This window comes from Sphingomonas sp. Leaf343 (assembly GCF_001423765.1).
Classification (GTDB): domain Bacteria; phylum Pseudomonadota; class Alphaproteobacteria; order Sphingomonadales; family Sphingomonadaceae; genus Sphingomonas.
In genome coordinates, this window is the sequence record NZ_LMPG01000011.1 from 273,606 (window position 1) to 328,491 (window position 54,886).

General features: G+C 67.4%; 59 protein-coding genes, 1 tRNA gene and 1 riboswitch (2 of these 61 only partly in view). Of the genes, 38 read left to right on the forward strand and 22 right to left on the reverse strand.

Annotated elements, in window-relative coordinates:
* Positions 1 to 50, reverse strand: the 5' portion of a protein-coding gene (gene gltX / locus ASG07_RS08980; RefSeq protein WP_055845057.1) for a glutamate--tRNA ligase. Its footprint begins 1,279 nt before the window's first position; only the first 50 of its 1,329 coding nucleotides appear in the window; it begins with the start codon at positions 48 to 50; its stop codon lies beyond the left edge, outside the window.
* 98 nt (positions 51 to 148) lie between these two features.
* On the opposite strand from gltX, the gene ASG07_RS08985 reads away from it, so the two are divergent.
* On the forward strand, positions 149 to 1,084 hold the full coding sequence (locus ASG07_RS08985; protein WP_055844679.1) for a ribose-phosphate pyrophosphokinase: 936 nt from the start codon (positions 149 to 151) through the stop codon (positions 1,082 to 1,084).
* A 214-nt stretch (positions 1,085 to 1,298) separates the two neighbouring features.
* Here the strand turns inward: ASG07_RS08985 and ASG07_RS08990 are convergent, their stop codons facing one another.
* Positions 1,299 to 1,631, reverse strand: a complete 333-nt coding sequence (locus ASG07_RS08990) for a PilZ domain-containing protein (protein WP_055845061.1) — start codon at positions 1,629 to 1,631, stop codon at positions 1,299 to 1,301.
* Between the two features lie 210 nt (positions 1,632 to 1,841).
* On the opposite strand from ASG07_RS08990, the gene sucC reads away from it, so the two are divergent.
* From sucC to ASG07_RS09005, 3 genes are all read left to right on the forward strand, one after another.
* On the forward strand, positions 1,842 to 3,041 hold the full coding sequence (sucC, locus tag ASG07_RS08995; RefSeq protein WP_055844682.1) for an ADP-forming succinate--CoA ligase subunit beta: 1,200 nt from the start codon (positions 1,842 to 1,844) through the stop codon (positions 3,039 to 3,041).
* 192 nt (positions 3,042 to 3,233) lie between these two features.
* The gene (locus tag ASG07_RS09000; protein WP_055844685.1) at positions 3,234 to 3,983 is read left to right on the forward strand and encodes an electron transfer flavoprotein subunit beta/FixA family protein; all 750 of its coding nucleotides are present in this window, start codon (positions 3,234 to 3,236) and stop codon (positions 3,981 to 3,983) included.
* On the forward strand, positions 3,980 to 4,909 hold the full coding sequence (locus tag ASG07_RS09005) for an electron transfer flavoprotein subunit alpha/FixB family protein (RefSeq protein ID WP_055844688.1): 930 nt from the start codon (positions 3,980 to 3,982) through the stop codon (positions 4,907 to 4,909). The genes ASG07_RS09000 and ASG07_RS09005 overlap by 4 nt, the downstream gene beginning before the upstream one ends.
* Here the strand turns inward: ASG07_RS09005 and ASG07_RS09010 are convergent.
* The gene (locus tag ASG07_RS09010; RefSeq protein WP_201780985.1) at positions 4,875 to 5,807 is read right to left on the reverse strand and encodes an acyl-CoA desaturase; all 933 of its coding nucleotides are present in this window, start codon (positions 5,805 to 5,807) and stop codon (positions 4,875 to 4,877) included. The two genes, ASG07_RS09005 and ASG07_RS09010, sit on opposite strands and share 35 nt — an antisense overlap.
* Positions 5,808 to 5,914: 107 nt before the next feature.
* Between ASG07_RS09010 and ASG07_RS09015 the strand changes: the two genes are divergently transcribed.
* Positions 5,915 to 6,754, forward strand: a complete 840-nt coding sequence (locus ASG07_RS09015) for a metalloregulator ArsR/SmtB family transcription factor (RefSeq protein ID WP_082474683.1) — start codon at positions 5,915 to 5,917, stop codon at positions 6,752 to 6,754.
* 105 nt (positions 6,755 to 6,859) lie between these two features.
* Here ASG07_RS09015 and ASG07_RS09020 read toward each other — a convergent pair whose 3' ends face one another.
* The 3 genes from ASG07_RS09020 to ASG07_RS09035 form a co-directional block, all read right to left on the reverse strand.
* The gene (locus ASG07_RS09020; RefSeq protein WP_055844691.1) at positions 6,860 to 7,918 is read right to left on the reverse strand and encodes a serine hydrolase domain-containing protein; all 1,059 of its coding nucleotides are present in this window, start codon (positions 7,916 to 7,918) and stop codon (positions 6,860 to 6,862) included.
* A gap of 53 nt (positions 7,919 to 7,971) precedes the next feature.
* On the reverse strand, positions 7,972 to 8,619 hold the full coding sequence (locus ASG07_RS17845; protein WP_236694616.1) for a hypothetical protein: 648 nt from the start codon (positions 8,617 to 8,619) through the stop codon (positions 7,972 to 7,974).
* A gap of 145 nt (positions 8,620 to 8,764) precedes the next feature.
* Positions 8,765 to 8,838, reverse strand: a tRNA-Gln gene (locus tag ASG07_RS09035).
* Positions 8,839 to 9,002: 164 nt separating this feature from the next.
* Here ASG07_RS09035 and ASG07_RS09040 point away from each other — a divergent pair.
* The gene (locus tag ASG07_RS09040; RefSeq protein WP_055844697.1) at positions 9,003 to 10,040 is read left to right on the forward strand and encodes a Ppx/GppA phosphatase family protein; all 1,038 of its coding nucleotides are present in this window, start codon (positions 9,003 to 9,005) and stop codon (positions 10,038 to 10,040) included.
* A complete protein-coding gene (locus tag ASG07_RS09045; RefSeq protein ID WP_055844699.1) occupies positions 10,037 to 10,717 on the forward strand; it encodes an RlmE family RNA methyltransferase in 681 nt (226 codons plus the stop codon). Before ASG07_RS09040 ends, ASG07_RS09045 begins: the two co-directional genes overlap by 4 nt.
* 476 nt (positions 10,718 to 11,193) lie before the next feature.
* On the opposite strand, the gene rpoZ is transcribed toward ASG07_RS09045, so the two are convergent.
* The gene (gene rpoZ, locus ASG07_RS09050) at positions 11,194 to 11,538 is read right to left on the reverse strand and encodes a DNA-directed RNA polymerase subunit omega (protein WP_055844701.1); all 345 of its coding nucleotides are present in this window, start codon (positions 11,536 to 11,538) and stop codon (positions 11,194 to 11,196) included.
* Positions 11,539 to 11,643: 105 nt separating this feature from the next.
* On the opposite strand from rpoZ, the gene ASG07_RS09055 reads away from it, so the two are divergent.
* From ASG07_RS09055 to ASG07_RS09065, 3 genes are read left to right on the forward strand one after another with little or no spacing between them, the layout of a single operon-like run.
* Positions 11,644 to 12,846, forward strand: a complete 1,203-nt coding sequence (locus tag ASG07_RS09055) for a phospholipase D-like domain-containing protein (protein ID WP_236694617.1) — start codon at positions 11,644 to 11,646, stop codon at positions 12,844 to 12,846.
* Positions 12,847 to 12,889: 43 nt separating this feature from the next.
* Positions 12,890 to 14,737 (forward strand): copper resistance system multicopper oxidase, encoded by a 1,848-nt coding sequence (locus tag ASG07_RS09060; RefSeq protein ID WP_055844707.1) that lies wholly within the window; start codon positions 12,890 to 12,892, stop codon positions 14,735 to 14,737.
* A gap of 23 nt (positions 14,738 to 14,760) precedes the next feature.
* A complete protein-coding gene (locus ASG07_RS09065) occupies positions 14,761 to 15,828 on the forward strand; it encodes a copper resistance protein B (protein WP_055845071.1) in 1,068 nt (355 codons plus the stop codon).
* Here ASG07_RS09065 and ASG07_RS09070 read toward each other — a convergent pair.
* The gene (locus tag ASG07_RS09070) at positions 15,825 to 16,436 is read right to left on the reverse strand and encodes a class I SAM-dependent methyltransferase (RefSeq protein WP_055844710.1); all 612 of its coding nucleotides are present in this window, start codon (positions 16,434 to 16,436) and stop codon (positions 15,825 to 15,827) included. The two genes, ASG07_RS09065 and ASG07_RS09070, sit on opposite strands and share 4 nt — an antisense overlap.
* 122 nt (positions 16,437 to 16,558) lie before the next feature.
* Here ASG07_RS09070 and ASG07_RS09075 point away from each other — a divergent pair, with 122 nt between their 5' ends.
* From ASG07_RS09075 to ASG07_RS09115, 9 genes are all read left to right on the forward strand, one after another.
* Positions 16,559 to 16,942 carry an antibiotic biosynthesis monooxygenase family protein gene (locus ASG07_RS09075; protein ID WP_443024602.1) on the forward strand — a complete coding sequence of 128 codons (384 nt, stop codon included), beginning with the start codon at positions 16,559 to 16,561 and terminating at the stop codon, positions 16,940 to 16,942.
* Positions 16,927 to 18,255, forward strand: coding sequence for an MFS transporter (locus ASG07_RS09080; RefSeq protein ID WP_055844716.1), 1,329 nt, complete (start codon positions 16,927 to 16,929; stop codon positions 18,253 to 18,255). Before ASG07_RS09075 ends, ASG07_RS09080 begins: the two co-directional genes overlap by 16 nt.
* 6 nt (positions 18,256 to 18,261) lie before the next feature.
* On the forward strand, positions 18,262 to 18,459 hold the full coding sequence (locus ASG07_RS09085) for a putative signal transducing protein (RefSeq protein WP_055844719.1): 198 nt from the start codon (positions 18,262 to 18,264) through the stop codon (positions 18,457 to 18,459).
* A 148-nt stretch (positions 18,460 to 18,607) separates the two neighbouring features.
* Positions 18,608 to 18,946: a P-II family nitrogen regulator gene (locus ASG07_RS09090; protein WP_055844722.1), complete on the forward strand. Its 339-nt coding sequence runs from the start codon at positions 18,608 to 18,610 to the stop codon at positions 18,944 to 18,946.
* Between the two features lie 11 nt (positions 18,947 to 18,957).
* Positions 18,958 to 20,382 (forward strand): ammonium transporter, encoded by a 1,425-nt coding sequence (locus ASG07_RS09095; RefSeq protein ID WP_055845075.1) that lies wholly within the window; start codon positions 18,958 to 18,960, stop codon positions 20,380 to 20,382.
* Positions 20,383 to 20,508: 126 nt separating this feature from the next.
* Positions 20,509 to 21,105, forward strand: a complete 597-nt coding sequence (locus ASG07_RS09100) for a peptidylprolyl isomerase (protein WP_055844726.1) — start codon at positions 20,509 to 20,511, stop codon at positions 21,103 to 21,105.
* Positions 21,106 to 21,276: 171 nt separating this feature from the next.
* Positions 21,277 to 22,824, forward strand: coding sequence for a DUF4153 domain-containing protein (locus ASG07_RS09105; protein ID WP_055844728.1), 1,548 nt, complete (start codon positions 21,277 to 21,279; stop codon positions 22,822 to 22,824).
* A gap of 11 nt (positions 22,825 to 22,835) precedes the next feature.
* The gene (locus ASG07_RS09110; RefSeq protein WP_055845078.1) at positions 22,836 to 23,540 is read left to right on the forward strand and encodes a response regulator transcription factor; all 705 of its coding nucleotides are present in this window, start codon (positions 22,836 to 22,838) and stop codon (positions 23,538 to 23,540) included.
* Between the two features lie 10 nt (positions 23,541 to 23,550).
* Positions 23,551 to 25,101, forward strand: coding sequence for a sensor histidine kinase (locus ASG07_RS09115; RefSeq protein ID WP_055844731.1), 1,551 nt, complete (start codon positions 23,551 to 23,553; stop codon positions 25,099 to 25,101).
* Between the two features lie 128 nt (positions 25,102 to 25,229).
* On the opposite strand, the gene ASG07_RS09120 is transcribed toward ASG07_RS09115, so the two are convergent.
* The gene (locus ASG07_RS09120; RefSeq protein WP_236694618.1) at positions 25,230 to 25,754 is read right to left on the reverse strand and encodes a TlpA family protein disulfide reductase; all 525 of its coding nucleotides are present in this window, start codon (positions 25,752 to 25,754) and stop codon (positions 25,230 to 25,232) included.
* 115 nt (positions 25,755 to 25,869) lie between these two features.
* Between ASG07_RS09120 and argH the strand changes: the two genes are divergently transcribed.
* The 6 genes from argH (at position 25,870) to ASG07_RS09150 (ending at position 32,383) form a co-directional block, all read left to right on the forward strand.
* On the forward strand, positions 25,870 to 27,234 hold the full coding sequence (gene argH / locus ASG07_RS09125) for an argininosuccinate lyase (RefSeq protein WP_055844734.1): 1,365 nt from the start codon (positions 25,870 to 25,872) through the stop codon (positions 27,232 to 27,234).
* Positions 27,231 to 27,464, forward strand: coding sequence for a hypothetical protein (locus ASG07_RS09130; protein ID WP_055844738.1), 234 nt, complete (start codon positions 27,231 to 27,233; stop codon positions 27,462 to 27,464). Before argH ends, ASG07_RS09130 begins: the two co-directional genes overlap by 4 nt.
* Before the next feature lie 49 nt (positions 27,465 to 27,513).
* Complete coding sequence (lysA, locus tag ASG07_RS09135; protein WP_055844741.1) at positions 27,514 to 28,776, forward strand: diaminopimelate decarboxylase; 1,263 nt, start codon at positions 27,514 to 27,516, stop codon at positions 28,774 to 28,776.
* A gap of 233 nt (positions 28,777 to 29,009) precedes the next feature.
* The gene (locus ASG07_RS09140; RefSeq protein ID WP_168377327.1) at positions 29,010 to 30,491 is read left to right on the forward strand and encodes a CehA/McbA family metallohydrolase; all 1,482 of its coding nucleotides are present in this window, start codon (positions 29,010 to 29,012) and stop codon (positions 30,489 to 30,491) included.
* Between the two features lie 186 nt (positions 30,492 to 30,677).
* Positions 30,678 to 31,433, forward strand: coding sequence for a precorrin-2 dehydrogenase/sirohydrochlorin ferrochelatase family protein (locus tag ASG07_RS09145; protein WP_055844747.1), 756 nt, complete (start codon positions 30,678 to 30,680; stop codon positions 31,431 to 31,433).
* On the forward strand, positions 31,430 to 32,383 hold the full coding sequence (locus ASG07_RS09150; protein ID WP_055844750.1) for a zinc transporter ZntB: 954 nt from the start codon (positions 31,430 to 31,432) through the stop codon (positions 32,381 to 32,383). Before ASG07_RS09145 ends, ASG07_RS09150 begins: the two co-directional genes overlap by 4 nt.
* Before the next feature lie 41 nt (positions 32,384 to 32,424).
* Here ASG07_RS09150 and ASG07_RS09155 read toward each other — a convergent pair whose 3' ends face one another.
* From ASG07_RS09155 to crtY, 4 genes are all read right to left on the reverse strand, one after another.
* Positions 32,425 to 33,372: a phytoene/squalene synthase family protein gene (locus tag ASG07_RS09155; RefSeq protein WP_055844753.1), complete on the reverse strand. Its 948-nt coding sequence runs from the start codon at positions 33,370 to 33,372 to the stop codon at positions 32,425 to 32,427.
* Positions 33,369 to 33,950 carry a TIGR00730 family Rossman fold protein gene (locus tag ASG07_RS09160; RefSeq protein WP_055844756.1) on the reverse strand — a complete coding sequence of 194 codons (582 nt, stop codon included), beginning with the start codon at positions 33,948 to 33,950 and terminating at the stop codon, positions 33,369 to 33,371. The genes ASG07_RS09155 and ASG07_RS09160 overlap by 4 nt, the downstream gene beginning before the upstream one ends.
* Before the next feature lie 687 nt (positions 33,951 to 34,637).
* Positions 34,638 to 36,110: a phytoene desaturase gene (locus ASG07_RS09165; RefSeq protein ID WP_055844759.1), complete on the reverse strand. Its 1,473-nt coding sequence runs from the start codon at positions 36,108 to 36,110 to the stop codon at positions 34,638 to 34,640.
* Positions 36,107 to 37,267 carry a lycopene beta-cyclase CrtY gene (gene crtY, locus ASG07_RS09170; RefSeq protein WP_055844761.1) on the reverse strand — a complete coding sequence of 387 codons (1,161 nt, stop codon included), beginning with the start codon at positions 37,265 to 37,267 and terminating at the stop codon, positions 36,107 to 36,109. Before crtY ends, ASG07_RS09165 begins: the two co-directional genes overlap by 4 nt.
* A 79-nt stretch (positions 37,268 to 37,346) precedes the next feature.
* Here crtY and ASG07_RS09175 point away from each other — a divergent pair, with 79 nt between their 5' ends.
* The 10 genes from ASG07_RS09175 (at position 37,347) to ASG07_RS16925 (ending at position 46,542) form a co-directional block, all read left to right on the forward strand.
* Complete coding sequence (locus ASG07_RS09175) at positions 37,347 to 37,877, forward strand: GNAT family N-acetyltransferase (RefSeq protein ID WP_055844764.1); 531 nt, start codon at positions 37,347 to 37,349, stop codon at positions 37,875 to 37,877.
* 64 nt (positions 37,878 to 37,941) lie between these two features.
* Complete coding sequence (locus tag ASG07_RS09180; protein WP_082474686.1) at positions 37,942 to 38,598, forward strand: GAF domain-containing protein; 657 nt, start codon at positions 37,942 to 37,944, stop codon at positions 38,596 to 38,598.
* A 102-nt stretch (positions 38,599 to 38,700) separates the two neighbouring features.
* The gene (locus ASG07_RS09185) at positions 38,701 to 39,492 is read left to right on the forward strand and encodes a sterol desaturase family protein (protein WP_055844767.1); all 792 of its coding nucleotides are present in this window, start codon (positions 38,701 to 38,703) and stop codon (positions 39,490 to 39,492) included.
* Entirely contained in the window at positions 39,488 to 39,862 is a 375-nt protein-coding gene (locus tag ASG07_RS09190) for a DUF2141 domain-containing protein (protein ID WP_330219019.1), read from the forward strand. The genes ASG07_RS09185 and ASG07_RS09190 overlap by 5 nt, the downstream gene beginning before the upstream one ends.
* Before the next feature lie 72 nt (positions 39,863 to 39,934).
* Complete coding sequence (locus tag ASG07_RS09195) at positions 39,935 to 40,795, forward strand: MipA/OmpV family protein (protein ID WP_236694619.1); 861 nt, start codon at positions 39,935 to 39,937, stop codon at positions 40,793 to 40,795.
* A 288-nt stretch (positions 40,796 to 41,083) separates the two neighbouring features.
* A complete protein-coding gene (locus tag ASG07_RS09200; protein WP_055844773.1) occupies positions 41,084 to 42,058 on the forward strand; it encodes a ferritin-like domain-containing protein in 975 nt (324 codons plus the stop codon).
* A gap of 35 nt (positions 42,059 to 42,093) precedes the next feature.
* Positions 42,094 to 43,113, forward strand: coding sequence for a ferritin-like domain-containing protein (locus tag ASG07_RS09205; RefSeq protein WP_055844776.1), 1,020 nt, complete (start codon positions 42,094 to 42,096; stop codon positions 43,111 to 43,113).
* 103 nt (positions 43,114 to 43,216) lie between these two features.
* Positions 43,217 to 43,326, forward strand: a riboswitch (TPP riboswitch).
* Between the two features lie 40 nt (positions 43,327 to 43,366).
* Positions 43,367 to 45,289 (forward strand): phosphomethylpyrimidine synthase ThiC, encoded by a 1,923-nt coding sequence (gene thiC, locus ASG07_RS09210; RefSeq protein ID WP_055844780.1) that lies wholly within the window; start codon positions 43,367 to 43,369, stop codon positions 45,287 to 45,289.
* A gap of 28 nt (positions 45,290 to 45,317) precedes the next feature.
* Positions 45,318 to 45,968 carry a DUF5343 domain-containing protein gene (locus ASG07_RS17210; RefSeq protein ID WP_156361801.1) on the forward strand — a complete coding sequence of 217 codons (651 nt, stop codon included), beginning with the start codon at positions 45,318 to 45,320 and terminating at the stop codon, positions 45,966 to 45,968.
* Positions 45,961 to 46,542 carry a Swt1 family HEPN domain-containing protein gene (locus ASG07_RS16925; RefSeq protein WP_082474687.1) on the forward strand — a complete coding sequence of 194 codons (582 nt, stop codon included), beginning with the start codon at positions 45,961 to 45,963 and terminating at the stop codon, positions 46,540 to 46,542. The genes ASG07_RS17210 and ASG07_RS16925 overlap by 8 nt, the downstream gene beginning before the upstream one ends.
* Positions 46,543 to 46,565: 23 nt before the next feature.
* Here the strand turns inward: ASG07_RS16925 and ASG07_RS09215 are convergent, their stop codons facing one another.
* Genes ASG07_RS09215 through ASG07_RS09225 form a run of 3 tightly spaced genes read right to left on the reverse strand, consistent with a single transcriptional unit; the run spans position 46,566 to position 47,418 of the window.
* Positions 46,566 to 46,832 (reverse strand): Txe/YoeB family addiction module toxin, encoded by a 267-nt coding sequence (locus ASG07_RS09215; RefSeq protein WP_055844783.1) that lies wholly within the window; start codon positions 46,830 to 46,832, stop codon positions 46,566 to 46,568.
* Positions 46,829 to 47,083, reverse strand: coding sequence for a type II toxin-antitoxin system Phd/YefM family antitoxin (locus ASG07_RS09220; RefSeq protein ID WP_055844786.1), 255 nt, complete (start codon positions 47,081 to 47,083; stop codon positions 46,829 to 46,831). The genes ASG07_RS09215 and ASG07_RS09220 overlap by 4 nt, the downstream gene beginning before the upstream one ends.
* 53 nt (positions 47,084 to 47,136) lie before the next feature.
* Positions 47,137 to 47,418: a DUF427 domain-containing protein gene (locus tag ASG07_RS09225; protein ID WP_055844789.1), complete on the reverse strand. Its 282-nt coding sequence runs from the start codon at positions 47,416 to 47,418 to the stop codon at positions 47,137 to 47,139.
* Positions 47,419 to 47,566: 148 nt separating this feature from the next.
* Here ASG07_RS09225 and ASG07_RS09230 point away from each other — a divergent pair, with 148 nt between their 5' ends.
* The gene (locus ASG07_RS09230; RefSeq protein WP_156361802.1) at positions 47,567 to 48,730 is read left to right on the forward strand and encodes a hypothetical protein; all 1,164 of its coding nucleotides are present in this window, start codon (positions 47,567 to 47,569) and stop codon (positions 48,728 to 48,730) included.
* A 30-nt stretch (positions 48,731 to 48,760) separates the two neighbouring features.
* Here the strand turns inward: ASG07_RS09230 and ung are convergent, their stop codons facing one another.
* The 3 genes from ung to ASG07_RS09245 are packed head-to-tail and all read right to left on the reverse strand — an operon-like array spanning position 48,761 to position 51,203.
* Positions 48,761 to 49,468: a uracil-DNA glycosylase gene (gene ung, locus ASG07_RS09235; RefSeq protein ID WP_055844796.1), complete on the reverse strand. Its 708-nt coding sequence runs from the start codon at positions 49,466 to 49,468 to the stop codon at positions 48,761 to 48,763.
* A gap of 1 nt (position 49,469) precedes the next feature.
* Positions 49,470 to 49,760, reverse strand: a complete 291-nt coding sequence (locus tag ASG07_RS09240) for an alkylphosphonate utilization protein (RefSeq protein WP_055844799.1) — start codon at positions 49,758 to 49,760, stop codon at positions 49,470 to 49,472.
* Positions 49,761 to 49,787: 27 nt separating this feature from the next.
* Positions 49,788 to 51,203, reverse strand: a complete 1,416-nt coding sequence (locus ASG07_RS09245; RefSeq protein ID WP_082474688.1) for a S41 family peptidase — start codon at positions 51,201 to 51,203, stop codon at positions 49,788 to 49,790.
* Between the two features lie 143 nt (positions 51,204 to 51,346).
* On the opposite strand from ASG07_RS09245, the gene ASG07_RS09250 reads away from it, so the two are divergent.
* Positions 51,347 to 51,703 (forward strand): hypothetical protein, encoded by a 357-nt coding sequence (locus ASG07_RS09250; protein ID WP_055844803.1) that lies wholly within the window; start codon positions 51,347 to 51,349, stop codon positions 51,701 to 51,703.
* Complete coding sequence (locus tag ASG07_RS09255) at positions 51,700 to 52,992, forward strand: glycoside hydrolase family 130 protein (protein WP_055844806.1); 1,293 nt, start codon at positions 51,700 to 51,702, stop codon at positions 52,990 to 52,992. The genes ASG07_RS09250 and ASG07_RS09255 overlap by 4 nt, the downstream gene beginning before the upstream one ends.
* A gap of 4 nt (positions 52,993 to 52,996) precedes the next feature.
* Here the strand turns inward: ASG07_RS09255 and ASG07_RS09260 are convergent, their stop codons facing one another.
* The 3 genes from ASG07_RS09260 to ASG07_RS09270 form a co-directional block, all read right to left on the reverse strand.
* Complete coding sequence (locus ASG07_RS09260; RefSeq protein ID WP_055844809.1) at positions 52,997 to 54,025, reverse strand: LacI family DNA-binding transcriptional regulator; 1,029 nt, start codon at positions 54,023 to 54,025, stop codon at positions 52,997 to 52,999.
* Between the two features lie 234 nt (positions 54,026 to 54,259).
* Entirely contained in the window at positions 54,260 to 54,733 is a 474-nt protein-coding gene (locus ASG07_RS09265; protein ID WP_055844812.1) for a RidA family protein, read from the reverse strand.
* A 75-nt stretch (positions 54,734 to 54,808) separates the two neighbouring features.
* On the reverse strand, positions 54,809 to 54,886 hold the 3' end of the coding sequence (locus ASG07_RS09270) for a hypothetical protein (protein WP_055844815.1). It continues 552 nt past the right edge of the window; 78 of the gene's 630 nt are visible here — the last part of the coding sequence; its start codon lies beyond the right edge, outside the window; it ends in the stop codon at positions 54,809 to 54,811.

Here is a 54,886-nt window from a genome sequence, read left to right on the forward strand (position 1 = left end):
ACATGCAGGCGGCCGGTGGGCGAGGGGGCGAAGCGCGTGACGATCATGATGCGCGCTCTAGGTCGCCGGCCGGCATGGGCCAAGAACATTGCATCCATGTTGCACGGGGGTAAGGGGGGCGTCCTACGGGGCGGCTCAGGAACGACGCATGAAACTCATCACCGGCAATTCGAACCTGCCGCTCGCCACCGCGATCGCGCAGTATCTGGAACTGCCGCTGACCGATGCGCTGGTCCGTCGCTTCGCCGACGAAGAGGTATTCGTCGAGATCCAGGAGAACGTCCGCGGCGAGGACGTGTTCGTGATCCAGTCGACCGGCTTTCCGGCCAACGACAACCTGATGGAATTGCTCATCATCATCGACGCGTTGAAGCGCGCGTCGGCGCGGCGCATCACCGCGGTGATCCCGTACATGGGCTATGCGCGACAGGACCGGAAGCCGGGGCCGCGCACGCCGATCTCCGCCAAGCTGGTCGCGAACCTCATCACCGTCGCCGGCGCGGACCGCGTCTTGTCGGTCGATCTGCACGCCGGGCAGATTCAGGGATTCTTCGATATCCCGACCGACAACCTCTATGCCGCGCCGGTGATGTCGGCGGACATTCTGGCGCGGTTCAAGGGCAAGAACCTGATGGTCGTCTCGCCCGATGTCGGCGGCGTTGTCCGCGCGCGGCAATTGGCGAAGCGGCTCGACAACGCACCGCTGGCGATCGTCGACAAGCGCCGCGAGCGGGCGGGCGAATCGGAGGTGATGAACATCATCGGCGATGTCGAGGGCCGCTTCTGCGTGCTGATCGACGACATCGTCGATTCGGCGGGCACGCTCTGCAACGCCGCGGCGGCGCTGCGCGAGGCGGGAGCGGAGGATGTCGTCGCCTATGTCACGCACGGCGTGCTGTCGGGCGGTGCGGTGGCGCGGGTCGACGGATCGGCGCTGACCGAGCTGGTCATCACCGACTCGATCGGCAATCACGAGTCGATCGGCGCGACCAACCGCATCCGCCATCTGCCGATCGCGCCGTTGCTGGGCGAGGCGATCAAGCGGATCGCGGACGAGACGAGTGTGAGCAGCCTGTTCGATTGATGCGAAGACGCCGGCGCGGCACGTCCGCGCCGGTGCGCGGCAAAGCCGCCGCAGCGTCGAGCACGGACGGCGAGCCGGCATCGCCGCACTCGTTCGACGGCGGCTTTGCCGTCGGCGCAGCACCAGGTTTCTACGGTTTGCGAAATGGCCTGCGGCACAGCCGTCGTCGGACAGGATCGGCTTGGCGGAGCCGCTGGCCGGACCTGGAGAACCCCTAGCGGTTTCCCAAACCGACGATATGCTCGAACACCGCCGGGTGCAGCGCCTTGCTGAACGCGCATCCGTACCGGACCTTATCCCGCCACGCGACCACGGCCTCCAGCGGAGCCAGGCCCGGCAACGTCAGCCACACGATCGTGCCCGGCCACAGGGTAAAGCTCGTCTCCGCCCGAAAGCCCGACATCGACAGGTCGACGACGTCGATCTCGAATCTGGTCTGGCCCCGATCGCGCAGATGCGCGCGCATCTTCACCGCCCGACGCAGCGCGTGGCGGTGATCGTCTCCGGAGACTTGCTCGAAGGGTGGCGTGAAGACGGGGCGTTCCATGCCGATGTTCTGCACCCGTAATGGTTATTTTTCGGCTAATGCCCCGGTGCCGTCGAAACGGACAGCACACGCGTCGAAGTTGCTCTATTGCAAACGGCATGCAATAGCATTGATGTCAGGGGTGGATTTGATCGGCACCCTGTGCTTTAGGGGCGCGCAAAGCCTCCAGACCCTCTCGCATGATGCGTAGCCAGAAAGGCGGACGATCCCATGAACATTCACGAATATCAGGCCAAGGACCTCCTTGCGAAGTTCGGCGTGCCCGTTCCCGCCGGCTTCGCCGCGATGAGCGTCGAGGAAGCCGTCGCCGCCACCGAGAAGCTGCCCGGGCCGCTCTATGTGGTGAAGGCGCAGATCCACGCCGGCGGCCGCGGCAAGGGCAAGTTCAAGGAACTCGGCCCCGACGCCAAGGGCGGCGTCCGCCTTGCCAGGACCGCCGACGAAGTGCGCGCGGCGGCGACCGACATGCTCGGCAACACGCTCGTCACCATCCAGACGGGTGACGCGGGCAAGCAGGTCAACCGCCTGTACGTGACCGATGGCGTCGACATCGCCAAGGAATTCTACCTCGCGCTGCTCGTCAACCGCGCGACCGGCCGCGTCTCGATGGTCGCCAGCACCGAAGGCGGCATGGACATCGAGACCGTGGCGCACGACACCCCCGAAAAGATCCTGTCGATCGACATCGACGCCGCGACCGGCTTCCAGCCGCATCACGGCCGCGCCGTCGCCGCCGCGCTCGAACTGACCGGCGACCTCGCCAAGCAGGCCGCCAACGTCGCATCGAAGCTGTACGACGCGTTCCTCGGCACCGATGCCGAGCAGATCGAGATCAACCCGCTCGCCGTCACCGACGACGGCAAGCTGATGGTGCTCGACGCCAAGGTCGCCTTCGACGGCAATGCGATGTTCCGTCACAAGGACCTGATGGAACTGCGCGACACCACCGAAGAGGATGCGATGGAGCTGGAGGCGTCGAAGTACGACCTCGCCTACATCAAGCTCGACGGTGATATCGGCTGCATGGTCAACGGCGCCGGCCTCGCGATGGCGACGATGGACATCATCAAGCTGAACGGCATGTTCCCGGCCAACTTCCTCGACGTCGGCGGCGGCGCCAACAAGGAGAAGGTGACCGCGGCGTTCAAGATCATCCTCGCCGATCCCGCGGTGAAGGGCATCCTGGTCAACATCTTCGGCGGCATCATGAAGTGCGACATCATCGCCGAGGGCATCGTCGCCGCGGCGAAGGAAGTGAACCTCTCGGTGCCGCTGGTCGTCCGTCTGGAAGGCACCAACGTGCAGGCCGGCAAGGACATCCTCGCGAACTCGGGCCTCGCGATCGTTCCCGCCAACGACCTGGGCGATGCCGCGAAGAAGATCGTCGCCGAGGTGCAGAAGGCGGCGTGAGTCGCGCCTGACCTTTCGCGGTTCGGAGGGGCTCGGGCGGAAACGTCCGGGCCCTTCTTCGTTGACGCCGTACGGCAACGTCCAAATGCCGCTACGGCAAGTGCGTCCGGCCATACCGGACTTGCGAAAACAGCCTGTTTCTGCCTAGTGGCGAGCCGATACGGCCGTCGAATTTTGTGAGAGGGACGCTCGATGAAGGTGCTGGTGCCGGTCAAGCGCGTGCTTGATTATAACGTGAAGCCCCGCGTGAAGGCGGACGGGTCGGGCGTCGACCTCGCCAACGTCAAGATGTCGATGAACCCGTTCGACGAGATCGCGGTCGAGGAGGCGATCCGGTTGAAGGATCGCGCCGGCGTGACCGAGATCGTCGTCGTGTCGATCGGCGAGCAGAAGTCGCAGGAGACGCTGCGCACCGCGCTGGCGATGGGCGCGGATCGCGCGATCCTAGTGACGAGCGACACGAAGGTCGAGCCGCTGGGCGTCGCCAAGATCCTCGCCAAAATCGTCGAGGAGGAACAGCCGCAGCTCGTCATCCTCGGCAAGCAGGCGATCGACGACGACAACAACCAGACGGGTCAGATGCTCGCGGGCCTGCTCGGCTGGGCGCAGGGTACGTTCGCCAGCAAGGTCGAGATCGAGGGCGACACCGCCAAGGTGACGCGCGAAGTCGATGGCGGGCTGGAGACGGATGACCTGAAGCTGCCTGCGATCGTCACCACCGATCTGCGCCTGAACGAACCGCGCTACGCGTCGTTGCCGAACATCATGAAGGCGAAATCGAAGCCGATGGCGACGAAGACGGCCGCGGATTTCGGGGTCGACGTGACGCCGCGTCTGACGACGCTGAAGGTCGTCGAGCCGAACAAGCGCTCGGCCGGCATCAAGGTCGCCGATGTCGACGAACTGGTCATGAAGCTGAAGGCGATGGGAGTGGCGAAGTGAAGACGCTGGTCTGGGTCGAGCATGACGGGTCTGCCGTCAAGGACGCCACGCTGTCCGCCGTCACGGCGGCATTGAAGCTGGGCGAGGTGCATCTGCTGGTCGCCGGTCAGGGTGTCGGCGGTGTCGCGGAGGCGGCGGCGAAGATCGCCGGCGTCGGCAAGGTGCATGTCGCGGACGACGCGGCCTATGCGCACGCGCTGGCGGAGAATGTCGCGCCGCTGGTCGTCGAGCTGATGGGCCACCACGACGCGTTCGTCGTGCCCGCCACGACGACGGGCAAGAACATCGCCCCGCGCGTCGCGGCGTTGCTCGACGTGATGCAGATCAGTGAAGTCCTGTCGGTGGAAAGCGAGGACACCTTCACCCGGCCGATCTACGCCGGCAACGCGATCGCCACGGTGCAGTCGTCGGATGCCAAGAAGGTGCTGACGATCCGCGGCACCGCCTTCGACAAGGCCGCGAGCGAAGGTGGCTCGGGCACGATCGAGGCGGTGGCCTCGACCGGCGACAAGGGGCTGTCGACCTTTGCCGGATCGGAAATCGCGGCGAATGCCCGGCCGGAGTTGACCAGCGCCAAGATCATCGTCTCGGGCGGTCGCGCGCTGGGATCGTCGGAACAGTTCCATGCGCTGATCGATCCGCTGGCGGATGCGCTGGGTGCGGGTGTCGGCGCTTCGCGGGCGGCGGTGGATGCGGGTTATGCGCCCAACGATTATCAGGTCGGCCAGACCGGCAAGATCGTCGCACCGGAAGTCTATGTCGCGGTCGGTATCTCCGGCGCGATCCAGCATCTGGCGGGTATGAAAGATTCCAAGACGATCATCGCTATCAACAAGGACGAGGATGCGCCGATCTTTCAGGTGGCGGACCTCGGTCTGGTCGGTGACCTGTTCAAGGTGATCCCGGAACTGACGGAAAAGCTGTAGTCGCGTGGCGGGTTGGGCGGGGTCGCTCCACCCGCCGCAGCCCGGTACGCGGCACCAGCATCGCCGGCTCCTTCAGGTCCCAGACCAGCCCCAGCCGGCGCAGCGCCAGCAGCACCCACCAGCCGGGATCATGCTGACCCGGCTCCACTCCGAGCTTCGCCGACCCGGGCCACGCGTGATGGTTGCCGTGCCATGCTTCTCCGAAGGTGATGAGGGCGGCGGCGGGCAGGTCGTGGCCCTGTACGGCGACGTCATCGACGCTCCAACCCTGTGGTCCGTGGCGATGCGTCAGGTGTCCGACGAACCAGTGGCCGGTGACGCTGACGGCGACCCGCACAGGCACGCCCCAGACCAGCCACGGCAGCCCGCTAACCCAGAAGAACATTGCGGCCAGCGGTAGCTGCTGCAGCATCCATGTCGCCTCCAGCCAGCGTAGGACCCGATCACGGGCCAGCCGCTCCTCCAGCAGGAAGGCCGGCGGATGCGCCAGGATCAGGCGGCAGTGCATCTGCCACCACGCGTCCCGCAGCATCGTGGTGCGATGTGCGTGCAGATCGTGACACGCCGTCTGCCGCTGCGCCCAGTCCCGCGTGTCGTGCAAGCGTACCATTCCAAGCGGCCCAGCCATCCCGACCAGCGTGCCGAGATAGGCAAGCACCCGCTCCAGCCAACGTGGTGCGGAGAGGCTGCGATGGATCAGCAGGCGGTGAAGGCCGATGGAATGGCCAAGACACAGCGTCACGGCCGACGTACCGAAAAACAGCAATAGCGCGCCGAACGTGACGAAAAGCGGCGCGAGCATGACGGCGGAGAGCGTCATCCCGCCGATCCACAGCGAGCGAACGGGTGCCCATTCGATATGGCCGGCGACGGCGCAGCTTTCGTCATCCACCTTCATCCTGTCCGTCGGACTGCATACCATCATCGTCTCCTAGGTATTTAGGCAACCACCTAAGCGATAAGCTGTTGGTTGTCGATGCTTAGGTAAGCGCCTAATTACCCTCTATGCAGCGTATCTTCGAAGCCTTGTCCTCCTCCGTGCGCCGGAAGATCCTCGCCTACCTCAGCCATGCGGAGTTGAGTGCCGGCGAAATCGCCTCGCGCTTCTCGATGTCGAAACCGTCCATCTCCCAGCATCTTTCGGTGCTGGAGGCGGCGGGCCTCGTCACCAGCGAGAAGCGCGGGCAGTTCGTCTTCTACGCGATCGTTCCGGACAGCCTGACGAACACGCTCAACGGCTATGTGCAAGAAGTCTGCCCCGTGGCGTGTCCCCTGAAGCGCGAATTGGCGGCGCTGACCCCGTCGGACCGGCTGCACGTCATCACCGGTGGACCGGGGTCGGGCAAGTCGACGCTGATCGACGCGCTGGCCGCGGTCGGCGTGGCGACCAGCGAGGAAGTCGGCCGCCGGATCATCCGGGAACAGGTGGCGGCGGGGGAGAATGCGCTGCCCTGGGGCGACCAGCGACGCTTCGCCAAGCTGATGCTGGCAGGCGAGACGGCGGCGCACGCGTTCGCGCTGGAGCGCGGGGAAACGGTGCTGCTCGATCGCGGCGTTCCCGATGTCGCCGGCTTCCTGCGGGTGTCGGGCATCGCAGTCCCCCCCGTACTGGACCGGGCGGCGCGCACGAACCGGTACAATCGCCGCGTCTTTCTCGCGCCGTTCTGGGCCGACATCTTCACGGAGGATGCGGAGCGGAAACAGTCGATGCAGCTCGCCGCCGCTACGGAGGCGATCATGCGGGCGACCTATGCCGAATATGGCTACACGATCGTCGAACTGCCGCGCGCGCCGGTGGCGGAGCGCGTCGCGTTCGTCCTCGATCACCTGAACGCGGCCGGATAGCGGGGCCATCGCGAGCGGAAATTTTCGGGAGAGTCCCCGATGCCGGGCGATCCCTGCCGTGACCGCAACACGATGTCCCAGGCGCCGCATCCCGGGCCGGCGCCGTCACGCGCCGGCCACAGCCGCAGGCGCGATCCCGTCCGCGAGCAGCGCGTGCAAAGCCGCTATGTGGCCGTTGTCGCGCGCGCCGCCTGCGTCCGATGTCATAACGACCGTCAGCGCCAGATCCGGAATGACATAGACCATTTGCCCGCCATAGCCCCAGGCGAACCGAACGGGATGGCCGGCTGCCTCGCCGATGAACCAGCCATAGCCGTATCGTCCGCCGCTCCAGGGCGAAATCGTGCGCGGCGTCCAGCTCTGCTCGATCCACGATGCGGGCAGCACGCGCTTGCCGTCGATGACGCCGCCGAGCCGGTACATTTCGCCGAAGCGGGCGAGTGCCCGTGGGCTCATCAGCATGTCATTCCCGCCGAAATAGATGCCCTGCCGATCACGGGGCCACGGCGGGATCGCGATACCCAGCGGGCGCGCGAGCCATTCCCGGGCAAGATCATGGGTGCTGCGATCGGACGCCCTGGTCAGCATCGCGGACAGCAGGTGCGAGTTGCCCGTGGAGTAGAGCATGGCGCCACCCGGCTCGTCGACGAACGGACGCGACAACGCGTATCTCACCCAGTCCGGGCTCGATACCCAGCGGCCATAATTCTCGCCGGACGTGCGTTCGAGGCCAGCCTGCATCGATAGCAGACTGCCGACCGTAAGCCGTCGGAGGCGAGCGTCGGGATCCGGCGGTGCGTCGCTCCGGAGCACGGACAGCACCGGCTGATCGATGCCGCTGAGGATGCCCCGCTGGATCGCGATACCGACCAGTGCCGACATCACCGATTTCGAGGCCGACTTGATGTTGACCGGACGATCGAGCGGTGGCCCGCCGTTGAAGCGATGTTCGGCCAGCGTCCGTCCGTTCCGAACCACGATGACAGCGCGCAGACGCGGGAGGTTCGCCGCCGTCCTGACCGCGGCGGCCATGATCTCCGGCTGCAGGCCGGTCGTCGGTCGCGACGTCGGGGACGGGAGAGAGGTTGCCGCGCCCGGACTATTCTCTCCATCGCACCCCGCCAGAACGAGCGCGGCGCCCGCTATGATCCGGATGGCGATCATCGGCGAAACCGATCGCCAACGCCGGCACGACGGACGTGAGCAGGGTTCAAGGGTCAGTTCGTACCCTGCCTGCGCGCTCCTGCGATCATCCTTTGCGCGATGGCTCGCACCCCGTTGTCGTCCTTGGTGGCGTCGCTGGCGGGATCACCGAGATGGCCGAGGCTCGCTTCCAGAAAGTCGAGCAATCCGGGATGTTGCCCCTCGACATATTCCATCAGCTTGAACAGCAGATGCTCGGTCGCAATCTCGCGTTGGCGGGTCTGGACGGTGCCGGCGTCGCTCATCATACTCTCCTGACTGGAGGCAGCATAACGCACCGGCGGCGCATGGGTCCCCGTCATGTCTTGCACCCGATCCATCGCCCCGGACGACTTTGCGTCGACGGCAGCGATAACGGAAGCGGACCCGATGCGACCAACGTCGCGGCCCGTCGTTGAAGGCGAATGGACAACGACCCTCTCGCCGCTGCGATCGAACATGCCCGGGCATTCGCGCAATCTCTCAACCCCGACGATTCGATCGACGGGAAGACCGGCTTTACCGTCGACAATCTCCTGGCCCTGATCGCCGCGGCAACGCCTCCGACGCCCGAAGACAAGGTCGCCGACGAGCTGGGCGATCCGGCCTGACGCCTCCCTTTGCAGGCTGCGCGCGCGGCTGGAAGCAGCCTCGATCGCGCGGATCCAGGCGGCGATGGCCAACGGCGCGAAACCCCGTGCCGGCAATGGACGCCAGACATATTCCAATCTGCAAGTCGGCGCGTCACCGTTATCCTGGACAAGGTGAGTGCCACCGATCAGCCGGACGGACGTGCCCGCAACGGGCGAACGCATGATCGGAAAAGCCTGGATGCCCCGTGAGGATTCGAACCTCAATTGACGGAGTCAGAGTCCGTAGTCTTACCTTTAGACGACGGGGCAACAGGTGGGCGCGTCTAGGCGGGTGGGCGGTGCGTGTCAACGTCTTGCGTCGTAGGGCGCATCGGGGGGCGACTTGTCGCGGAGGCCGGTGCCCGCTAGGTTGATCGCCAAGCACCGGACGGGACCTCCCGCGACGGCAGAACAGAACAGAAAGATCACGGCACATGGGGGATGTTTCCGCCCGATTGCCGTACCGGCAGGACCGTCCTGCCCGTCCGGCGCCCGCCCGGCCGCCACGCGGTCGCTGGCATGACGCGCACGCCTATGCGGCGCTGGACCTCGGCACCAACAATTGTCGCCTGCTGATCGCCCGCCCGCAGGGGCCGGGCTTCGCGATCGTCGACGCCTTTTCGCGGATCGTGCGGCTGGGCGAGGGACTTGCCGCCAGCGGCCGGCTGAGCGACGCGGCGGTGGAGCGGACGATCGCGGCGCTTCGGGTGTGTGCCGACAAGCTGAAGCGGCGCAACGTCACGCTGGCGCGGTCGGTGGCGACCGAGGCGTGTCGGCGTGCGGTCAACGGCACCGCCTTTATCGAGCGGGTGCATGCCGAGACGGGCATCCGCCTCGACATCATTTCCGCCGAGGAGGAGGCGCGACTCGCGGTACTGGGCTGCCACGCGCTGATCGAGCCGGGGCGCGGCCCGGCGCTGGTGTTCGACATCGGCGGCGGATCGACCGAGCTGGTGCTGGTCGATACCGAGGGCCCTGCGCCGCGCGTGCTCGACTGGCATTCGGCACCATGGGGCGTGGTGTCGCTGACCGAGAGCGCGGGCGGCGGCGAGGATGCCGACGGGCGGGCGGAATCCTATGCGGCGATGCGCGCTTTGGTCGCCGACAGCATGGCGGTATTCGCGGCACGCCTGCCGCGGGTCGCGCGGCCGCGGCTGCTCGGCACCAGCGGGACGGTGACGACGCTGGGCAGCGTGCATCTGGGGCTGTCGCATTACGACCGGTCGGCCGTCGACGGCATGATCGCGCCCGCCGCCGCGATGCGCGAGATTAGCCGATCGCTGGCGGAGAAATCGATCGCCGAACGCGCGAAGGTGGCGTGCATCGGCAACGAGCGCGCCGATCTGGTCGTCGCCGGCTGCGCGATCCTGGAGACGATCATGGATTTGTGGCCGGCGGAACGCCTCGGCATCGCCGACCGCGGTATCCGCGAGGGTATCCTGCGCAGCCTGATGGGAACGCCCAAGCCATGAATCGTAACGTGACTGGCGGCCGCAAGCGCGTGAAGACCGCGCGCGGCCGCACCGCCGCCTCGACCCGCTGGCTGGAGCGACAATTGAACGACCCGTATGTCCGTCGCGCCAAGGCGGAGGGGTATCGCAGTCGCGCGGCGTACAAGCTGCTGGAACTGGACGAGCGGTTCGGCCTGTTGAAGGGATCGCGCCGCGTCCTCGATCTGGGGATCGCGCCGGGCGGATGGAGCCAGGTGGTGCGGCGCCGTTCGCCGGGGGCGCAGGTGGTCGGCATCGACCTGCTGCCGGTCGATCCGCTGGACGGCGTGACGATCCTTGAGATGGACTTCATGGACGACGCCGCACCCGCGAAGCTGAGCGAGGCGCTGGGCGGCGCGCCCGACCTCGTCCTGTCGGACATGGCGGCCAACACGGTCGGGCATCCCCAGACCGATGCGCTGCGGACGATGGGGCTGGTCGAAGCGGCGCTGGCGTTCGCCGTCGAGGTGCTGTCGCCGGGCGGCGCGTTCGTGGCGAAGGTGTTCGCGGGCGGCGCGGATTCGGAGCTCGTGGCGGAGATGAAGCGAAACTTCACGACGGTGAAGCACGCCAAGCCACCGGCAAGCCGCAAGGGTTCGGTGGAGTGGTTCGTGGTGGCGCAGGGGTTCAAGGGTAGGGCAGCGGATCAGCGCAGCTGATCCGCGTCTTGGCCCGACCCGCGGCCGGCGAGCGCAGCCGGTCGACGGGCGACACGGCCATGCCCGCTTTGGTTCAAGCTGGGTAGCGCCATGCTCCGCTGATCCGGGTTGCTGTCCGAGTCAGGCTTGGTCAATCTTTTGGATACCGGCGAAGCGGTCGGTGCGGCGAGCGATCACGAGCGTCAGGCCCCGCCGTCGAGCCGAACACCAGCTTACCCGCTCGTCAACCCGGCGAACTCCGAGGTCTCGATGAGCAGAGGACGTCCCCGTCCCACGGCGAGGCCCCAGCATTCGCCGGGGCGACGGGCAGGCGGAAGGGGCGCACTCCCAAAGCCGCTACGGGAAGGTCCGGAGAGCCACCGCCAAGTCGCACGAAAAGTCAGAAGAGCGACACGGCTAAGCCGCGTCGTCGATCGAGCTAAAGCCCGCCGGCCGGCGTTCGCTTCAGGATCGCGAGGCGATCCTGAAGCTTCCGCTCACCCATCGTAATCCGCGCCGAGATTCTGGTTCCGCGGCGGTGCCGACGCGGTCAGGCGGAGCGCCTCGGCGGAGGCGGACAGGCTGCCGATGGCGTCGACCTCGTCGTCGTCGTCCATCTGGACCTTCTGCAGGCTGTTGACGACCGATTCCTCCAGATGCGCCGGGCGCACCGTTTCCTCGGCGATCTCGCGCAGCGCGACGACGGGGTTCTTGTCGCGGTCACGGTCCAGCGTGAGTTCCGCGCCGCCCGAGATCTGGCGCGCCCGCTGTGCCGCGAGCAGCACGAGGTCGAACCGGTTGGGAATCTTGTCGACGCAATCCTCGACGGTGACGCGCGCCATGCCGTGTCCTTAACTACACCAATAGGGAGAATGGCGGCGCATACCCGTCGGGGTCCGGAAAAGCAAGGTTGGCGGGCCCGGCAACATGGATCAACGCCGTTGCCCATGCGTAATGGTCCCATGGCCGCCGCCTCCGCCCGCTCCCCTGCTGCCGAACGACCGGGCTTCATGGTGGAGGGCAACCGGCTGACGCTGCTGCCGGAAGGGCCGGAGCGGATGGATGCGCTGATCGCCCTGATCGAGGGGGCGAAGCACGATCTGCGCATCCTCTATTATATCTATGCCGCCGACGATTCGGGCCGACGCGTCAACGCGGCACTGGCGGCGGCGGCGCGGCGCGGGGTCCGCGTCGCGCTGATCGTGGACGGGTTCGGCAGCGATTCGACGCCCGACGCGTTCTTCGACCCACTGTCGGCCGCCGGCGTCGACAAATGCGTGTTCTCCGCGAAGTTCGGTCGCCGCTATCTGTTGCGCAACCATCAGAAGCTGGCGCTGGCGGATGCGGAGACGAACCCGCGCATCATCATCGGCGGCTTCAACGTCGAGGACGATTATTTCGGCACGATCGCCAACAAGGCGTGGCGCGATCTGGGGTTGTTGATCGAGGGACCGGCGGCGGCGCGCATGGCCGGATACTTCGACGCGCTGCGGACGGCGATCGAGCGACCCAAGCTGCGCATCCGCCCGATCAACCGCGAACTGGGCCGGTTCAGCGAGACGGAGGGCCGGCTGCGCTGGCTGATCGGCGGACCGACGCGGCATCTGTCGCCGTGGGCGAAGACGTTGCGGACCGATCTGGCGAGCGGCCGCTGCATCGACATGATCGCGGCCTATTTCACGCCCAGCCCGATGCTGCTGCGGCGGATCGAGAAGAGCGGGCGCACCGGCCAGCGCGTGCGAATCATGACCGCCGCCAAATCGGACAACAACGCGACGATCGCCGCCGCGCGGTTCAGCTATGCCGGCCTGCTGAAGCGCGGGGTCAGGATGTTCGAATATCAGGCGACCAAGCTGCACACCAAATTGTACGTGGTCGACGATGCCGTCCATATCGGCTCCGCCAATTTCGACATGCGCAGCCTGTTCATCAATCTGGAGTTGATGTTGCGGATCGACGACCCGGCCTTCGCCGCGCACGTCCGCGACTATGTCGACGGCGAGCTGGCGAATGCGCGCGAGATCACGTGGGACGATTACCGCGCCAGCACCGGCTGGTGGCAACGGACGAAGCAGTTCGGCGCATATCTGGTGCTGGCCATCGTCGACCCCGGCCTGTCGCGAGGGCTGAATTTCGGGATCGACGAATAGCCGCGTTCGCTTTGTTCGCCTGCGCACACTAGATGCGGTGGCGATGACCCTCTCGATCGATCGCCGGACGATGTTGCGCACTGCCGCCCTGACGGGCGCGGGCTGCGCAGTCGCGCCGTCCTGGGCGCAGGGCGGCGCGTCCGGTCTGGAGCGGCCGACGCTGTCGGGCGAGGAGATCGTGCTGCGGATCGCGCGGCAGACGATGGCGATCGACGGCACGCCGTCGCGCGCGATCGGCATCAACGGAGCCGCGCCCGCACCGCTGATCCGCCTGCGCGAGGGACAGCGCGTGCGTCTGCGCGTCGTCAACGCGCTCGACGTCGATACCTCGTTGCACTGGCACGGGCTGCTCGTGCCGTTCCAGTATGACGGGGTGCCGGGCGTGTCCTTCCCCGGCATCCGGCCGGGGACGGAGTTCGTCTACGACTTCACCGTCCGGCAGAACGGGACCTACTGGTATCACAGCCATTCCGGCGGGCAGGAGCAGGAGGGGCTGTACGGCCCGATCGTGATCGATCCCGCCGGGCCGGACCCGGTCGCATCCGACCGTGACCACGTCGTCATGTTCTCCGACCATAGCGAGCAGAGCCCGGCGGCGATCTTTCGCCGGATGAAGCTGCAACCCGGCTATTATAATTTCCAGCGGCAGACGCTCGCGGGATTGCTGGCGGGCCGGGATCAGCGGGCGAAGGACCGCAGGCACTGGGGCGCGATGCGGATGGACCCCGCCGACATCGCCGACGGCACCGGCGCGACGTACCGCTACCTCGTCAACGGTCATGGTCCGCGCGACAGCTGGACCGGGCTGTTCGAACCGGGCCAGCGGGTGCGCCTGCGCCTCATCAACGCATCGGCGATGACCACTTTCAACGTCCGCATCCCGGGGTTGGCGATGACGGTGGTGCAGGCGGACGGACTGAACGTGCGGCCGGTGACGGTGGACGAACTGCAAATCGGCGTCGCGGAAACCTATGACGTGATCGTCACGCCGACCGGCGACCGCGCGTGGACGCTGGTGGGGGAGAGCATCGATCGCTCCGGCATGGCGCGCGCGACGCTGGCGCCGCGGCGGGGCATGACCGCACCGGTGCCGCCGCTCCGGACGAGGCCGCTCGCGACGATGGCGGATATGGGCATGACCGATATGGGGAGCGGCGGCATGGCGACGGCGCCGCCGCCGCGGGGCGCGGACCCGAGCGCGGAGCAGAACGGATCGCGGCGGATCGCCACGCCCGGCTATGTCGTTCCGCCGGTCGATCACGCGACGATGGACCACTCCGCGATGTCCGGCATGGATCACGGCGGCATGGATCATGGCGCGATGGACCACGGCGACATGGCGATGCGCGACTTCTCGCATGCGCCGCAGGTCCGGAAAGGTCCCGGCGTGCAGACGATCGCGCCGATGCCGGTCGATCGCACCGGTTATCCGGGGCAGGGGCTGGACGATGTCGGCCACCGCGTGCTGACGTACCGCGACCTCGTCGCGCTCGATCGCAATCCGGACGTGCGGGCACCGGATCGTACCGTGACGATTCACCTGACGGGCAACATGGAACGCTTCATGTGGGGGTTCGACGGGCAGCGGATGGTCGACACGCACGAACCCTTCGCCTTCACGCTGGGCGAGCGGGTGCGCGTCGTTTTGGTCAACGACACGATGATGGGCCACCCGATCCACCTGCACGGCCATTTCTTCGATCTGGTGACGGGCAGGGGCGACCATGCGCCGCGCAAGCATACCGTGCTGGTGCAGCCGGGCGGGACGGTGACGTTCGACCTGACGGCGGATGCGGTCGGCGACTGGGCGTTCCACTGTCACATGCTGTACCATATGCTGGCGGGCATGATGCGCGTCGTCAGCGTCCGGCCGCGCGGGGCGGTGGCGTGATTCCGCTGTTCGCGGTACTGGCGATGGCGGCTCCGGCGCAGGATCATGCGATGCACGCCATGCCGGGCATGACGTTGCCGGCGAAACCCGCTGCGAAGCGGAAGCCGCCCGCCGGAAAGCCCGCCACCAGTAAGCCGGTGAAGCGACCTGCGCCGGTCGCGCCGGTGGCGATGGATCATGCCACGATGGATCATGCCACGATGGATCATGCGCAGATGGGGCATGTGCCCGCGGAGAGCGTGCCGGATGCTGCGCCGATGGACCACGGCGCGATGGATCACACTGCTATGGGCCATGCCGCCGCGTCGGCGTCGGAGCCTCCCGCGAAGACCGGCACCGACCTGCCCGCCGGCGCGGCACCCGCCCCGCCTGCGCCGATGCCGCATTACGCCGACCGCGTCTGGAACCCCGCCGCGATGGCGCAGGCGCGCAAAGCGATGATGCGCGAGGAAGGCGGTGGCCAGACCTTCGCACAGGTCATGCTCGACCTCGCCGAGTTTCAGATCCGCGATGGCCGCGACGGCTATCGGTGGGAGGGGGGGGCGTGGTTCGGCGGCGACATCCACCGCGCCGTCGTGAAGAGCGAGGGTGAGGGCGATCTCGGCGGCGGGCTGGAGGTGGCGGAGGTGCAGGCGCTGTATTCGCGCGCGATCGGCCCGTATTTCAACCTTCAGGCCGGCGTGCGGCACGACGCCCGCCCCGGCCCGTCGCGCACCTATGCGACGATCGGTGTCGAGGGGCTGGCTCCCTATTGGTTCGAGGTCGACGTCGCCGCGTTCGTCGCCACGACGGGCGAGGTGCTGGGCCGGGTCGAGGGTTATTACGACCAGCGGCTGACGCAGCGGCTGATCCTGCAACCGCGTGTCGAGGTGAACCTGTCGGCACAGGACGTGCGTCGGCGGGGGATCGGCTCGGGCGTTACCGACGCGGAACTGGGCCTGCGTCTGCGCTACGAGGTCCGGCGCGAATTCGCGCCCTATGTCGGCGTGTCGTGGGAACGGCGGCTCGGCGATACCGCCCGCTTCGCGCGGGCGGCGGGGGCGGACACCGGCGGCCTTGGCGTCGTTGCCGGCCTGCGCGCCTGGTTCTAGTCCTTCCAGGCCCAGTATAGCTGCGCCGGCGGGACGTTCCACCACTCCATATCATGGTCGATGCGCTGCCAGTGCGGGGTCAGGAAGTCCTTCACCTTGGGGCTGAACTGATAGACGAGGAACGCGCCGCCCGGACGCAGCGTCGCATGCGTAGCGGCGGCGATCGCCGGGCCGATGCCGGCCGGCAACGTCGAAAAAGGCAGCCCCGACAGGATATAATCGGCATGCGCGAAGCCGTGATCGGCGATGATCGTCGCCACATCCGCCGCCGATCCCTCGACCGCCTGAAACCGCGGATCGACGATCGTCGCGTCGAGATAGCGAATGAAATCGGCATTGGTGTCGATCGCGATCAGCGTCGCATCCGGCGCCATGCGTTCCAGAATGGGACGGCAGAAGGTGCCGACACCGGGACCATATTCCACGAACAGCTTGCACTGGTCCCAGTCGACCGGCCCCAGCATGTTGCGGATGAGCTTGTCGGACGAAGGAATGATCGATCCGACCATCACCGGATGCTTCAGAAAGCCCTGAAAAAACATTTGCGCCGGGGACGGTATCCCGGCGGGGCGACGCGCGCGGCGGGCGGCGGTGGACGAGCTTGCCATCGGAATCCTGTCGGTCGTGGTCCCCACACGAGCGGCGAGGCTGCCCTCTCCGTCGCACAGGTGCCGAACGTGTTGCAAGCCATCGGGTTTCGCGCTGCGGTTAATCGAGTGATCGAAAGACGTTGGGCGACAGGGTTGGCGAGGCCCCGGACGCCTCCTACAGCGTGACGATGCGGACGCGGGCGGATCAGGGGCGGAACGGGCAGGTGGCGGTCATCTTCCTGTCGCGGCGGCGCGCGGACGACGGGGCGGGCTATGCCGCCGCCGCCGAGACGATGGACGCGCTGGCGGCCGTGCAGCCCGGCTATCGCGGCGTCGACAACGTGCGCGGGGCCGACGGGTTCGGGATCACCGTGAGCTGGTGGGCGGACGAGGCGTCGGCGGTCGCGTGGCGCGCGCATCCGGACCATGCGACGATCCGCGAACGGGGTCGCGGCGACTGGTATGACGGATACGAGGTGGCGGTCGCCGGCGTGACGCGGTCCTACGAATGGGCGCGCGAGTGACCGCCCCCGATCGTAATTTCGCGCTGATGTTCCTCGTGATGCTGACGATCGCGGCGGGGAACACGGCGCTGCAATCCGTGCTGCCGGCGCTCGGGCGATCGCTGGGCGTGGCGGACGCGATGGTGGCGGCGGCGTTTTCGATCTCGGCTTTGTTGTGGGTGGTCGCCGCGCCGTTCTGGGCGAAGCGGTCGGACACCTATGGGCGCAAGGCGATGATCCTGCTCGGCATGGGCGGGTACACCGTCTCACTGCTGCTGTGCGGGCTATTCCTCGCGGCGGGGATCAACGGCGTGGTCGGCGGGACGACCGCGTTCATGCTCTTCGTGCTGGGTCGCGTGCTCTACGGATCGCTCGGAGTGGCCGCGCCGCCCGCGGTGCAGGCGGAGGTCGCCGGATCGACCACGCCGGCGGAGCGGACGCGCGCCCTGACGCTGCTGGCGAGTGCGTTCGGGCTGGGCACGATCCTGGGGCCGGCGATCGCGCCCTATCTGCTGCTCGGCCATGTCGGCGGGTTCGAGATCGGGCTGGCGGGGCCGGCGTTCCTGTTCGCGCTGTTCGGCGCGGGCGTGTGGGTGACGGTGTGGCGGCTGCTGCCCGACGACCGGCCGCCGGATCAGGGCGGGGGCGCGCACGCCGGCGGCACCAGTTCCGCCTATCCGTCAATCGGCGGCGCGCCAACGGGGGCGACGGTGGCGGCGGCGACGCAGCCGCATGCGGAACAGGTCGGCTATCGCGATCCGCGTATCCGGGCATGGATGATCGCGGGGCTGGTGATGGGGCATGCGCAGGCGATGGCCAGTCAGGTGATCGGCTTCGTCGTGATAGACCGGCTCCACGTCGCGCCCTCCGCCGCGCTGGAGCCGACGGGCATCGTGCTGATGATGGGCGCGGGGGCGGCGTTGCTGGTGCAATGGGGGCTGATCCCGCTGCTCAACCTGACGCCGCGCCGGCTGGTGCTGGTCGGCCTGACGCTGAGCATCGCCGGCACCGCGCTGACCGGCGTGGCGACGTCGCTCTACGGGATCGCGCTGGCCTATGCGCTCGCCAGTCTGGGCTTCGGCTTTACGCGGCCGGGCTTCACGGCGGGCGCTTCGCTGGCGGTCGGGCCGGCGGCGCAGGGATCGGTCGCGGGCAAGGTGACGAGCGTCAACGGGGCCAGCTTCGTCCTTGCGCCCTCGATCGGGATCGGCCTCTACGGCCTGTGGCAGCCGCTGCCCTATCTTGTGGGCGCAGCCGCGCTGGTGCTGGTGTTCGGCTATGCGTGGGGCGGGCTGCGCGTGGCGAGGGATCGATCGGCCGCTCCGAACGCTTGAGCGTCGATGGCACTCGTCGAACTCGGCCGATACGATCGCAACGCGGCGCACATCATCGTCGGCCGTCTCGATTCCGAAGGAATATACGCGATCGCCTTCGACGGCGGCGCGAGCATTGCCGACGGCAGTTATCTGCTGATCCCCGTCCGGGTGATGGTCGACGAGGATGATCTTGCCGAAGCGAGGGCGATCATCCCTGCCTGAAAAATGGGCAGAGCCACCCCGCTGCCCGATAAAGTTTCGTTAACCAGTCCATCCAGCCGGCGCTTTTCCGAAGAATTCCGGCCTTTCCGGTCTGGCACGACCGTTGCATCGCAGCATCCTGCATCAATAGCCAAGCAAAGGGGGCGGGATGAAACTGGTCATAGCGGTCATCAAGCCGTTCAAGCTCGACGAGGTCCGCGAAGCACTCACGACATTGGGCGTCGCAGGTATGACGGTCACCGAGGTCAAGGGTTTCGGCCGCCAGAAGGGCCAGACCGAAATCTATCGCGGCGCGGAATACAGCACCAACATGGTGCCCAAGATCAAGGTCGAGGTCGTCTGCGCCGCATCGATCGCCGACCGCGTGGTCGAGGCGATCCAGCAATCGGCGAACACCGGCGCGATCGGCGACGGCAAGATCTTCGTGCTCGACGTCGGACAGGCGGTGCGGATCCGCACCGGCGAAACCGACGACTCGGCGCTTTGAAGGGGGGAATGATGACGCTTTCTCGCATGATCGCAGGGATCGGGGCGATCGCCACGACGACCGCACTCGCCGCGCCCGCCTGGGCGCAGGCCGCCGCTGCCGGGCCGATCAAGGCGCCGACGCCCGAACAGATGGCCACGATGGTCAACAAGGGCGACACGACGTGGATGCTGATCTCGGCGGCGCTGGTGCTGCTGATGTCGGTGCCGGCGCTTGCGCTGTTCTATGGCGGCCTCGTCCGCACCAAGAACATGCTCAGCGTGCTGATGCAGGTCTTCATGATCGTCTCGGTCGCCGCCCTCGTCTGGGTCAGCTGGGGCTACAGCATGGCGTTCACGGGCGGGTCGCCGTTCGTCGGCGGGCTCAGCAAGGCGTTCCTCGCCGGGGTCAGCGCGACGACCTACGGCGCGACCTTCTCCAACAACGTCTACATCCCCGAATACGCGTTCGTCGTGTTCCAGATGACCTTCGCGTGCATCACGCCCGCGCTGATCGTCGGCGCGTTCGCGGAACGGGTGAAGTTCACGCCGCTGCTGATCTTCGTCGTGCTGTGGCTGACCATCGTCTATTTCCCGATGGCGCACATGGTCTGGTACTGGGCCGGCCCGGATTTCCTGTCCGACGCACCGACCGACACCGGCCTGCTGTACGGCTGGGGCGCGCTCGACTTCGCGGGCGGCACCGTGGTCCACATCAACGCAGGGATCGCCGGCCTCGTCGGCTGCCTCATCATCGGCAAGCGCGTCGGGTACAAGCAGGAGCCGATGCCGCCGCACTCGCTGACCATGACGATGATCGGTGCGTCGCTGCTGTGGGTGGGCTGGTTCGGCTTCAACGCCGGGTCCAATCTGGAGGCGAACGGCCTCGCCGCGCTGGCCTTCATCAACACCTTCGTCGCCACCGCGGCGGCGGCGGTCGCCTGGGCGGTGATCGAACAGATCGTCCACAAGAAGCCGTCGCTGCTCGGTGGCGTGTCGGGTGCGGTCGCGGGTCTCGTCGCGATCACCCCGGCGGCGGGCTTCGCCGCGCCGATGACGTCGATCCTGCTCGGTTTCGTCGCATCGGCGGTGTGCTTCTGGTTCGTCACCACGGTGAAGAACAAGCTCGGCTATGACGATACACTCGACGTGTTCGGCATCCACTGCGTCGGCGGCATCATCGGCGCGATCGGCACGGGCATCGTCGCCGCGCCGTCGCTCGGCGGTCAGGGCTGGGTCGACTACACCGTTTTCCCGTCGGTCGCCGGCACCTACGACATGGCCGGCCAGGTGCTGACCCAGATCAAGGCGGTCGTGCTGACGCTGGTGCTGTCCGGCGGCGTCTCGGCGGTGCTGTTCTACGGCATCAAGGCGACGATGGGCCTGCGTCCCAGCAAGGAAGTCGAGACCGAGGGCCTCGACATCAACGAGCATGGCGAGCGCGCCTACAACTACTGACCCGTTCGGGGCGGGGCCTGAAGAAGCCCCGTCCCCCACGATGTTCCTCCTGCGGACATCCTTGAAGCCCGGTGCGGAAACGCACCGGGCTATTTTTTGGCCGGCGGGTCCGATAGCGTCGGAAACATGCTGATCCGATTCCTCCTCGCCCTGATGATCGCCGCCCCGGTTGCTGCTCAGGTCGCCGCGCCGGAAGGACCGCCGCCCGTCCGCGTCGTGATGACCACGACCGAAGGACCGATCACCGTCGAGGTGAACCGCGCCGCCGCGCCGGTCACCTCCGCCAATTTCCTGCGCTACGTCGATGCCAAGCGGCTGGACGGCATCACCTTCTTCCGCGCGATGCGGCTGGCGTGGGGGCCGGGCCTGATCCAGGCGGGGCAGCACGACATGAAGAAGCTGTATCCGCCGATCGCGCACGAGCCGACAACGAAGACCGGGCTGACGCATACTGAGGGCGCGATCTCGATGGGGCGCATGGCACCGGGCACGGCGCGCGCCGACTTCACGATCGCGATCGGCGACATGACCGGGCTGGACGCGCATCCCTACGCGCCGGGCGACAATGTCGGCTATGCGGTGTTCGGTCGCGTGGTGGAGGGCATGGACGTGGTCAAGCGCATCTGGTCCGGCCCCCGCGACCCGAATGCCGGGGCGGGCGCGATGAAGGGGGAGATGCTGAAGCCGGAGATCAGGATCCTGACCGTGCGGCGGGTGCCCTAGCGCCTGGTCCCAGCCGATGCTGCCGGTGCCGTAAGCTCTGTCGGCGGCAGCAACGCGCCGGCCTGCACCCGATCTGCACAGGCTTCGCGCAGCAAGCGCATCGTTCGCACCATCCCGGCTCGACCGAAGGGGCGCATCCCGTCAGCCTGAAACAGGATGGGACGCACGGGCATGACGGGGTTTGGACGGGGCGACATCGGGCGGAAGCTGATCGCTGGCATGGCGCTGATCGCGCTGGGCGAGGCGATCGTGTTCGAGGAGGGGCTGATCGGATCGGCGTTGGGCGGGTTCGCGCTCGCGTGGCTCGCCGCACTGGTCCTGACCCGGCCTGCGGTGTGGCGGAACCGTGCGGCGGAGATCGCGGCGACGGTGGCGGGCGGGTTCGCGCTGGTGCTGGTCGACGATCCGAACATGCTCGCACTGGTGCTGTTCGCGGTCGCGGTGTCGCTGGCGGCGCTGCTGCCGCGCCGACGGTTCGACGATGCGCTGGCGTGGGCGGGGCGGCTGGCGTGGCACGGCGTCAGCGGACTCGGTGCGCCGCTGCACGACCTGGGCAAGCTCGCGCGTATTCGCGCGCGTCGTTCGCAAGGGGGGCTGCGGTTCTCCGGGGCGATCGCGCTGCTGGCGATGCCGATCATCGGGGGCGCGATATTCCTGACGCTGTTCGCCAATGCCAACCCGCTGATCGCCGACGCCTTTTCCAGCATCGCACTGCCGAACCTCGACACGGTGATCCTGCGCACGATTCTGGCGCTGGTCATCGCGATGGGCGCGTGGCCGATGCTGCGGCCCGCCGCCTCGACGACCCGGCGGGAGCGATCCGGGACCGGGCGGGACCTCGACGCGATCGATCCGGGCGTCGCGACGCTGACGCTGTCGCTGGTCGTGTTCAACGCGATCTTCGCGGTGCAGAACGCACTCGACATCGCATTCCTGTGGAGCGGCGCGGTCCTGCCGTCGCGCGTGACGATGGCGGAATACGCGCATCAGGGCGCCTATGCGCTGATCGTTACCGCGCTACTGGCGGGCGCGTTCGTGGTCGTCGCGCTCCGGCCCGGCGGCACCGGGGCGGCGAGCGTCGTCGTGCGCCGGCTGGTGACGGCGTGGATCGCGCAGAATGTCCTGCTGGTTGCGTCCAGTGCGCTGCGCACGCTGGATTATGTCGACGGGTTCGGGATGACGACGCTGCGGCTCGCGGCGCTGGCGTGGATGGCGCTGGTGGCGACGGGGCTGGTGCTGATCGGCTGGCGGCTGGTGCGGGGCCGCTCGACGGCGTGGCTGGTCAACGCCAATGCGCTGGCGGCGGCGCTCGTGCTGGCGCTGTGCGGCGTCGTCGATCTCGGCGCGGCGGCGGCGGCGTGGAACGTCCGCGTCGCGATGACGCAGGGACGCGGCGGCCCGCCGATCGACCTGTGCTACCTGCACGAACTCGGCGCGTCCGCGATCGTCTCCGTCGCGCGGCTGGAGCGTCATGCGTCCGATCCGGTGATCCGTGACCGGCTCGCCTTCATCCGGGGCGAGGCGCGACAGGATCTTGCGATCCGGCTGTCGACGTGGCGCGGCTGGACGTGGAGGAACGCGCGCCGGTGGGCGCAGGTCGAGGCGATCGCCGGCCCGGCCCGCCTTCGCCCCGCGCCGGAGGGGCGCGAGTGCAACGGTGCGATCAAGGCTCCCGATCCTTTGACGCGGACGCCATTGACGGGAGCGCCGCAACGATGATCCTGTGCCCGATGCCGCGCACCATCCTTGTCGTCGACGACGATCCGCATATCCGCCAGCTGCTGGTCTTCGCGCTGGGCAAGGCCGGACTCGGCACGGTCGAGGCCGCCGACGGGGAGGCGGCGCTGGCGCTGGTCGCGGCGCAGTCGCCGGACCTGATCGTGCTGGACATCAACATGCCGCGCATGGACGGGCTGGAGGTGTGCCGCCGCGTCCGTGCCGACAGCCAGGTGCCGATCCTGTTCCTGTCGAGCCGCGACGACGAGATCGACCGCGTGATCGGCATCGAACTCGGCGCGGACGATTATGTCGTGAAGCCGTTCTCCCCACGCGAAGTCGTCGCCCGCGTCATGGCGATCCTGCGCCGCGCCGCCGCCCCCACGCCGCCCCGACCCGCCGCCGCGACGATCGCGCAGGGGCTGCTGCGGCTCGACATGGAGGGATGGCGCGCAAGCTGGGCGGGGGCGGAGGTGGCGCTGACGGTCACCGAATTCTCGATCCTGCGCCTGCTGGCGGCGATGCCGGCAAAGGTGTTCGGCCGCGATGCGATCATCGACCGCCTGCACGGGCCGGGTTTCGCCGTGACGGATCGCACGATCGACAGCCATATCCGCAACCTGCGCGCGAAGTTCGCGGCGGCCGGCGGCACCGACCTGATCGAGACGCGCGCCGGCATCGGCTACGCCCTCGGGCCGTGTCGCGGGCAGCGAGGTTGAAGGCAGCGTTTTGAAGAGCTGGGCGAAGCGCCATTGGCCCAGGCTGCGGCTGCGCACGATCCTGTTCGCGACGCTGTTCGTGGTCGCGGCGCTGCCCGGCGTCGGCGCGGTCGGGTTGCGCGTCTATGAGAACACGCTGGTCCGGCAGACCGAGGCGGAACTGGTCGCGCAGGGGGCCGTGCTCGCCGCCACCGCCGCCTTGCTCTGGCCCGCCGCGCCGCCGGGTCGTGTCGTCGCCGGCCTCTCCGGCCCCGATGGCCATGACGCGCCGGACAGCGGCATCGATCTCAGCACGACGCCGATCCTGCCCGAACGCCCGGCCGCCGCCGCCGCCGCCGCCGCCGCCGCGGGCGCGGGCATGGCGGCGGATGCGGTCGCCGCGGCGCGCCGGCTCGCCCCGGTGGCGACCGCGACCAGAGCGGAGACGCTGGCCGCCATCACGCTGCTCGATCGCGCCGGCATCGGCCCGGACGGCAGCTACGCCGCCCTGCCGGAGGTCGCCGCCGCGCTGCACGGCCGATCCGCCACCGTCCTGCGCCGCAACGGTGCGTACCGTGCGGTGTACCGGTTCGAGTGGCTGTCGCGCGCCGCCGCGATCAGGGTGCATCATGCACGACCGATCGTCGTGAACGGTCGCGTCGTCGGCGTCCTGCTGCTGTCCCGCTCGGCGCGTGCGCTGTTCAAGGGGTTGTACGAGGATCGCGGCAAGATCGCGCTCGGCATCGTGCTGATCTTCGGGACGTTGGTGTTGCTCAGCGGCCTGCTGTCGCGCGGCATCGCCCGCCCGATCGAGGCGCTGGGCGCGGCCACCCGCGCGGTCGCCAGCGGCCGGGGCGAAGTGCCCCCCGCGCCCGCCACCGCCGCGATCGAAATCCAGGGTCTCTATGCCGATTTCGCGATCATGGCCGACGCGATCGAGCGCCGCTCCCGCTACCTGCGCGACTTCGCCCATGCGGTCAGCCATGAATTCAAGACGCCGCTGGCCGGCATCCGCGGCGCGCTGGAACTGCTGGCGGAGCATGGCGACACGATGTCGCCCGACGAGCGCCACCGGTTCCTTGCCAATGCGGATGCGGATGCGGACCGGCTGGCGTTGCTGGTGACGCGGCTGCTCGATCTCGCGCGGGCCGATATGGGTACGGGCGGCGACGGACAGGCCGATGTCGCCGCCGTGGCGCACCGGGTGGCGGATGCCGAGCGTGGCGCGGGGTTCGCGATCGAGGTCGCGGTGCCCGCCGGGCTGTCCGCGCGGATCGATGCGGCGACGCTGGAGGCGGTGCTGGCGGGCCTGCTCGCGAACAGTCGTCAGGCGGGGGCGGCGTCCGCGACGATCGTCGCGGCGCGCGAGGGGGCGGGGGTGGCGGTTCGCGTGTCGGACACCGGACCGGGCATTCCGATGGCGGATCGTGGACGGGTGTTCGAGCCGTTCTTCACGACGCGGCGGACGACGGGGGGAACCGGACTGGGGCTGCCGATCGCGGCGTCGCTGCTCGACGCGCATGGCGGATCGCTGGTGCTGGAACAGGGGGCGGGGGCGGTGTTTCTGGTGCGATTGCGATGAGGGTGGCGTTTGTGGCGAAGCCGTCGGTGGAGTGACCCGTCATTGCGAGCGGGGCGAAGCAATCCAGTCCGGTGCTTGCGGTTCTGGATTGCCGCGCCGCTTCGTTCCTCGCAATGACGATCGAGAGATCACCCCGTCTCCGTCTCCGCCTCCCCCACCGCCTTCGTCGCCGCCTCGCCGGTCCAGTCGAGGTCGCCGATCGTGCGCCACACTTCCTTGCCCTGCGCGTCGAACAGGATGCTGGTCGGCAGGTTGCTCGCCACCGCGGGCACCCACGCCATCTTCGGGTCGGTCCAGGACTTCAACGCCTTGAACTTGCGTTCGGCCAGAAACGCGGTCGCCTTGGCCGGATCCATGTCCTGGCTCAGCGTCACGACCCGCAGCTTGCCGCCTTCGCGCACCGCCAGCGCGTCGAGCGTCGGCAGTTCCTTCACGCACGGCCCGCACCACGTCGCCCACAGGTTCAGCAGCACCGGCGTGCCGCGATAATCCGCCAGCGTCACCGGCTTGCCCGCCGGGTCGACGAACGCCAGCGTCGGCGCGGCCTCCCCCCTCCGGCTGCGGTCGATCGTGCCGGCGGGCTTCGCCGCGGTCGCGCCGGACGGCGCGGCTTCATCGGGCGACACGGCATTGGCCATCTGTTCTTGGGCCATCTGTTCTTGGCCCACCTGTTCTTGCCCGGCGGGGGTCGAGGCCCTATCGCAACCGGCGACCGCCAGCCCGGCGGCGAGAACGAGACCGATCGAGCGCATGAGTACCTCCAACAGCATGTGGGGCGGCCGCTTCGCCGAAGGGCCGTCCGCGGTGATGCGCGAGATCAACGCCTCGCTTCCCTTCGACCAGCGGATGTGGCGTCAGGATGTGGCGGGCAGCCGCGCGCATGTCGCCATGCTCGGGAAACAGGGTATCGTCCAGCCCGCCGACGCGGAGGCGATCGCCGCCGGCCTGGAGGAGGTCGCCGCCGGTTACGAGCGGGACGGCGTGCCCGACGACCTGTCGCTGGAGGATATCCACATGTTGACGGAGGCGCGGCTGGCGGCGGCGATCGGCCCCGTCGCCGGCCGGCTCCACACCGCGCGGTCGCGCAACGATCAGGTCGCGACCGATTTCCGCCTGTGGGTGCGCGACGCGATCGATCAGGTGCTGGATGCGCTGCGGGCGTTTCAGGCGGCGCTGCTGGCGCGGGCGGAGGACCATGCCGGTGCGGTGATGCCCGGCTTCACGCATCTGCAATCGGCGCAGCCAGTGACGCTCGGCCATCACCTGATGGCCTATCACGAGATGATCGCGCGCGACGTGTCGCGCTTCGTCGATGCGCGCGCGCGGATGAACCTGTGTCCGCTCGGGTCGGCGGCGCTGGCGGGGACCGGCTTTCCGATCGACCGGCACGCGACCGCCGCGGCGCTGGGCTTCGACGGGCCGACGCGCAACTCGCTCGACTCGGTCAGCGACCGCGACTTCGCGCTGGATTACCTCGCCGCCGCCGCGCAATGCTCGCTCCACCTGTCGCGCCTTGCCGAGGAATTCGTGCTGTGGGCATCGCAGCCGTTCGGCTTCGTCGCGCTCAGCGACCAATGGTCCACCGGCAGCTCGATCATGCCGCAGAAGCGCAATCCCGATGCGGCCGAACTGGTGCGCGGGCATTCGGGGCGGATCACCGGTTGCCTGATGTCGTTGATGATGACGATGAAGGGCCTGCCGCTCGCCTATTCCAAGGACATGCAGGACGATAAACCGCCGGTGTTCGAGGCGCACGACCTGCTCGGCCTCAGCATCGCGGCGATGACCGGCATGGTCGAGAGCGCGACATTCCGGACCGACCGGATGCGCGGGCTGGCCGAATCGGGATACGCCACCGCCACCGACCTCGCCGACTGGCTGGTACGCGAGGCGGGGGTGCCGTTCCGCGAGGCGCACCACATCACCGGGCGTGCGGTGGCGCGGGCGGAGGCGCTGGGCGTAACGCTCGATGCAGTGCCGCTGGACGATCTGCAGGCGATCGATGCGCGGATCGATGCGCGCGTGTTCGACGTGCTGTCGGTCGATGCTTCGGTCGCCAGCCGCACCAGTTTCGGCGGCACCGCGCCCGCCAATGTCCGTGCGGCGATCGTCGTCGCCAGGGGGGAAGCATGACGCGTCCGGTTCTTCTCGCGGCGCTGCTGCTCGCGGGTTGTGGCGCCGCGGACGGGTTGCAGCCGCCACCGGGCGGCAAGCTGCCCGTCGCCCCGGTCGGCGCGCGGGCGACGCCGACGCCGGCGCAGTTGCTGACCCCGACGACGCAGCAGCGTCCGCTTCGCAACGACGAACTGCTGCGCCGTTCGGAAGAGCGCCGCTCCGACGATTTCAACCTGCCGCCGCAATGATCTTCCACCCTTCCCCTGAAGGGGAAGGGCTTTCGAGCTTAGGAACCGCATGGATCATTTCGCCTACCGGGACGGTGTCCTCCACGTCGAGGACGTGTCCGTACCCGCGATCGCCGAGGCGGTCGGCACGCCCGTCTACATCTACTCCGCCGCAACGCTGCGCCGCCACGCGCGCGTGTTCCGCGACGGGCTGAAGGACGTGCCGCGCAAGCACCTCGCCTACGCCATCAAGGCCAATCCCAACCTCGCCGTCCTCCGCGTCCTCGCCGACGAAGGCTACGGCGCGGACGTCGTCTCGGTCGGAGAGATGAAGCGGGCGCTGGCCGCCGGCATGCCGCCGGCCGACATTGTCTTCTCGGGCGTCGGCAAGACCCGCGCCGAACTCGCCGCCGCGCTGGATGCGGGCATCGGCCAGTTCAATCTGGAGCTGGAGGAGGAGGGCGTCGTCCTCGCCGCGCTCGCCGCCGAACGCGGGCTGGTCGCGCCCGCGACGCTGCGCGTGAATCCCGATGTCGACGCCGGCACGCACGCCAAGATCTCGACCGGCATGAAGGAGAACAAGTTCGGCGTGCCGATCGATCAGGCGGCGGGCATGTACGCGCGCCTGTCGGGTCAGCCGGGCCTGAACCTGCGCGGTATCGCGATCCATATCGGCAGCCAGCTGTTCGACCTCGCGCCGCTGGAGGCCGCCTATGCACGCGTCGGCGATCTCGTCGCGGAGTTGCGCGGACGCGGCCACACCGTCACGCATGTCGACCTCGGCGGCGGTCTGGGCGTGCCGTACAAGAGCGGCGACATGCCGCCATCGCCCGCCGATTACGGCGGGATGGTCGCGCGCGTCACCGCCGGCTGGGACGTGGAGCTGATGTTCGAACCCGGCCGCGTCATCGCCGGCAATGCGGGAGTACTGGCGACCGAGGTCATCTGGGTGAAGCCGGGCGTCGTCCACCCCTATGTCATCGTCGATGCCGCGATGAACGACCTTGCCCGCGTCGCCCTATATGATGCCTATCATGATTTCGTCGCGGTCAGGCCGACCGGCGAGCGGATGACTGCGAATATCGCCGGCCCGGTGTGCGAGAGCGGGGACACCTTCGCGATGGGCCGCGATATCGATGCGGTCGCGTCGGGCGACCTTGCGGTGTTGCGGACGGCGGGGGCCTATGGCGCGACGATGGCGTCGACCTACAACAGCCGCCCGCTGGTGCCCGAAGTGCTGGTCGATGGCGACCGCTACGCCGTCGTTGCGGACCGGGTCGCTGCGGAGGCGCTGATCGCGGCGGAGCGCGTGCCGGACTGGCTGGCGGGTTGACGCCGGCGGGATCGGTCAATCGGCGCAACGGGGTTCCACCTGTCATGCCCCTGTCATCCGGATTGCCTAACCGCCCGGCCTGAGCGTGGAGCGCGTCGCAGCGGGCGAGGGCCCGCGGCCACCGGCCGCGCGTTCTCGAAGCCGACAGGTGGTATCTGCACATTCTCGCCCCCGTTCTGGCGTTGCTGGCCCTGCCCGTGCCGCCGCCTGCACCCGCTGCGATCGCGCCGGACGTGCGGATCGATGGCGCGATCGGCGCGGACGATCGTGGCAGCGTTCGCGATCTGGCCTTCGACGTTCCGGCGGACGTGACGCAGATCCGGGTGACGTTCACGCTGAATGGACCGAAGGGTGCGCAGGTTACGCTGGGTATCGCCGATCCGCAGCGCAGTCGTGGCTGGGGCGGCGGCGTCAAGAAGGCGTTCGTCATCGACGAGGGCTTCGCGACCCCCTCGTTCCTGGCCGGCCCGATCCCGGCGGGACGCTGGCACCTGACGATGACGGTGGCGAGCATCCGCGCCGCCGACCGCGCGACCTATCACGCCGACATCCACTTCACGCGGCGCGGCGACCGGCCGGTCGGAGCATTCCCGAACGCCCCGGTCGCGGGCGGGCCGGGCTGGTATCGCGGCGACCTGCACAGCCATACCGGCCACAGCGATGCGCGGTGCCGCAGCCTGTCCGGGCGCAACATCCCCTGTCCCCTGTTCCTGACGACACAGGCGGGAACCGACGCCGGCCTCGATTTCCTGGCGGTGACGGATCACAACGTCACGTCGCACTTCGCCGAACTGGCGGTCGCGCAGGAATATTTCGACACGCTGGTCCTGCTGCCGGGGCGCGAGATCACGACGCGGTTCGGCCATGCCAACCTGATCGGCACGACCGCGGTGCTCGACCTGTCGCGGGCGGGCGAGGCGGGCGTTTCGATCAATCCGATCCTGAAGGCCGCACACGCGACCGGCGGCTTCCTCAGCATCAATCATCCCGCGACCCCGACCGGCGAGGACTGCCTGGGCTGCGGCTGGGTCGCCAGCGACACCGACTATAGCCTGATCGACGGCGTGGAGGTCGCCAACGGCGACACGATCGACGATTTCCGCGGCGATCCCTACCGCGCGAAGGGCGCTCATCTGCGCGTCTGGGAACGGCTGCTCGATCGTGGCTATCGGCTGACCGGGGTCGGGGGCAGCGACAATCACGACGCGGTGCAGGGCCGCCAGCCCCAGCCCTCGTCGATCGGCCGGCAGTCTCCGGTCGGCATCCCCGCGACGATCGTCCACGCCTGCGCGCGGGCGGGCGATGCCCTTGTCGCCGGGTTGAAGCGCGGCCGGGTGTTCGTCGACATCGCCGGGCGGCGCGACCGGCTGCTCGACCTGACGCTGACCGCGCGCGGCCGGCGCGCCGCGATGGGAGAGGTGCTGGCGATCGGCGCGGCGCGCGACGTCCGCGGCACGGTCCACGTCCGCGGCGTGGCGGGCGCCCACCCCGTCCTGCGCATCGGCGGCTCGGACCGGCGGATCGCCCTGCCTCCCGTGGCCGGCGACGATGCGATCGTGCCGTTCCGCGTCGCCGACGTGAGGCAGGCGCTGTGGGTCCGCGCCGATATCGTCGATGCCGCAGGCGCGACGATCCTGGTCGGCAATCCGGTCTATCTGGATCGCGGTGCCGATCCGGACGCGGACCGGTCGCGTGGCGACGAATGCGCCGGCTGATCGACCGCAGCCCGCGCGACACTATCGTCGCGGCCGGTAGCTGACGCCTCGCGATCGTCGCGGTTCCGGCATTACGGCGGGCTTGTCCCGGCATCCCCGGTTCGCCACAACCGAACGGGCGGCGGGTGCGATGCCGCAAACGACGTTGACGATACGGGAAACACATCGGATGAGCCGCCACTGCCGATGACCCTCCACAGCCTTCCGCTCTTCGTCCGCCTCGCCGGTCGTCCCGTGATCCTGCTGGGCGAGGGCGAGGCCGCCGACGCCAAGCGCCGCCTGCTCGACCGAGCCGGTGCGACCGTCGTCGGCGAGGATGCGCCGGCCGCGCTTGCGATCGTCGCGCTCGATGACGAGGAGGAGGCGCTGGCCGCCGTCGCCCGGCTGAAAGCGCGTGGCATCCTCGTCAATGCCGTCGATCGCCCCGATCACTGCGACTTCACGCTGCCGGCGATCGTCGACCGCGATCCGGTGCTGGTCGCGATCGGGACGGGCGGCGTCTCCGCCGGCCTCGCCGCGGCGTTGCGTCAGCGGCTGGAGACGCTGCTCCCCGCGTCGCTCGGCACGCTGGCGAGGGGGCTGCACGCCGGCCGCGCGACGCTGCGCGCGCGCTTCCCCGACGGCGGCGAGCGGCGGCGCGCCATCGCCGCTGCGCTCGCCCCCGCCGGCCCGCTCGATCCACTGGAGGAGCGGGACGTCGCCGCATGGCTCGCCGACCCCGTGGCACCGCCACCGGCGACGCTGATCCGCATCGCGCTGACCTCGTCCGACCCCGACGACCTGACCTTGCGTCAGGCGAGGCTGCTCGCTTCCGCCGACCGCGTTTTCCACGCCGCCGACGTGCCGCGCGCGATCCTCGACCGCGCCCGCGCGGACGCCGCCCGCATCATGGCCGAACCCATCGACGAACCCGGCCTGTCGATCCGGCTGGACATGCAATGAGGGCGTATTGCTACCGGATCGTCGATGGGCAGGCGGAGGCGATCGACCTCGACCGCGCGATGGCGGAGCATTGCCAGCTGGTTTGGGTGCACCTGCCGCAGATCGATGACGAGACGATCGCATGGCTGCACGATACCGCTCGGCTCGACGACTATATCGTCGACGCGCTGACCGCGACGGAGACGCGCCCCCGGTGCGAGGCGATCGGCCACGGCGCGTTCCTGAACCTGCGCGGCCGGTCGCACGATCCGCTCGACAGTTCGGATCTGCTGGCGTCGGTCCGCATCTGGGCCGTGAAGGGCCGCTGCTATTCGGTCACGCGCAAGCCGATGATCGCGGTCGGCGTGGTCAAGGAAGAGGTAGCGAAGGGCGAGATCCGCGATCCCGGCGACCTCATCACCGCGTTCGCCGCGGCGATCACCAACGATCTCGACCCCGATGTCGCCGATCTCGGCGACCAGCTGGACGATTGCGAGGAGCGGCTGGACCCCAACCGCGTCTTCGACCTGCGTCGCACCGTCAGCAAGGTGCGGGTCGCGGCGATCACCTATCGCCGCTTCCTCAGTCCGCAGCGGGCGGCGCTGGAGAAGCTGGCGGCGTTGCCCGGCGACTGGCTGGGCGACGACGACCGCCTCCACATCGCCGCCGCTGCCGACCGCGCGGCGCGCATGGCCGAGGAACTGGAGTCGATCCGCGAACGCTCCGCGCTGATGCACGAGACGCTGTCCGACCTGCGCGCGGAGCAGATCGACAGCCGCTCGCTCGTCATCTCGATCGTGGCGATGGTGTTCCTGCCGCTGACCTTCCTGACTGGCCTGTACGGCATGAACGTCGAGGGGCTGCCGTTCGCGAAGGAGCCATGGGCGTTCGACATGGTCGCGGGCATGTGCCTCGCGATTTCGGTGGGGGTGATCGGCTGGTTCCTGCGCAAGCACTGGTTTTCGGGGTGACCCCTGAAATCCCCTCCTCGAAGGGGGAGGGAGTGTCGGGCTCAATTCGGCCGCCGCCACAATCCCGCCGGCCGCACCACATCCGCGTACAAATCTTGCCGCCGAGCCGCCTCGCGCCCCGCCCGCGCGATAAATCCCAGCTTCTGCGTGCCCGAGGTGCTGACCCGCCGGTCCCACGCCCTCTCGCCCCGCGCCGCGACCTCGCGCCCGATCGCACCATAGATCGCTGCCGCCGCCAGCACGGCCCAGGCCGACCGGAACGACAGCGCCGGCGTGCCACCCCGCGCGCTCGCCTCGAACGCCGCCGCCTTCTCCGCCAGCCGTGCGCCGAGCCGCGCCAACGCCGCGCGGTTGCCCGGCTCCAGCAACGTCGCCTCGGTCAGGCCGACTTCGGCGAGCCATGCGGCGGGCAGGTAGCAGCGCCCCGCCTCCGCATCCTCGCGCACGTCGCGGGCGATGTTCGCCAGCTGGAACGCCATGCCCAGATCGCAGGCGCGGTCCAGCGTGGCTTCGTCCTCCGGCGGCACCCCCATGACGACCGCCATCATGCAGCCGACGACGCCGGCGACGTGGTAGCAATAGCGGTACAGGTCGTCCTCCGTCGCCGGCCGCCATTCTTCCGCATCCAGCGCGAAGCCGGCGATCAGGTCGCGGGCGAACGCCGGCGGCAACCGCGTCTCCGCCGCCACAATTCGCAACGCGTCGAACGCCGGATCGCCGACGACCCGCCCGGCCAGCGCCGCCTCGGTCTTCGCGGACAGCTCCGCCAGCCGCGCCGGCGCGTTCTCGACAGGGCTCATGCCGTGGCCGTGATCCTGCCCGTCGGCGATGTCGTCGCAGCGCCGGCACCACGCATAGAGCAGCCATGCCCGCTGCCGCGTCTGCGGATCGAACAGCAGGGATGCGGCGGCGAAGCTCTTCGATCCGCGCGCGATCGATTCATGCGCGGTCGCGACGATCGCGTCGCGCGTGGGCAGCGAAGCGGTCAAAGATCCCCGACCGACATCCGCACGATCGGCTGCGTCGGCACGTGCTTCGCCATCCGCTCCAGCAGAACGTCCAGCGTATCCGCGACGATCAGCAGGTCGCGGTGCTGCGGCCGCAGGAAGCCGGTCTGCGCCATCGTCCCCCAGAATGCGATCAGATGCTCGTAGTAATTGGCGGTGTTGAGCAACCCCACCGGGTCGGCGTGATAGCCGAGCTGCGCCCAGCTCAGCGCCTCCCACAATTCGTCCATCGTGCCGGTGCCGCCCGGAATCGTGACGAAGCCGTCCGACAATTCGGTGAACAGCGCCTTCCTCTGATGCATGCCGGTGACCACGTGCAGTTCGGTCAGCCCACGGTGCGCCACCTCCGCATGGACCAGCGCCTGCGGGATGACGCCGATGACCTCGCCGCCCGCCGCAAGCGCCGCATCGGCGATTGCCCCCATCAACCCCAGCCGCCCGCCGCCGTAGACGATTCCGATTCGCCGCTCGGCCAGCGTCCGCCCGACCTCCCGCGCGGAATCGATGAACACGGGATCGGCCGGCGTCGCGGAGCCGCAGTAGATGGCGAGGCGCTTCATGCTGCGCGGGTTAGGGGATGAGGACGGGAGCGGCAAGGGTGGGGTGGTCGGGGATGTGGGTTGAGTCGTCAGAGATATGCATCATGGATGCACCCGGTGTTCTGTGATTAGTTCATGATGCAGAACTCGTGAATTTTGCATCACGCGCACCGTTGCCGGAACTGTACCGCCAAGCCATGATGCAATTATGGCTCGCTGGCTGCTCATCCTGATATCTGCTGGAGGGATGGCACTCTCGGGGTGCAATCAGACACCGAAAACCTATAGCGCCGCCTGCGCTGTTCCCCTGCCTGGCTGGGGAACAGAAAAGAACGGCATCGGCCACCTCCTTCCCGTAATGTCTGTCTTCTTGGCCTCAGACGGTACGGTACTCTGGAACAAGGCCACGACATCAAACGAGAAACTGCGTTCATACGTGAACGAGGCAAGCGGCCTTAATCCAGTGCCGCAGATCGTGCTTGAAGTCTCTCCAGCGGCATCTTGCGACAGGGTCCGCGAAGTTCGCTTGATTATGGACAGCGCACCTATGTGCAAAGGCCCTCATTCTCGCTGTAGCGAGGGGTGGAATCCCAAGGAGTGGCCAATGTTCGGCGGTCCGTAAACGATCCTGATACCAGTGGACCCTTCCAGCGTTGCGCCTCTACCCTGATGCAAAACTTTTAAATTATGCATCACCCCGCCGAACCCTCACCCCTCCAGCATCAACCTCGCGGTCGCCTTCGCACTCCCCACCACGCCGGGAATGCCCGCGCCCGGATGCGTGCCGGCCCCCACGAAATACAGGTTCGGGATCGCGTCGTCGCGGTTGTGGACGCGGAAATATGCGCTCTGCGTCAGCACCGGTTCCAGCGAGAAGGCGCTGCCCAGATGCGCGTTCAGGTCCTGCGCGAAGTCGCTGGGCGCGTAGTGGAACTTGGTGACGATGCGCTCGTGGATGTCCGGGATCAGGCGGCGGCCGACCTCGTCGATGATCCGCTTTTCCAGGATCGGGCCGATTTCCGCCCAGTCGACCGGGAACTTGCCCATGTGCGGCACCGGCGCGAGCGCATAGAAGGTCGACATCCCCTCCGGCGCGAGGCTGGGATCGGTGACGGTCGGGTGGTGCAGGTAGAGCGAGAAATCCTCGCTCAGCACGCCGTGATCGTAAATGTCCTCCAGCAGGCCCTTATAGCGCGGGCCGAACAGGATCATGTGGTGCGGCACGCCCGGCCACGTGCCCTTGATGCCGAAATGCACGACGAACAGTGACGGGCTGTACGACTTGCGCTCCAGCTTCGCCTTCGTCCGCTGCGAACTGCGCGAATCGACCAGCAGGTCGCGATAGGCGTGCATGATGTCGGCGTTGGCCGCGACCATGTCCGCATCCGCGCGCCAGCCGCTTTCGCAAGCCACGCCCGTCGCGCGGTCGCCCAGCGTCTCGATCTTCGCGACCGGATCGCCGAGGCGCAGCACGCCGCCGATCCGCTCGAACTGCGCGACCATGCCGGCGATCAGCCGGTTGGTACCGCCCTTCGCGAACCAGACGCCGCCGTCGCGTTCCAGCTTGTGGATGAGCGCGTAGATCGCGCTGGTGGTCATCGGGTTGCCGCCGACCAGCAGCGTGTGGAACGACAGCGCCTCGCGCAGCTTCTCCGACTTCACGAAGCCCGACACGACCGAATAGACCGACCGCCACGCCTGATATTTGGCCAGCGCCGGGGCCGCCTTTATCATCGACGCGAAGTCGAGGAACGCGACATGGCCCAGCTTCTCATACCCCTCATGGAAGACGCCGGCGGAGTATTTCAGGAACTTCTGATATCCCTCCCAGTCGCCGGGATGCAGCTTCTCGATCTCCGCGCGCAGCACGGTGTCGTCGTTGGTATAGTCGAAATTGGTACCGTCGGGCCAGTTGAGGCGGTAGAACGGCGACACCGGCTCCAGCGTGACATCGTCGGCCATCGTCCGGCCGGTCAGCTGCCACAATTCTTCCAGACACGCCGGATCGGTAATGACCGTCGGCCCGGCGTCGAAGGTGAAGCCGTCGCGCTCCCAGTAATAGGCGCGCCCGCCCGGCTTGTCCCGCGCCTCGACGATCGTCGTCTGTACGCCTGCCGATTGCAGCCGGATGCCGAGCGCCAGCCCGCCGAATCCCGCACCGATCACTACCGCCGTCGTCATGCCCTTGCCCTCATCAATGCGCGCACCGCACGTCCGATCGGGACCGGCGGCTTGCCCACCAGCACCCGCGCCTTGTCCTTCAGCGTCGACGTTCCCGCGTAGAAGCGCCCGATCAGCCCCGGATCGAGCCGGTAGAAGCGTTCGAGCACGCGGTAGCGTTCCTCCGGCTCGGCGGCGCGGAACAGCATCGTGTCGAGCATCCGGTAGAAGCCGCGCGCGTCCCACGTCTGCTTCGCCAGCCCGTGCGTCAGCGTGTGCAGCGCCTCGCCGGAGAAGTCGCGCTGCGCGACTATCGCGGCGGCGGTGCGGATCGCGTCGGGCAGCGAATAGCCGGTGGTCGGGTGGAACAGCCCCGCGCGCATCCCCGCCTTCGCGGTCTTCGCGCCGCCGGAGCGCCAATATCCCTCGAAATCGCCGCCCATCGCCACGGGAAGCACGCCCGATTCCTCGCGCACGATGCTGCCGCGCCACTCCTGAGCCTCCGCATAGCGATCCAGCCGCGGTTCGATGGCCCGGCGGTTCAACTCAGCCTTGTCGCTGTAATAGGTGTCCTCGACGAAGATGCGCCGTTCGGAAAACGGCAGGACATAGACGAAGCGGTATCCGTCGATCTGCTTGACGGTGGCGTCCATCACCACCGGCCGCTCGCGCCTATGAGGCGCGTCCAGCGCGATTTCCCGCCCGACGAATTTCTGCCAGCCCAGGTCGAGCATCGACAGATCGCCGGTGCCGCGCGCGTCGATGACGCCGCCCGCCTCGATCCGGTCTCCATCCGCCAGCACGACGCCGGTCGCCGACACGCCCGGCGCCTTCCGCCCCAGCATCAGCCGTTCGGGCGGCAAGGCGGCGCGCACCTCCCGGTCCAGCGCGCTGCTCTCGATCGAATAATAGGTCGCGTCGATCGTCCGCGCGTGATGCGGAAAGGCGACGTCGTAGCCGCGCCAGCCATAGGTCACCATCGGCTCGACGATCCAGCGATCCGCCGCCGCCACGTCGCTGCCGAAGAACGACCAGAGGTGGTTGCCGCCGACGCTGTCGCCGCCGTCGATCAGCCGAACGTCGAGGTCCGGGTGCCGCTTCGCCAGTGCGAGCGCGATCAGCCCGCCGGCAAGACCGGCGCCGACGATCGCGACGTCGCAGGAGATGGTGGTGGCCATGGAGCGCTCCGCCTAGCGCGTTTCGCGGCGACACGGAAAATCTTTCCGTGTCCGCACCATCCTGCATTACCATCCGGCGATGACAACGCCGATCCTGTCCACCCCGCGCCTGACGCTGGTCCCCCACGACGCGCGCGATCTGGACGAGATGGCGGCGATGCACGCCGACCCCGGCTTCTACGCGTCGCTCTCCGGCAAGCCGACTCCGCGGGAGGAGGTGTGGCACCGGCTGCTCCGTTATATCGGCCATTGGCGGGTCGCCGGTTACGGCCACTGGATCGTGCGCGAGACCATCGGCGGCGAGTATCTGGGCGAGGTCGGCTTGATGGATTCGCGGCGCGGCATGATCCCGGATTTCGAAGGCGTGCCGGAGGCTGGCTGGGGCTTTCGTGGGATGGCGCAGGGCAGGGGCTTCGCGCAGGAGGCGCTGGCGGCGTTGTTCGACTGGGCGGATCCGCGCCTGCCGCGCACGGTCTGCATCATCGATCACGACAATATGCCGTCGCGCCGGCTGGCGGAGAGAATTGGTTATCGTACGTTCGCGGACGGGCAATATCGCGACAAGCCGATCCTGGTTCTCGACCGCGTGTCGAACCGGGACACGAGGTGATCCGATCGTTGGCGCGGTCGGCACGCCATGCTAACGGCGTGGCGTCTGAGGGAAAGATTCGGTCATGCTGGATGCCCAGAGCGAGGCCGCACGCCTCGCGACGCTGAAGGAATACGGGCTGCTCGACACGCCGCCGGAGGCCGCGTTCGACGTCATCGTGCAGGAAGCGGCAACGGTCACCAATACGCCCATCGCGATGATCTCGCTGGTGGATGACGGGCGGCAATGGTTCAAGGCGGCGGTCGGCGTCGATCACCGCGAAAACCCGATCGAGGAATCGATCTGCGCCCATGCGATCCGCGCCGACGACCTGTTCACCGTCGCCGATGCCAGCACCGACGCCCGTTTCCGCGACATCCCGGCGGTGGCGCGGGAGGGGGGCATCCGCTTCTACGCGGGCGCGCCGCTCCGCATGCGCAACGGCGCGAAGCTCGGCACGCTGTGCGTGATCGACGTCGCCCCGCGCGACGACCTCGATCCCGAGGAACGCACCGCCCTCGAACTGCTCGCCCGACGCACCGTCGCGGCATTCGAACTGCGCCGCGACATCGGCGACGCGGCGGGGCTGGACGGCGGCGACGCGCAGGACTGGCTGGAAGAATCGGCGGACCTGCTGGCCCGCGCCGCCGTCGCGCTCGACCGCGCCCAGGCAGGCGCACCCGCCGCGCATCTGGAGCACGTCATCGCGATGGTCGACGCGCTGCGGGTGACGAAGGGCTGATCCTGTTCGTTCGCCCTGCCGCACTCATGACGGGCGGGCGCGGCGCTGCGGAACCCCTGTCCGGGGTGGGATATCGACTCCGTATCGTGTAGGGCAACGCCCGTGATCCTCGCCCTCATCCTGTCGGCCGTCGCGATGACGCTGATCGTCGGCGTCCGTTACCTGATCGTGTCGGGCGCATTCGCCTGGGCGACGGGGCGGCGGCATCCGGGTCTCTATCGCGGCCTCGATCCGCAGATGCGGCGGGAGATCGCGTGGAGCCTCGCGTCCGCCGCGATCTATGGCATCCCGGCGGGGATCGTCGCGTGGGGCTGGCACAATCACGGCTGGACGCTGATCTACGACCGGGTGGGCGATTATCCGCTGTGGTGGCTGCCGGTATCGGTGCTGCTGGTGTTGTTCGCGCACGACACGTGGTTCTACTGGACGCATCGCTGGATGCACCGGCCGAAGCCGTTCCGGATGGCGCATGCCGTCCACCATGCCAGCCGGCCGCCGACCGCATGGGCGGCGATGGCGTTCCACCCGATCGAGGCGCTGAGCGGCGCTGTTGTAATTCCGCTACTGGTGTTCGTCATTCCGCTCCACACGGGCGCGTTGTGCTTCGTGCTGGCCGTCATGACGGTTATGGGGGTCACGAACCATATGGGGTGGGAGATTTTCCCGCGGTTCATGTGGCGGGGGCCATTGGGAAACTGGCTCATCACGGCGAGCCATCACCAGCGGCATCATGAACAATACGGGTGCAATTATGGCCTCTATTTCCGCTTTTGGGATCGCCTCTGCGGCACCGACCGCGGCCTCGGCGATTTCGCGCGGGATCACGCCCGCGCAGCGCGCCGCCACGCTGGCACTGGCGATCGCCAGCCTGTCGGCGCTCACCGGCGCGATTAGCCCGGCGCGGCTCGACGTCGCGGTCGACAATCTGCGCTCCGGCAAGGGCATGATCCGCATCTGCCTGACCGCCGATCCCGCCAATTTTCCCGGCTGCATCGACGATGCCGACGCCGTCACGCGCTCTGTGCCCGCCGGCGTCCACAGCGTCAGGTTCGACGGTTTGCCCAGGGGCAACTACGCCGTCGCGGTGATCCACGACGAGAACGGCAATTCGCGCCTCGACACCTTTGCCGGCATCCCGCGCGAAGGATTCGGCTTCTCGCGCAACCCGGCGGTCCGCTTCGGTCCGCCCCGGTTCGAGGCGGCCCGCTTCACGCTGGACGGTGGTGCAGAAACGCAACAGGTACGGATGCGTTACATCTTCTAGGGGATCGGACCGGACCCGATCCGGTTTTCGGGACGTTGCGCCGGGATCATCGTATCACCGGAGTTACAGTCCTTGCGCGCCATCCTGCCCGCCGCCGCCCTGCTGCTGCTGTCCACCGCCCCGGCGCTGGCGCAGTCGACGCCGGATGCCCCGCCCGCCGGTACCGCCAACGGCTTCGACGCGGACACCGTCACCGCCGGCGTTGCCGCCGCCTATCTGACCGATTACGAAGGGTCGGACGATTACAGCGTGATCCCGGCCCCCGCGGCGATCGGATCGATCAGCGGCTATGCCTTCCAGTATCTCGGCAACCGCCTGTCGGTCGACCTCATTCGCAACCCCGCGGGTCCGACCTGGGACCTTCAGGCGGGGCCGATCGGCGTCGTCAACTTCAACCGGTCGAACACGAAGAGCATCGACGATCGTCGCGTCAAGGCGCTGGGAGAGGTGAACACCGCCTACGAGATCGGCGGCTTCGTGGGCGTCGGCAAGACCGGGGTCATCACCAGCCCGTACGACCGCCTCGCCGCGTCGGTCAGCTATCGCTACGATGTCGGCAACGCACACGAGAGCGGCATCTGGCAGCCTACCGTCAGCTATTTCACCCCGCTCAGTCAAAAGGCCGCCGTCGGCATCTTCGTGTCGGGTGAACGCGCCGCGGGCAAATACGCGCGCACCTATTTCAGCGTGTCGCCGCAGCAGAGCCTGGCGAGCGGGCTGCCCGTCTACAATGCGCGCGGCGGCTGGAAGAACTGGTCGCTCGGCGTCGCGGGCACCTATGCACTGAGCGGCGACCTGCTGCATGGCTGGAAAGCGGTCGGCGGCGTCAATTACCGCCGTCTTCTCAACGATTACGCCGACAGCCCGCTGACCAGCATCGCCGGCTCGCGCACCCAGTGGCTGGCCGCACTGGGTGTTGCCTACACGTTCTGACGGAGTTTTCCCGTCCCTCGCCTGTTTCGGGCGGCGGACATGCAGGCGATCCGGCCGGCATGTCTGCCGCCTTTTTCGTAACATTCGGCGTGCCAAAGGCAGCCTTGACGCACGCTATCTGCGTTTAACGAAAATTTATTTGACGTCATGGTGCACTGCGGTGCGTCCGTCGCGGCCCCATCGACGTTCCTGTTCCCGATCGCGGGTCGCGGGAGCTTTGCCTCCTTCTCTCGCGGCAGAGAACCTGAAGGCCGGTCGCCCCCGATCGGCTGCAAGAGGGGATGACCGATGACGGATAGCGAACACCTGATCGCGGCCATGGACAATCGCGTCCGCCGCCGCGACGACCGGCGGGAGTTCTTCAAGGCGGCGTTCGGCGTCGGGGCGTTTGCAGTCGGCGGTGCCGCGGCACTCAGCTTTTCGACCAAGGCCTCGGCACAGTCGATCACGGACGCCGATATTCTGAACTTTGCGCTGAACCTCGAATATCTGGAAGCGCAATTCTACCAGATCGCGGCGAACGGCGCGTATCTTCCGGCCAATCTCACGGCGAGCGGCGGCGGCACCGCTGGCGGCACCGTCACCGGCGGCAGTCCCGTGACCTTCACCGATCCGATCGTGGCGCAATACGCGCGGGAGATCGCGGCGGACGAGGTCGCGCACGTCACCTTCCTGCGGAGCGCCGGTGCGCTGGGCACGGCGGCGGTAGCGATGCCCAACATCGATATCCGCGGCGGCGCGGGCGGACCTTTCGGTGCGGCGGCGGCGGCCAGTGGCCTGCCGGCGACGTTCGATCCCTATTCCAGCGACGCCAACTTCCTGCTCGGTGCCTATATCTTCGAGGATGTGGGCGTGACCGCGTACAAGGGTGCATCGCCGTTGGTCCAGAACAAGACGTTCCTTCAGGCGGCGGCCGGCATCCTGGCGGTGGAGGCGTATCACGCCGCCATCGTCCGCACGACGCTGTACGGTCTGGGCGTCGAGACGCCCGCATTGCGCACGGCGGCCGACAACATCTCGAACGCGCGCGATACCCTCGACGGCACCGCGACCGATCGCGATCAGGGTATCTCGCCCGTGACCCGCAACGGTCAGCTGGTGTCGAACATCGTGCCCGCCGATCCGGATACGGCGCTCGCCTTCAGCCGCACGCCGCAGCAGGTGCTGAACATCGTCTACCTCAACAACGCGGCGGCGACGATGGGCGGGTTCTTCCCCAACGGCGTCAACGGCAACATCAAGGGCGGCATCGCCACCCTCTGATCTGTCGAGAACCTCCTTTTAAGGGAAATGCTTCCATGCAAGACGAACATTTCGTTCTCGACCTGGTCGAGAGAGCCAAGACCCGGCGCGACGCGCGTCGCGGTTTCCTGCGCGCCGCCGGTGGCGCCGCCGTCATGGCCGGCGGCCTGTCGATGCTCGCCGCCTGTAACGACGACGACACGCCGCTGCCGACACCTACCCCGACCGCCACGCCGACGCCGACGGCGGTGACGGAAGCGGATGTGCTCAACTTCGCGCTGAACCTCGAATATCTCGAAGCACAGTTCTACAGCTTCGCGGCGTTCGGCACCGGCCTGCCGGCGAATCTGATGACCGGCACCGGTGCGCAGGGCGCGGTGACGGGCGGCAAGCAGGTGACCTTCACCGACCCGATCGTGGCACAGTATGCGCGCGAGATCGCCTATGACGAGATCGCGCACGTCACCTTCCTGCGTACCGCTCTCGGCGGGGCGGCGGTGTCGCACCCGGCGATCAACATCTCGGGCGATGCCAACGGTGCCTTCACCGCCGCGGCGCGGGCGGCACAGGTCGTGACCTCGACGGCGACCTTCGACCCCTATGCCAGCGACAACAACTTCCTGCTGGCGGCGTATCTGTTCGAGGACGTGGGCGTCACCGCGTACATGGGCGGCGTGCCCCTGCTCTCGACACCCGCCACGATCGAGGCGGCGGCGGGCATCCATGCGGTCGAGGCATATCACGCCGGCCTCGTCCGCACGCTGCTCTATCGCAAAGGCGTGACTGACAGTTCGATCATCACCGCCACGACCCGGATCAGTGACGCGCGCGACACGCTGGACGGTACCGCCAATACCGGTCTGCTGGGTCAGGGCACCGACCGCGATCAGGGTATCGCATCGGAAACCGTCAACGGTCAGGTCCGGTCGAACATCGTGCCGACCGATTCGAACGGCATCGCGTTCGCGCGTTCGCCGTCGCAGGTGCTCAACATCGTGTATCTGACCCCGAATGCGTCGACCACCAGCGGCGGCTTCTTCCCCGCCGGCGTCAACGGCACCGTTCGTTCGACCTGATTCCCCTCCTGACGGTCGAACGGGGGCCGCGCCGGCAACGGCGCGGCCCTTTTCGTTGGGCCCGCTTTTCGTTTGGACCCGCGGCGACACGCGCCTATGCTCGGGCCATCCCCGGGGGAGCGCCGATGCCGCGCTTGAGAGGAGGGCAGGAGCCCTCGACCCGCTGAACCTGATCCGGTTGACACCGGCGGAGGGAGGGAGCGGCTTTCACCAGAAATCCGTGCCCGCGCTCCGATATTGGAGAGCTTGCACCATGGCCGACATCGACTCCCCGATCGAACGCGCGAACGCGGGACCCCGTACGGAAATAGGCGTCACCACCGGCCCGATCCGCGGATCGAAGAAGGTCCACGTCGGCCCCCTCGGCGTCGCCATGCGCGAAATCCACCTCGATCCGTCTTCCGGCGAGCCGCCGCTGCGCGTCTACGACACCTCCGGCCCCTACACCGATCCGCGCGCGCAGATCGACATCAACACCGGCCTGCCGCAGCTCCGCCGCCAGTGGATCGAGGCGCGCGGCGACGTCGAAAGCTACGACGCGCGCGAGATCCGGCCCGAGGACAACGGCCAGCTCGGCCCCGATCGCTCCGGCGGCGTGCCGCAATATCCCAACGCGATCCGTCGTCCCCTGCGCGCCAAGCCCGGCATGAACCTCAGCCAGATGCATTATGCCCGCCGCGGCATCATCACGCCCGAGATGGAGTACGTCGCCACCCGCGAGAATCTCGGCCGCGAAATGCTGAAGGATTACAAGCGCGACGGCGAAAGCTTCGGTGCGTCGATCCCGGACTATGTCACCCCTGAATTCGTCCGCGACGAGGTCGCCCGCGGCCGCGCGATCATCCCCAACAACGTCAACCACCCCGAATCCGAACCGATGGCGATCGGCCGCAATTTCCTCGTCAAGATCAACGCCAACATCGGCAACAGCGCGGTCGCCAGCAACGTCGCCGCCGAAGTCGACAAGCTCGTCTGGTCGATCCGCTGGGGCGCCGACACGGTCATGGACCTGTCGACGGGCCGCAACATCCACGACACGCGCGAATGGATCATCCGCAACTCGCCCGTGCCGATCGGCACCGTCCCCATCTATCAGGCGCTCGAAAAGGTCGGCGGCATCGCCGAGGATCTGACGTGGGAGGTGTTCCGCGACACCCTCATCGAACAGGCCGAACAGGGCGTCGACTATTTCACCATCCACGCCGGCGTCCGCTTGCCCTACATTCCGATGACCGCGAAGCGCGTCACCGGCATCGTCTCCCGCGGCGGCAGCATCATGGCGAAATGGTGCCTCGCGCATCACAAGGAATCGTTCCTCTACGAACGCTTCGACGAGATCACCGAGATCATGAAGGCGTATGACATCGCCTACAGCCTCGGCGACGGCCTCCGCCCCGGCAGCATCGCCGACGCCAACGACGAAGCGCAGTTCAGTGAGCTCTACACGCTCGGCGAACTCACCCACCGCGCTTGGGCGCAGGACGTGCAGGTCATGATCGAAGGCCCCGGCCACGTGCCGATGCACAAGATCAAGCAGAACATGGAAAAGCAGCTGGAAGTCTGCGGCGAAGCGCCCTTCTATACGCTAGGGCCACTCACCACCGACATCGCGCCGGGCTACGACCACATCACCAGCGGCATCGGCGCTGCGATGATCGGTTGGTACGGCACCGCGATGCTCTGCTACGTCACGCCCAAGGAGCATCTCGGCCTGCCCGACCGCGACGACGTCAAGGTCGGCGTAGTCACCTACAAGCTCGCCGCCCACGCCGCCGACCTCGCCAAGGGCCACCCCGCCGCCCAGATGCGCGACGACGCGCTGTCCCGCGCGAGGTTCGACTTCCGCTGGCGCGACCAGTTCAACCTGTCGCTCGATCCGGAAACGGCGGAAGATTACCACGACCAGACCCTGCCAGCGGAGGGCGCAAAGACCGCCCACTTCTGCTCGATGTGCGGCCCCAAATTCTGCTCGATGAAGATCACCGCCGAAGTCCGCGAGTTCGCCGCGAAGCAGAACGCCCCGGCCGACACGTTCCTGGCGGCGGACGACGCAGACGCCGACCGCGCCCTGTTCGCCAACGGCAAGGGCTCGGTAGCGGACGCGGAGGCCGGCATGGCGGAAATGAGCGAGCGGTTTAAGGCAAAGGGGAGCGAGGTTTACCTGCCAACGAAATAACATTAGACCCTTGTTGAGGGGGACTGATATGGCAAATCTTCCATACGTTACATCTGCCAATAACGTGACGCGGGCACTCACAGCGATTGCCGCAGCCGCAACACCAGAAGCAGTGACCGGAAACTTCGTTAAAACTATTCTTAAGATCCCTGGTGGATCTGGAGATCAAATGACGTCGTTTTTGAAGAAAATTGGATTTGCTAATCCTGACGGAAGCCCCACTTCTATTTACAAGAAATTTAGAAATGAAGCTACTCGTGGCGTCGCAGCCGCAGAAGGTTTGAAGCAAGGCTATTCCGCATTATATAAGCGGAATGAGTATGTGCATGAATTACCTGATAAAGATATCAAGGGTCTAATCGTCGAAGAAACAGGCCAAGCGGCCGACTCAAATGTGGCGACGTACATTTTATCGTGCTTCAAGGCAGTAAGGGCATTTGCCAATTTTGACAAGATTGTAGAGTCGTCGGTGGACTCTGAATTTGAGTTACCTATAACCTCCACAATGAGTCAGAGTTACCGGGAGAGAGCGGCTTCCGTAGATGAGGCTGTAAAACCGATCGGCCTAAGCTTGGGCTACAATATAAATCTTAATTTGCCAGCAACCACAGATATTGCAGTTTTCAATGCTATATTCAAAAGTTTGCGAGAAAATTTGTTAGCTCAAAGTGATGTCTAACGTCGAACATCATATTCGATCGTTTGGCATGTCGGGCTATCTGATTACGGAGGAAGTGCTCGCTATCGAGCGCCGGTACGGCGTAGATTTAGGTCACGTCTCGGAAGCCAAGGACGACAAGTCAGGATATTACCCTCAATTTGATCTCCAAATTCGTAAGCAGGCTGCAGATATGGCTGCTCACTACGAACTTTTTTACTGTTTGGAGCAATCGATTAGGCAGCTTATTGTCCGCACGTTGGCCGATAAGGCGGGTACTAGTTGGTGGAGCGCTGCCGTGCCCGCGAAGATCGTAGAAGATGTGAAAGGGCGCGTTCAGCGCGAAATTGATAGCGGGTTTAGCCAAAGATCAGATTACGAAATAGATTATACTAACTTTGGTGAGTTGTCGGTCATCATCGCTTCAAATTGGGATGTCTTCGGAGCTATATTTTCGAGTAAGCGTGCGGTAGAAAGAATCATGAATAGCTTGAACTTGCTCCGTGGACCAATTGCACATTGTAGTCCACTGGCTGGCGATGAGGTGGATCGCCTTTTACTAACTGTGAAGGATTGGTTTCGAGCAATGGCGTAGCATTAGGCTGGAAAGCACAAGCATCAATAATGATACCGACACTGCGCCACCTGCAGCTCCTGCTCGGCGCCGCTGCCTGTAACCCGATACACCAGCCGATGCTCCTGATTGATCCGCCGCGACCACCAGCCTGACAGATTGCCGCCCAGCGGTTCGGGCTTGCCGGTCCCCTTGAACGGATGACGCCGGCATTCCTCGATCAGCGCGTGAAGCTTGTCGAACAGCTTCGGCTCCTCGGCGCGCAAGGCGATATATTCCGCCCACGACCGCGACGAAAACCGGACGTTCACGGCTGGATCGGGTCGTGAACCTCGCCGCCGCCGCCGTCCAGCTCGGCAATGCTCTCCAGCAACCGCTGCGCATTCTTGGGCGAGCGCAACAGGTACAGCGTCTCCTCGATCGACGCCCAATCGCTTTCCGAAATCAGCACCGCGCCCTCACCGCGCTGACGTGTGATCGCAATCGGCGCTCGATCGGCGACGACCTTGTCGATCATCGACTTCAGGTTCTCGCGAGCTTCGGAATAGCTGACCGCATGCATCGCCCGAAGATGGACAGAAGTTTGGACAATGTCAATCGCGACAAGTCTCACCCTTAACGCGCCACCACGCCCTTCCAGAACGCCACCCGTCCCCGGATGGCGCTCGCCGCGTCTTTGGGTTCGGGATAATACCACGCCGCGTCGCGATTCTCCGCGCCGCCGACGACCAGCGTGTAGTAATGCGCGGTGCCCTTCCACGGGCAGACGCTGGTCGTCGCGCTGTCCTTCAGCAAGGCTGGGTCGACGGCGGATAGCGGGAAATAGCTGTTGCCCTCCACCACCACGATGTCGTCGCTCGCCGCGATGCGCGTGTCGTTCCACCAGGCTTCGGTCATGGCTCGTCCTTTTGCTCTTGTTGCACCCAACGAGTGTCGAACCGGCTTTGCTCCGAAGTGGCGCATGTTCGTGTGGTGACGTGCCGGAACACATGCTCCGATGGCCGTGCGCCGGCATTCATGTCGGACAGGCAGCGAGGAGAGAATGATGCGGTCCATTCCCGTCGACGTATTTTACTCGGCATCCTTCAATCCGGGTGACGCGGAATCGAACGCGTTCTTCACCGCCGTGTGCAGTGGACTGGATATCAACGGATCGAATGTTTCGTTCGGGGCCAATCGCCTGCCGTCCGAGCAGGCGCACAAGCTGATCGCCGGATCGCAGGGTCTGATCGCGGTCTGTCCGAAACGGGAAGCCCTCACCGATGGCAGATTCAACATGCCGCAAGCCGTCAACGACGAGATCGCCTTGGCCTATGGCCTCGGCAAACCGATTCTGGTGATCGCCGAGGAGGGCGTGAACAAGGGCGGGTTCAAGGAGAAGTACAGGACGTTCCAGACCTTCGATCGGTCCAGACTGGATGATCCCGGGTTCATCACCGCGGCGATCAAGGCGATCCACGAATTCAAGGTCGAGCTGATCGACCAGAGCCATTTCGGTCAAGCCCACGAACCCGCCGACAGCCACGCCGAGCATCTCAGCCATCTGGTCGAGTTGCGAAAAACTGCCGACGATTTCGCATGGGAATATTCCACGACCAAGACGATCGTCTACACCCGGGACTCGACCGTCGCATTCCCGACCAGCGTCTTCGCAACGCAAGGCGTGAAGGTGCCCGACGACAGCGAACCGATCGTCTGGGAGTACAAACATGTCGGATCATCCGGTGCCCTGCGGCTGGTGCCGACGATCGATCAGCAAAGCTCGACGTGCGTCGATGTTCGGCTGAAGCCCGATCCGGCCGCCGAAAAGGGCGATCACATCACCTATCGCACCTATAGCCGGTCACGCTATCTCGTTCCCTTGTGGGAAGACGAGACGCTGGATGACCGCCGGGTGCACCTGAACAAGGGCGAGTTTCGGGTGTCCGAGGGTCTGTTATTCATCCATCGCACCAAAAAGGCGGTGCTGGAGTTCAGGCTCTGTCGCGAATACGGCCTCAAGAAAAGCGACATCGTGCCGTTCGTCGCGAGCTATACCTCGTCGATCGATTTCGAGGTCGAGAGCGAACTGAATCGTGCCGAGGTTCGGATCGACGACTATGGCGGTTCGCTCACCGTGCGGATGGAGATCGAGAGCGCGCTCCCCGGCCACCTCTACGGCATCGCGTGGAACCCGCCGGTGCGTCCAGCTTCCGGGAACCCGTCATGAGCATCCGCTCCTGACCGCTCTCCACGACGGTCAGGGATCGATCCGGGGCAGGTTCGGCAAAGCCCAGTCGACCGGTGCGGCGCCCCGCTCCACCAGAAACGCATTCGCTTGCGAGAAGGGCCGGCTGCCGAACCAGCCCTTGTAGGCGGACAGCGGCGACGGATGCGGCGCGCTCAGCACCAGATGCGCGCCGCCCCGTTCGACCGTGCGGACGAACGCCGCCTTCTTCTGCGCATGCGCGCCCCACAGCAGGAACACGACCGGCTCCGGCTTCGCGGCGATGGCGCGGATCACGGCATCGGTGAACCGCTCCCACCCGCGGTCCCGATGCGATCCGGCGCGGCCCGCCTCGACGCTCATGACCGTGTTGAGCAGCAGCACGCCCGCCTTCGCCCAATGCTCCAGAAACCCGTGCCGCGCCGGCGCGATGCCCAGATCGGCATGCAGTTCCTTGTAGATGTTGACGAGGCTCGGCGGCGGCCTGATCCCCGGCCGGACGGAAAAGCTCAGCCCATGCGCCTGTCCCGGCCCGTGATACGGGTCCTGCCCCAGGATCACGACGCGCACCTTGGGCAGCGGCGTCAGCTCCAGCGCCCGGAACCGGTCCGCCGCGGCGGGAAACACCTGCTTGCCCGCCGCCGCCTCGCCGTCGAGGAAGGCGTGCAGCGCCGCCATGTCAGGGCATGCCAGCGCGTCGACCAGCGGCCCCTCCCAGCTCGGATCGATGCGCGGGTTCACGTCACCGCTTCCGCACGAACTCGGCGCGCAGGACGAGGCCCTTGATGCCGTCGAACTTGCAGTCGATCTCCTGCGCGTCGCCGGTCAGGCGGATGCTCTTGATGAGCGTTCCGCGCTTCAGCGTCTGCCCCGCGCCCTTGACCTTCAGGTCCTTGACGAGCGTCACCTGATCGCCATCCGCCAGCAGGTTGCCGACCGCGTCGCGGACCTCGACACCGGCTGCCGGGGCAGGCGCGTCGCCCGCCGCGATCCACTCGCCGCTGGCCTCGTCATAGACATATTCGTCGCTCATGCTTCGGCGATACGCCGCGTCGCGCGATCAGAACAGCCCCGGCACCTCGCGCTGCGCCGCATTGGGGCGGCCGGCTCCGACCAGCGTCCGCGCCCCGCCATCCCTCGCCGACCGTGTCGTCGCGGCGCTATCGATCGGCGTGCAGCTTCGCCCCGCGAGGAAGTCGAGCGCGGTCCTGACCGAATCCTCCGCCACGCTGCCCAACGGTTGCGTCAGGTCGTCGGTCGCGCGGCAGCTCGCCTCGACGGTCCCTGCCAGCCCGTCATAATAGCGGCCGCTGCGTGCCGCGTTCTGCGTCGCCAGCGCCACCACGCGCAGCCGGTCGTCGCAGGCGGCGCGGTCCAGCCCGATCTGTCCCACCGGCTTGCCGAAGGTGTTGGTCCCGATCAGCCCGACATTCGCATGCAGATACGGGATGAAGGCATTGATGACCAACTCGCTGGCCGAGGCGGAGGCCGCCGTGCCGATGAACGCGATCCGCGTCGGCGCGACCGATTGCGGCTGCGGGCGGAAATACCGCGTGCGATCGTTCGCCGCCTTTTCGGATCGATAGCTGGTATAGGAGAAGACGTCGTTGCTGCTGCGGTTCGCCCCCATCAGGTCGCCCATCAGCTCCGCGATGGATATCAGCCCGCCACCATTGTAGCGCAGGTCGATCACGAATTCGGTGATGCCCTGCACCCGGAAACCGTCGAAGGCTGCGCGCAAGCCGGTGTCGGCGGTGTCGATGAAGGTGCGCAGGTTGATATACCCGACCCGCTTGTCGCCATCGACCAGAACCCGCGCACCATAGCGCGGGGATACGGGGATCAGCGCATAATCCGCCTTCGCCACGGTCACGTCGCGCGTCGTCTGGCCATCGGCGATGCGGAAGGTCCGCGTCGTGCCCGCCGTACCCGGCCCCAGGGCGGCGTCGATGCCGCCCGTCGCGACGATCTCCGCCACCGGCCGGATGTCGCTCGCGCCGGTGCCGATCCCGACGATCTCCGTGCCCCGGTCGATTCCCGCCGCCAGTGCCGGGGCGCCCTCGAACGCCTCCGTCACCTGCAGCCTGCTGCGGTCGGCGGAGGTCGCGATGCGGATGCCGAAGCCGGCGGTGTCGCCCGACTGGAAATACCGGTCATCCTCGCGGATCGACGTCAGATAGGTGAAATACCGGTCCTTGCGCTGCGCCCGCGCCGTCGCGGTCATCGCATCGATATAGTCCCGCACCGTCGCGTAGCCGGCCGGGTCGAGGGCCAGGGGCAACGTGTCCGGAAACAGATACCATTCGCGCAACTGCGCCGCCGCCCAGTCCTGCCGCGCCCGGAGCGTGCAGCCCGCCGCGCTGGCCGTGCCGCCGCCATCCGTCGCCGCGGGAGATGACGACGACCCGCCGGAATCGCCGCCGCACGCCGTCAGCATCGCCGCGAGGTTCATTACCGCCAGCCGCCACCGCGCCATGCCCGGATCCCTTCTCGGCAACGGCTTATCAGCCACGCCGCCGGACGCCAGCGAAACCCGCGTCATTACGATGCCGTCACCATGCAACCGCACCTGCGTCCGGCGGTTATCAAGCCAGACCGCCTGCCATGAAAGGGACTCCGATGATCCGCCTGACGCCCGCCTTCCTCCTGGCTGCCCCGCTGCTGCTCGCCGCCTGCGGGCAGGGCGCGTCGACCGAGGAACCGGTGACCAACGTCACGGTACCGGAGGGCAATTACGTGCAGGCGATCCGGACGATGCCCGCCGGGCAGCGAACCGGGGTGATGTTCCGCGCGATCCGCGACGCCGGGCGCGAATGTCAGCAGGTCACCGACGTCAAGGAAGCGCAGGCGATCGACGGCGCGCCGACATGGGTCGCGGTGTGTGACGGCAGTACCCGCTGGCTGGTCGCGATCAACGCGGACGGTATCGCGACGGTCACCAACGCCACCGAGCTGAAGGACGCGAACGCAAAGTGAGCGCCCCTCTGGTCACCGTCCTGCCCGTCGTCCTGCGCCCCGATCCGGGCCGGACGGTGATCCGGCCGTTCCTGCCCTCCGACCCGACGGGGTTCGAGACGCCCGGTCATCCGCGCGCGGAGCGGATCGCCGCCCGCGTAATGGGGCTGGGCGATGCCGCGCTGACGGAGGAACTGGACCGTGTCCGCCTGTCGCTGGACGAGCGGCACCGGGACTTGCCCGCACTGCTGCTCCGCCGCTTCGCCGAAGTGGCCGGGCAGATTCCGGATGTGGCCGCCGCGACGGACGCACACAGGATGCTGATCGGCGCGTATTTCAGCGCCGAATATTCGTTCGAGTCCGCCGCGCTGTTCAACCCCAGCATCGTTCCGCATCCCGACCGGTCGGCGGCGGCGGACGGGGCGACGCGCTTCATCCTGTCGCTGCGCGGGATCGGGGAGGGGCATCTGTCCTCGGTCACTTTCCGCACCGGCACCTGGGCGGCGGACGGCGGCGTCACCGTCGACACGCCGAGCCTGACGTCCGTCGCGCCGATCGTCGGCCCATTGCGCGACGACGACATCTTCGAACTCGATTGCGGGGGCAGCCGCGATCCGTCGGAGACGGTGCTGTTCCCCGTCGTTCCCAGCCAGAGCCGGGGGATCGAGGATCTGCGCCTGACGCCGGTGACGCGGCCGGACGGATCGTCCACCTATGTCGGCACCTTCACCGCGGTCGGCGATCGCGGCGTGGAGCAGCAGATGCTCCAGACCGACGATTTCGCCAGTTTCCGGATGCGCCCCGTCACCGGCGATCTCGCCGCCGCCAAGGGCATGGCGCTGTTCCCGCGCCAGATCGGCGGGCGGTATTGGGCGATCGGGCGTCAGGACAACGAGAATCTCTGGCTGTTCTCCTCCGATGATCCGTTCGACTGGCGTGACGGGCGCAAGCTGATCGAGCCGCGCTACCCGTGGGAATATGTCCAGATGGGCAATTGCGGATCGCCGCTGGAGATCGAGGAGGGGTGGCTGCTGCTGACCCACGGCGTGGGCGTCGTTCGCAATTATTGCATGGGCGCGGCGCTGCTGGATCGGGAAGACCCATCGAAGGTGCTGGGCCGTACGCCCGTGCCGATGCTGGAACCGGGGCCGCAGGATCGCGACGGCTACGTCCCCAATGTCGTCTACAGCTGCGGCGGGCTGGTGCGTGGCCGCACCCTGTTGCTGCCGTACGGGATCGCCGACGATTATACCGGTTTCGGCACCGTCTCCATCGATGCGCTGCTCGCCGCGATGGAGATGCCGGACTGACCGGTCAGGCGGTGTCGCGTTCGATCAGGACCGGCGTCATCTCGACCGACGGCGTGTCCTGACCGGCGATGCGCGCGAACAGCGCGTCGACCATCGCCCGCGCGCCCGTGACCAGATCCTGCTTCACCGACGTCAGCCGGGGAACCATCTGTCCGGACAGCGGCAGGTCGTCGAAACCGGTGATCGGCATCCTTTCGGGCACGGCGATGCCCCGATCGATCAACACGCGGACGGCGCGCACCGCGATCACGTCCGACGCGGCGACGATGCCGTCGATCCGGTCGCCGACCGCATCGATGTGCCCGGCGATCTCCGCCGTCATCAGGTCCGACGCCAGATGCGTGTCGAGCTGCAACGGCAGGTCCAGGCCGGCGGCGGCGGTCGCGTCGCACAGTCCCTTGTAACGCTGATCGAGTTCCAGCGTGCGCACCTCGCCCAGAAACGCCAGTTTGCGGCTGCCGCGCGCGATCAGCCGCTCGCCTGCCAGCCGGCCGCCCATCCGGTTGTCGACGCCGACCGCGCAATGGACCTGACCGGGCATATGGCTGCCCCAGACGACCATCGGCCGATATTCGGCGGCGACCCGCTCGATCGTCTCGAACTGGTCGGACTGGCCGATCAGCAGCACGCCGTCGAGCATACCCGACCCGACGATCCGCTCCAGCCAGTCGTCCGCGTCGGGGATGATCCGCGACAGCATCAGGTCATAGCCGTTTTCGGTCAGCGCATCGGCCAGATGGCCCAGAATCGACATGAAGAACGGATCGGACAGATGCTGCCGCCGCTCATGCCCCAGCGGCACGACGACACCGATCACGCCCGTCCGCTGCGTGCGCAGCCGGCGCGCCATCTGGTTGGGACGAAAACTGTGTTCCGTCGCCAAAGCCTGAATGCGCGCCCGCGTTTCCGCGTTGACCAGCGCCTTGCCCGCCAGGGCCCGCGATACCGTGCCGGGCGATACGCCGGCCAGCCTCGCCAGATCCGCGATATTGCGAACCTTCTGAACGGTCCCGTTCTGCTCCCGTCCCAACATGCTTCTTCTCCGTGAGCATAACGCACCGAAAAAACATGCTTTTCTGGGTGCATATCGCGGTGCGGCAGATTATATTGCTGCCCGGTCGCGACATTATCAGTCAAGCATATCATGCCGCAAAGCGGAATGTCATCGATTGCGGCAGCCCGCCGCGCGTATGCGACGTGCCGCCGAAGATATCTTACATGGGTTAGGATCGCCGATCACGACGTGGCGGCGTGACACGGGAGCACCTCAGAGCGCGGTGCCGATCTCCACGATCGCGTCGATCTCCACCGCGGCACCCAGCGGCAGCACGGGTACGCCGACCGCAGAGCGGGCGTGGCGACCGGCGTCGCCGAACAGGGCGACCATCAGTTCCGACGCGCCGTTCGCGACCTTCGCCTGATCCGTGAAATCGGCGGCGGAGTTCACGAACACGCCCAGCTTCACGATCCGCTTCACCCGCGAAAGGTCGCCGTCCAGCGCCTTGCGGATCTGCGCCACGACCATCAGGCCGCACAGCTTCGCCGCATCCTGTCCGTCTTCCAGCGAGACGCCCTCGCCCAGCCGGCCCTTGACCAGCTGGCCGTCCCTGAACGGCAACTGGCCCGACAGGAACAACATGCCGCCCGCCTCCACGACGGAGACATAGGCGGCGACGGGCGCCGCGGCCTCGGGAAGGGAGAGGCCGAGTTCGGCGAGCTTGGTATCGATGCGATCGGTCATGTCCGCCGGACTGCCTCCGCGTCGCGACAGGGTCAAGCCCCGGGAGGGTAAGCACCGGGGATCAGGCCCCGAGGATCAAGCCCCGGCGGGCGTACCCCCGGCGAAGCGCGCCGCGATCCATGTCTCCGCCTCCTGCCAGTCGTCGATCCGCGC

Bases quoted from the DNA above. Each gene is read 5' to 3' on its own strand.
- ASG07_RS08985 (WP_055844679.1), top strand. From the start codon at position 149: ATGAAACTCATCACCGGCAATTCGAACCTGCCGCTCGCCACCGCGATC.
- ASG07_RS08990 (WP_055845061.1), bottom strand. From the start codon at position 1,631: ATGGAACGCCCCGTCTTCACGCCACCCTTCGAGCAAGTCTCCGGAGAC.
- sucC (WP_055844682.1), top strand. From the start codon at position 1,842: ATGAACATTCACGAATATCAGGCCAAGGACCTCCTTGCGAAGTTCGGC.
- ASG07_RS09000 (WP_055844685.1), top strand. From the start codon at position 3,234: ATGAAGGTGCTGGTGCCGGTCAAGCGCGTGCTTGATTATAACGTGAAG.
- ASG07_RS09010 (WP_201780985.1), bottom strand. From the start codon at position 5,807: ATGAAGGTGGATGACGAAAGCTGCGCCGTCGCCGGCCATATCGAATGG.
- ASG07_RS09015 (WP_082474683.1), top strand. From the start codon at position 5,915: ATGCAGCGTATCTTCGAAGCCTTGTCCTCCTCCGTGCGCCGGAAGATC.
- ASG07_RS09020 (WP_055844691.1), bottom strand. From the start codon at position 7,918: ATGATCGCCATCCGGATCATAGCGGGCGCCGCGCTCGTTCTGGCGGGG.
- ASG07_RS09040 (WP_055844697.1), top strand. From the start codon at position 9,003: ATGGGGGATGTTTCCGCCCGATTGCCGTACCGGCAGGACCGTCCTGCC.
- ASG07_RS09045 (WP_055844699.1), top strand. From the start codon at position 10,037: ATGAATCGTAACGTGACTGGCGGCCGCAAGCGCGTGAAGACCGCGCGC.
- rpoZ (WP_055844701.1), bottom strand. From the start codon at position 11,538: ATGGCGCGCGTCACCGTCGAGGATTGCGTCGACAAGATTCCCAACCGG.
- ASG07_RS09055 (WP_236694617.1), top strand. From the start codon at position 11,644: ATGCGTAATGGTCCCATGGCCGCCGCCTCCGCCCGCTCCCCTGCTGCC.
- ASG07_RS09060 (WP_055844707.1), top strand. From the start codon at position 12,890: ATGACCCTCTCGATCGATCGCCGGACGATGTTGCGCACTGCCGCCCTG.
- ASG07_RS09065 (WP_055845071.1), top strand. From the start codon at position 14,761: ATGGCGGCTCCGGCGCAGGATCATGCGATGCACGCCATGCCGGGCATG.
- ASG07_RS09070 (WP_055844710.1), bottom strand. From the start codon at position 16,436: ATGGCAAGCTCGTCCACCGCCGCCCGCCGCGCGCGTCGCCCCGCCGGG.
- ASG07_RS09080 (WP_055844716.1), top strand. From the start codon at position 16,927: ATGGGCGCGCGAGTGACCGCCCCCGATCGTAATTTCGCGCTGATGTTC.
- ASG07_RS09085 (WP_055844719.1), top strand. From the start codon at position 18,262: ATGGCACTCGTCGAACTCGGCCGATACGATCGCAACGCGGCGCACATC.
- ASG07_RS09090 (WP_055844722.1), top strand. From the start codon at position 18,608: ATGAAACTGGTCATAGCGGTCATCAAGCCGTTCAAGCTCGACGAGGTC.
- ASG07_RS09095 (WP_055845075.1), top strand. From the start codon at position 18,958: ATGACGCTTTCTCGCATGATCGCAGGGATCGGGGCGATCGCCACGACG.
- ASG07_RS09100 (WP_055844726.1), top strand. From the start codon at position 20,509: ATGCTGATCCGATTCCTCCTCGCCCTGATGATCGCCGCCCCGGTTGCT.
- ASG07_RS09105 (WP_055844728.1), top strand. From the start codon at position 21,277: ATGACGGGGTTTGGACGGGGCGACATCGGGCGGAAGCTGATCGCTGGC.
- ASG07_RS09110 (WP_055845078.1), top strand. From the start codon at position 22,836: ATGCCGCGCACCATCCTTGTCGTCGACGACGATCCGCATATCCGCCAG.
- ASG07_RS09120 (WP_236694618.1), bottom strand. From the start codon at position 25,754: ATGGCCCAAGAACAGATGGCCAATGCCGTGTCGCCCGATGAAGCCGCG.
- argH (WP_055844734.1), top strand. From the start codon at position 25,870: ATGTGGGGCGGCCGCTTCGCCGAAGGGCCGTCCGCGGTGATGCGCGAG.
- ASG07_RS09130 (WP_055844738.1), top strand. From the start codon at position 27,231: ATGACGCGTCCGGTTCTTCTCGCGGCGCTGCTGCTCGCGGGTTGTGGC.
- lysA (WP_055844741.1), top strand. From the start codon at position 27,514: ATGGATCATTTCGCCTACCGGGACGGTGTCCTCCACGTCGAGGACGTG.
- ASG07_RS09145 (WP_055844747.1), top strand. From the start codon at position 30,678: ATGACCCTCCACAGCCTTCCGCTCTTCGTCCGCCTCGCCGGTCGTCCC.
- ASG07_RS09150 (WP_055844750.1), top strand. From the start codon at position 31,430: ATGAGGGCGTATTGCTACCGGATCGTCGATGGGCAGGCGGAGGCGATC.
- ASG07_RS09160 (WP_055844756.1), bottom strand. From the start codon at position 33,950: ATGAAGCGCCTCGCCATCTACTGCGGCTCCGCGACGCCGGCCGATCCC.
- ASG07_RS09165 (WP_055844759.1), bottom strand. From the start codon at position 36,110: ATGACGACGGCGGTAGTGATCGGTGCGGGATTCGGCGGGCTGGCGCTC.
- crtY (WP_055844761.1), bottom strand. From the start codon at position 37,267: ATGGCCACCACCATCTCCTGCGACGTCGCGATCGTCGGCGCCGGTCTT.
- ASG07_RS09175 (WP_055844764.1), top strand. From the start codon at position 37,347: ATGACAACGCCGATCCTGTCCACCCCGCGCCTGACGCTGGTCCCCCAC.
- ASG07_RS09180 (WP_082474686.1), top strand. From the start codon at position 37,942: ATGCTGGATGCCCAGAGCGAGGCCGCACGCCTCGCGACGCTGAAGGAA.
- ASG07_RS09200 (WP_055844773.1), top strand. From the start codon at position 41,084: ATGACGGATAGCGAACACCTGATCGCGGCCATGGACAATCGCGTCCGC.
- ASG07_RS09205 (WP_055844776.1), top strand. From the start codon at position 42,094: ATGCAAGACGAACATTTCGTTCTCGACCTGGTCGAGAGAGCCAAGACC.
- thiC (WP_055844780.1), top strand. From the start codon at position 43,367: ATGGCCGACATCGACTCCCCGATCGAACGCGCGAACGCGGGACCCCGT.
- ASG07_RS17210 (WP_156361801.1), top strand. From the start codon at position 45,318: ATGGCAAATCTTCCATACGTTACATCTGCCAATAACGTGACGCGGGCA.
- ASG07_RS16925 (WP_082474687.1), top strand. From the start codon at position 45,961: ATGTCTAACGTCGAACATCATATTCGATCGTTTGGCATGTCGGGCTAT.
- ASG07_RS09220 (WP_055844786.1), bottom strand. From the start codon at position 47,083: ATGCATGCGGTCAGCTATTCCGAAGCTCGCGAGAACCTGAAGTCGATG.
- ASG07_RS09225 (WP_055844789.1), bottom strand. From the start codon at position 47,418: ATGACCGAAGCCTGGTGGAACGACACGCGCATCGCGGCGAGCGACGAC.
- ASG07_RS09230 (WP_156361802.1), top strand. From the start codon at position 47,567: ATGCGGTCCATTCCCGTCGACGTATTTTACTCGGCATCCTTCAATCCG.
- ASG07_RS09240 (WP_055844799.1), bottom strand. From the start codon at position 49,760: ATGAGCGACGAATATGTCTATGACGAGGCCAGCGGCGAGTGGATCGCG.
- ASG07_RS09245 (WP_082474688.1), bottom strand. From the start codon at position 51,203: ATGGCGCGGTGGCGGCTGGCGGTAATGAACCTCGCGGCGATGCTGACG.
- ASG07_RS09250 (WP_055844803.1), top strand. From the start codon at position 51,347: ATGATCCGCCTGACGCCCGCCTTCCTCCTGGCTGCCCCGCTGCTGCTC.
- ASG07_RS09260 (WP_055844809.1), bottom strand. From the start codon at position 54,025: ATGTTGGGACGGGAGCAGAACGGGACCGTTCAGAAGGTTCGCAATATC.
- ASG07_RS09265 (WP_055844812.1), bottom strand. From the start codon at position 54,733: ATGACCGATCGCATCGATACCAAGCTCGCCGAACTCGGCCTCTCCCTT.